We start from the raw sequence: 57671 nt of genomic DNA on the forward strand, positions 1-57671 counted from the left end.
CGTGCCACTAAGTCGCCTTTCAATACGCCGCCTTCCACGCTGCCTTTGGTCTCGAGCGTGGTGGTAAAACGAAAGTCAGGCCCGAGCTGAATCAATGCCGCCAGCGCGGTGATTACTTTCTGGGTACTGGCGGGCAGCGCCATCTGCTGGCTATGAAAATCAATAGCGGGTGCAGGTGCGCCAACCTTCTGTACCATAAGGGCGAGGTTGGCCCCGGCAGGGAGCTGATTGATATACTCGTCGACGTTCGCAGCCTGAACGCTGAACGCTATACTGGCAGTCAATCCGATGGTAAATCTGGAAAATCGCATAATCTCGCGCTAACAACCTGGAAACAGGCCGTCATACTACGGCGCAACGCCCCAAAAAGTAAACGATGACCCATAAGGAACTCCAGGGTAAAATGATCATCAAATAGAGAATTGTAGCTGACCTGGGACCTTGAGCCCCGGGTCGGTATTTTTTTGCTTCTGACTCTGGCATGACACACGCCAGGGTGGGCTTAGCAGCCGGGGTGAGAGCAACTACCCCCTACAGGAATGTTCAAGAGGTATAACAAATGCAAGCTATCCCGATGACCTTACGTGGTGCTGAAAAACTGCGCGAAGAGCTGGATTTTCTGAAATCTGTGCGCCGTCCTGAAATTATTGCCGCTATCGCTGAAGCGCGTGAGCACGGTGACCTGAAAGAGAACGCGGAGTATCACGCGGCGCGCGAACAGCAGGGTTTCTGCGAAGGACGCATTAAAGATATCGAAGCTAAACTGTCCAACGCGCAGGTAATCGACGTTACTAAAATGCCGAACAATGGCCGCGTTGTTTTCGGTGCGACGGTTACCGTTCTGAATCTCGATAACGATGAAGAGCAGACATGGCGTATTGTCGGCGATGATGAAGCCGATTTTAAACAGAACCTGATTTCAGTGAACTCGCCTATCGCTCGTGGCCTGATCGGTAAAGAGCAGGATGACGTCGTAGTTATCAAAACGCCGGGCGGCGAAGTGGAATATGAAGTGACGAAGGTAGAATACCTGTAATTCGCATCTTGGTTAAGATGTTGATACATTGTAAAGAAAGGAAAAAGGCCGCATAGCGGCCTTTTATCAACGAAGAGAGCGTGGCATTTTGCTCTCCTGCTAGCGGAAAACCCCGCGTTTTACACAAACTTCGTGTGCAACTTTGGGATATTCTTAGCGTGGCAGCGAGATTTTACGTTCTTTAGTCGGGCGATACAGTACCAGCGTTTTGCCGATGACCTGTACATTGCAGGCGCCGGTTTCGCGTACGATAGCTTCCACGATCAAGGTTTTAGTATCGCGATCTTCCGAGGCGATTTTCACCTTGATAAGTTCATGGTGCTCTAACGCTTGTTCAATCTCGGCCAGTACCCCTTCGGTCAAACCATTATTGCCAAGCATAACTACAGGCTTGAGCGGATGTGCCAGACCTTTCAGGTGCTGTTTTTGTTTAGTACTCAGATTCATCGTATATTTTTGCTTACGTTGGGATTGAAAACGGGTCATTCTACCGCCATCTCCCATATATCACCAAATAGCTGTGTAGAAATTTACACCATTGGTTACGATGAACTGCCCTTTGGGAATGTGAAATGACAGGTAAAAAGCGTTCTGCCAGCTCGAGTCGCTGGCTTCAGGAACACTTTAGCGATAAATATGTTCAACAGGCGCAGAAAAAGGGGTTACGTTCCCGTGCCTGGTTTAAACTTGATGAAATACAGCAAAGTGACAAAATTTTTAAACCGGGGATGACGATAGTTGATCTCGGTGCTGCACCCGGTGGCTGGTCGCAATATGCAGTTACGCAGATCGGCAACACCGGCCGCATTATCGCTTGCGATCTTTTACCTATGGATCCAATCGTTGGTGTGGACTTCCTTCAGGGCGACTTTCGTGATGAATTAGTCCTGAAAGCGTTACTTGAACGCGTAGGTGACAGTAAAGTACAAGTTGTCATGTCTGATATGGCGCCAAATATGTGTGGAACACCGGCGGTGGATATTCCCCGGGCCATGTATCTGGTAGAGCTGGCGCTTGGAATGGCTCGTGATGTATTAGCGCCAGGTGGTAGTTTTGTAGTGAAGGTGTTCCAGGGCGAAGGCTTCGATGAGTATCTAAGAGAGATTCGCTCCCTGTTTACGAAGGTCAAAGTTCGTAAGCCGGACTCTTCTCGCGCCCGTTCGCGTGAAGTGTATATTGTAGCGACCGGGCGTAAACCATAACCGGCAGATTTCAAACGAAAGTTTGAAAGAAACTGGATATAGAGTATCCTGACGCTGTTTTTAACACAGTTGTAATATGAGGTTAATCCCTTGAGTGACATGGCGAAAAACCTAATTCTCTGGCTGGTCATTGCCGTTGTGCTGATGTCAGTATTCCAGAGCTTTGGGCCCAGCGAGTCTAATGGCCGTAAGGTTGATTACTCTACCTTCCTGCAAGAGGTCAATCAGGACCAGGTTCGTGAAGCGAAGATCAACGGACGTGAGATTAACGTTACCAAGAAAGATAGTAACCGTTACACGACCTACATCCCGGTTAACGATCCGAAGCTGCTTGATAACCTGCTGACCAAAAACGTCAAGGTTGTTGGCGAACCACCTGAAGAGCCGAGCCTGCTGGCTTCTATCTTCATTTCCTGGTTCCCAATGCTGCTGCTGATTGGTGTCTGGATCTTCTTCATGCGTCAGATGCAGGGCGGTGGTGGCAAAGGTGCCATGTCGTTCGGCAAGAGCAAAGCGCGCATGCTGACGGAAGATCAGATCAAAACGACTTTTGCTGACGTTGCGGGTTGTGACGAAGCAAAAGAAGAAGTCGCTGAGCTGGTTGAGTATCTGCGCGAACCGAGCCGTTTCCAGAAACTGGGCGGTAAAATCCCGAAAGGCGTCCTGATGGTTGGTCCTCCGGGTACGGGTAAAACCCTGCTGGCGAAAGCTATCGCAGGTGAAGCGAAGGTTCCATTCTTCACAATTTCCGGTTCTGATTTCGTGGAAATGTTCGTGGGTGTCGGTGCATCTCGTGTGCGTGACATGTTCGAACAAGCCAAGAAAGCGGCACCGTGCATCATCTTCATCGATGAAATCGACGCCGTAGGTCGCCAGCGTGGCGCAGGTCTGGGCGGTGGTCACGATGAACGTGAACAGACGCTGAACCAGATGCTGGTTGAGATGGACGGCTTCGAAGGTAACGAAGGTATTATCGTTATCGCAGCAACTAACCGTCCGGACGTTCTTGACCCTGCGCTGCTGCGTCCAGGCCGTTTCGACCGTCAGGTTGTGGTTGGTCTGCCAGACGTTCGCGGTCGTGAACAGATCCTGAAAGTGCATATGCGTCGCGTACCGCTGTCTCCGGATATCGATGCGGCAATCATTGCACGTGGCACGCCTGGCTTCTCCGGTGCGGACCTCGCGAACCTGGTGAACGAAGCGGCGCTGTTTGCTGCTCGTGGCAACAAGCGCGTAGTGTCGATGGTTGAGTTCGAAAAAGCGAAAGACAAAATCATGATGGGTGCGGAACGTCGCTCCATGGTGATGACGGAAGCGCAGAAAGAATCTACCGCGTATCACGAAGCTGGCCACGCGATTATCGGTCGCCTGGTACCGGAACACGATCCGGTGCACAAAGTAACGATTATCCCGCGCGGTCGTGCGCTGGGTGTGACCTTCTTCCTGCCTGAAGGCGACGCAATCAGCGCCAGCCGTCAGAAACTGGAAAGTCAGATCTCCACACTGTACGGTGGCCGTCTGGCGGAAGAGATCATCTACGGTGCTGAACATGTTTCTACCGGTGCGTCGAACGACATTAAAGTCGCGACTAACCTGGCGCGTAACATGGTTACTCAGTGGGGCTTCTCCGATAAACTCGGTCCGTTGCTGTACGCTGAAGAAGAAGGCGAAGTGTTCCTGGGACGTTCTGTGGCGAAAGCGAAACACATGTCCGATGAAACCGCTCGCATTATCGATCAGGAAGTTAAGCTGCTGATTGAGCGTAACTATGACCGTGCACGTCGTTTGCTGAACGAAAACATGGACATTCTGCACTCGATGAAAGATGCACTCATGAAATATGAGACCATCGATGCGCCGCAGATTGACGATCTGATGGCTCGCCGCGACGTGCGTCCGCCAGCGGGTTGGGAAGAACCGGGTTCTTCTAACAACAACTCTGGCAGCACCGGCAAGCCGAGTGCACCGCGTCCGGTTGATGAACCGCGTGCGCCGGACTCTGGCACTATGTCAGAGCAACTGGGCGACAAATAAGTTATCGTTGATGATGACCGTGTTTTAATTGAAAACCCTGGGGCTTGCTCCGGGGTTTTTCTTATCTGCATATTCAAGATTTTACCAGGGATAAAACTATGAAACTCTTTGCTCAGGGTTCTTCACTGGATCTCAGCCATCCGCACGTCATGGGGATTTTGAACGTCACGCCAGACTCATTTTCCGATGGTGGAGCGCACAACTCTCTGGTTGAGGCGGTAAAACACGCAAACCTGATGATTAACGCCGGGGCGACTATCATTGATGTGGGCGGTGAGTCCACGCGTCCGGGCGCGGCTGATGTGAGTGTGGATGAAGAGTTGCAGCGAGTGATCCCAGTGGTCGAGGCGATTGCTCAGCGTTTTGAAGTGTGGATTTCGGTCGATACCTCAAAACCCGAAGTGATTCGCGAATGCGCCAGAGTTGGCGCGCATATCATCAATGATATTCGCTCACTCTCGGAGCCTGGAGCGCTGGAAGCCGCAGCAGAGACCGGATTACCGGTTTGCCTGATGCATATGCAGGGGCAGCCGAAAACCATGCAGGAAGCACCAAAGTATGAGGATGTTTTTGCTGAGGTAAACCGTTACTTTGTTGAGCAAATAGCACGTTGCGAGCGGGCTGGAATCACAAAAGATAAATTGTTGCTCGACCCCGGATTCGGATTCGGTAAAAATCTCACTCACAACTACACATTACTGGCACGTTTGTCTGAGTTTCATCATTTTAATCTGCCATTGCTGGTTGGGATGTCACGAAAATCAATGGTTGGCCAGTTACTGAATGTGGGGCCATCTGAACGCCTGAGCGGTAGCCTTGCGTGCGCGGTGATTGCCGCAATGCAGGGGGCGCAGATCGTTCGTGTCCATGACGTCAAAGAAACCGTAGAAGCGATGCGTGTGGTGGAAGCCACATTGTCTGCAAAGGAAAAAAAACGCTATGAGTAATCGTAAATATTTTGGCACTGATGGGATCCGCGGTCGCGTAGGCGATGCCCCAATTACTCCTGACTTTGTGCTCAAGCTGGGCTGGGCTGCAGGGAAAGTGCTTGCTCGTCATGGTTCACGTAAAATTATTATCGGTAAAGATACGCGTATTTCCGGCTATATGCTGGAGTCTGCGCTGGAAGCGGGCCTGGCTGCCGCCGGACTCTCAGCCTCATTCACAGGGCCAATGCCAACACCCGCCGTTGCGTATCTGACGCGCGCCTTCCGTGCTGAGGCCGGGATTGTTATCTCCGCTTCTCACAACCCGTACTATGACAACGGGATTAAATTCTTCTCTACCGACGGGACTAAACTGCCGGATGCAGTGGAAGAAGCCATTGAAGCCGAGATGGAAAAAGCGATCACCTGCGTGGATTCCGCTGAACTGGGTAAAGCCACGCGTATCGTTGATGCTGCCGGTCGCTATATCGAGTTTTGCAAAGGCACCTTCCCGAACGAACTGAGTCTGAATGAGCTTAAAATTGTGGTGGATTGCGCTAACGGTGCGACGTACCACATTGCGCCAAATGTACTGCGTGAACTGGGTGCAAACGTGATTGCCATTGGCTGTGAGCCAAACGGTGTGAATATCAATGAAGAAGTCGGCGCCACCGACGTCCGTGCCCTGCAGGCGCGCGTGATTGCGGAAAAAGCCGATCTGGGTATTGCGCTGGATGGCGATGGCGACCGCGTCATTATGGTTGATCACGAAGGTAATAAGGTCGATGGCGATCAGATCATGTACATCATCGCCCGTGAAGCCCTGCGTCAGGGTCAGCTGCGCGGTGGCGCGGTAGGTACGCTGATGAGCAACATGGGCCTCGAGCTGGCGCTAAAACAGCTGGGTATTCCGTTTGCCCGTGCAAAAGTTGGCGACCGTTATGTGCTGGAAAAAATGCAGGAAAAAGGCTGGCGTATCGGTGCCGAAAACTCTGGTCATGTGATCCTGCTGGACAAAACCACTACTGGTGACGGTATCGTGGCGGGTCTGCAGGTGCTGGCGGCGATGGTACGCAACCATATGAGCCTGCACGACCTGTGCAGCGGCATGAAAATGTTCCCACAGCTGCTGGTTAACGTACGATACACAGCAGGTAGCGGCGATCCACTGGAACATGAAAACGTGAAAGCGGTGATGGCGGAAGTGGAAGCGGCGCTGGGTAACCGTGGACGCGTCCTGCTGCGTAAGTCTGGTACCGAACCGTTAATTCGTGTGATGGTTGAAGGTGAAGACGAAGCGCAGGTGACTGAATTCGCCCACCGTATTGCCGATGCTGTGAAAGCGGCGTAATTCCGAAGAAAGTGAAAGCCGGAGTCTGAGACTCCGGCTTTTTTTTACTGTACGGCAAGCTGCTGTTTACGTCGGCGCTGCCAGAAGTAACCACCGACCATCAGTAGCACAAGGACTGCCAGCCACGGCAGAACCGCCAGCAGATGTCCAGACCGGGCAAAGGTTAGCGCAATCATCAGTAGCCAACCGCCCAGCATCGGAATCGCGGTACGCTTAACAATATCCACAGGCGAGACGCCTGCAATTCCCGCGATAGCAATGATGACGCCAGCAATAGGCGATAACGTACGACCAATACCCGCCGAGATCTGGATAGGCAACATCATGACAGCGATATCGCTACCGATATGACGGCTGATGTCCGGCACCATGGGTGCGAAGGAGAAAAATGCCGCATTCCCGGAGCCCATCAGCGCTGAAATTGCGAAGGTGATCAGGGTCATCAGCAGGATAATAGAGGCGGCGCTGAGGCCAAATTCACCGGAAAGTGACAACAGTGCGTCAACGGCACCAATGGCTTTCAGTCCGGCGGAAAAGACTTCACCGGCGATAATCAGCGTCACGACGGTGGCAAAAACGCTGCCCATGCTGTCAAAAACCTTTTGTACGCCAGCCATCACCTCACGCGCCTTGCGATGACGGCAGTACTCACAAACCAGCGTAATAGCGAGGCTTATCAGTACAGCGGTATCCAGCGTGATCTTGAGAGAGCTGAATACTAAATCGCTGCACACCAGCATCAATACCAGCGGCAGCATTGGCAGAAACAGCCAGGCGATAGGTGCGTCGGCTTCATCAGTCGCCGTTAATGTCTGCATTTGCTGAGCTGCATTGTCGCCACTTTCCCGACGGTCAAAAAAGCGTTGCACAACAATATGCAGTAGGGCGATGAAAAGAATGACGGGCACAACGATCGGCAACTGATCCTGCACGAAATAGTTCACGACCTCGATGCCTGCAGTTTTGGCGGCGAGAACAGAGTTGCCGGAACCGGGGCCAAACTCAACCGCACAGGTACTGGCGATAACGGCGGCAACCGCGGCGCGGCTACAGCCAAGACGGGTAAGCAGCGGGTAAAGCGTCGCCATCAACAGCAGACCCAATCCGGTGGCGCTGCTGATAAACAGCGACAGGAATTGACCCAATAGCAGTGCCAGCCCCAGCAGCAGATAAGGCGAGTTCAGCCGTTGCAAAGGACGAGACGTCACCCGAACCAGTACCTGGCTTGCGCCAATGGCTGACATGTAGGTGGCAAAACCACCAATCAGCATAATTTGCAGTCCGAGGCCGCCGAGACGCACGCTCAGGGTATCGCGAATAAACTCAAAGGCGTCAAAGGGGCCAAATCCAGTGCTCTTTTTCACCAGGCCACTGAGTGAGGTCATTCCGCTAAAATGCGCGATAAGCAACAGCACAATCCCGGTCAATAACAGTACCGACTGGGGGTGATATTTTTTGAGGATCAGACGTCCGGCAAAAATGATGGCGATTAGCGCCAGTAGCAATGACATTCTTGCCCCCTTACTCGAAGTTGCCGGTAACCAGGCACTCGCCATCCCGCAGCAACGGTTTACCCGCGGCAAACAGATGGGCCAGCGAGAGGTCATTATTGAGTACACAGATATCAGCACGTTCTCCGGCGCAGAGCACGCCCCCGGAAATACCCAGCGAGCGCGCAACGTTTGCCGTCAGCATCGCGATGGCCTGTGACACCGGAATCCCGACATCAATCAGGCGAGGAAGCAGGTTAAGATTGCCTGCGACCGGTGCCGCGCTTAAACCTTCAACGATACCCTGAGCGTTAAAGCGCGGAACGCTGCCATTGCCGTCAGAACTGATCGTGATGCGATCCGCCGGAACCTGCGCTTCCAGGGCGTGGAGGATCGCCTGTTCCTGAGGTGTAAAGCGGCTGCCGCCAGACGTAACGTCGATATGGCCGCCGCGATGGGCGAAAGCAATCGCCTGTTCGAACAAGGGTTCAGTTCTCGCAACATGCGTCGGTGAAATATGGTGAATCGGAATACCCGCATCACACAGCTCAATAAGTTGCGACATCCCTTCCGGCAGATTCCCCAGGTGCACATGCAGCAAGCCCTTTTTCCCAGCCAGCAGGGAAGCGACGCGAATATCGCTCACTATCCTCAGCAACTCCTGGGAAGAGGGGTAAGAACCGCGGTGATCGGCGAGGGCGATTTTTACACCAAGAATTGCCGGAATGAAGGCCATATCATCGCGGATGGATCGCGTAATAGTTGGGCTGGGAACGGCGTAGGCTCCCGTGTGCATAAACGCGCGTAATCCCTCAAGGTTGAGAGACTGCATTTTAGCGTAGAGATCTTTGGGCGAACGGGAAATGGCATCGGTGCCTAACACGCCAACCACCGTGGTAATACCCGCCTGAATCAGATCGCGCAGCTTGACGGCGGGCGTCCGACTGGCAAATCCGGCTTCACCACCGCCACCGGTAAGATGAACATGCTGATCGATGATACCAGGGATAACCCATTTACCCCGACAATCGATGACCTCGTTGATGCCATCAAACAATGAAATATCTTTTTCTACCGCCACAATTCGGTCGGCATGAATGAGCAGGGAGCAGAGGCCTAAATCCTCAGGAGAAAAAACACGGGCATTGGTCAATAAAGTAAACATAGCGGTCCTGTCAAACGTCGAGGGTGAGAGTCGGCAGGTGAAACGAAATATTGTTGTTATGATGCCCACCATAAAGCCATTACTATAACTATGACTATTACCGATTTGTTATTGGAGGATGCGGTTATGGCATGGCGGAGAGCACAACGTGGATTGTAAGTGGCTGGAAGATTTTCTGGCCTTGAGCCAGCATGGAAACTACTCTCAGACCGCGGCGCAGCGGCATATTACTCAACCTGCGTTGAGTCGGCGTATAAAGGCGCTGGAAGAGGTGCTGGGCGTGCCTTTGTTTGACCGGACAACGACCCCTGTCACGCTGACGCGCTATGGTGAACGCTTTGAACCTTATGCCCGGCACGTTCTCAGCACGTTAAGAGAGGCAAGCCATGAGCTGTCGGCGATGACGCCAGCAACGGATAACACGCTGGTGATGGTTAGCCTGCATACGCTGTCGGTGAATATCCTGCCGGATATGATCAACTACCTGCGACAGAGTGAGCCGCAGTTAAACTTTACGGTAAACGCCAGTATCCAGGGGATAGACAACCACTTCAATGCCCTGATGAACCGGCAAATTGATTTACTGGTAACCTACGATTTACCGTCTGCCCAGCCGGGGCTGGAGATCGCCGGAGGGTTAAAACGTTCCCTATGGCGGTATGAGCGATTTATACCGGTTATTTCAGCCCAGTTGGCTGATGCGCTTAATGATCCGCATGCTCCGATTCCGTGGCTATGCTACAGCGACTACACCTTTGTCAGACGTATTATTGAGTCGGCAGAACAACGCGTCCGCCCACGGCTAAAAAAAGTATTTGAGAGTGGTTTAAGCGAAACGATACGAGAAATGGTACTGCGCCATATGGGAATGGCCTGGTTACCTGAATCGATGGTGGCGGAAGAGTTGGTGAATCAGCAAATTATTCACTGCTGGCCAGAAAATACAGACCTGATTTGTGAAATCCCCGTTGTGGTATGGGCGAATCTTGAAGATCAACGTGCCGTTATGCAGAGATGCTGGGAGAAGTTGCTGCGTTTTTGATTGATATGGCGATTTTTTCCGCAGTTGATACAATGCTAACAAATTGCCCTTGCGAAGGTTATTCGCTTTGGTTAGTATTCACACCCGCTTCAGTGGGAAACAGTAAATATTCCCGCTTTAATGGTCGAAGCATTGTACGCGGCAACTCCGCAAGGAACAGGTTGATTATGCACGAAGCTCTTTTAGTAGTTTTCCTTATTGTGGCAATTGGCCTGGTAGGCTTGATCATGCTGCAGCAAGGCAAAGGCGCTGATATGGGAGCCTCTTTTGGCGCAGGCGCTTCTGGTACTCTGTTTGGTTCAAGTGGTTCTGGTAACTTCATGACCCGTATGACAGCTGTATTGGGAACCTTGTTCTTCATCATCAGTCTGGTGCTGGGTAACATGAACAGCAATAAGACCAATAAAGGAAGTGAGTGGGAAAATCTGAGCGCACCGGCGAAAACCGAGCAAACTCAGCCAGCTGCTCCGGCTCAGCCGACCAGCGATATCCCACGCTAAGTATTCTGTACCGAGGTGGTGGAATTGGTAGACACGCTACCTTGAGGTGGTAGTGCCCTAACGGGCTTGTGGGTTCGAGTCCCATCCTCGGTACCAAATTCCAAAAAAAAGACGCTGCAAAGCGTCTTTTTTTTCGTCTGTTATTTGTGGCTATCCTGTAGGTCGGATAAGGCGTTAACGCCGCCATCCGACATTATTACAACGCCTGATGGCGCTACGCTTATCAGGCCTACAGACATCCTATATTCCGCGCATAAAAAAGGCCGCTTTCGCGGCCTTAAGATAGTGAATCTTTACTTCGCCTTATTTTCCAGATTCTCAACCTGCGGCAGGCCGGTTGCGGAAGAGGCGGTCAGCAGGCCAGACTGCGCATAGCCGAACAGCTTCTCGCGGGTATCGGTGATATCCAGATTACGCATGGTCAACTGACCGATACGGTCGTCCGGAGAGAATACGGAGTCGCCTTTTTCCATCGTCAGACGTTCTGGTTTGTACGTCAGATTGTCAGACACGGTGTTGAGGATTGAGTAGTCATTACCGCGACGCAGTTCCAGCGTCACTTCACCGGTAATCTGGCTGGCAACCCAACGCTGCAGACCGTCACGCAGCATCAGCGCCTGAGAGTCGAACCAGCGGCCCTGATACAGCAGACGACCCAGTTGGCGACCGTGCGCGTGATACTGCTCGATGGTATCCTCGTTGTGAATACCGGTCAGCAGACGCTCGTAGGCGATATGCAGCAATGCCATCCCCGGGGCTTCGTAGATGCCGCGGCTCTTCGCTTCAATGATACGGTTTTCAATCTGATCGCTCATACCCAGACCGTGACGGCCGCCGATACGGTTGGCTTCCAGCATCATCTCAACGTCGTCGCTGAAGGTTTTACCGTTCAGAGCAACCGGATGACCCTGTTCAAAACGCACGGTCACTTCTTCTGCCGGGATCTTCACGCTCTCATCCCAGAACTTCACGCCCATAATCGGGTTAACGATTTTGACGCTGGAGTTCAGGAATTCCAGATCTTTTGCTTCGTGAGTCGCGCCGAGCATATTGGAGTCTGTTGAGTACGCTTTCTCAACGGACATCTTGTAGTCGAAACCACAGGCAATCATAAATTCGGACATCTCATGGCGACCGCCGAGTTCATCGATAAAATCGGTATCCAGCCATGGTTTGTAAATCTGCAGTTCGGCGTTGGTCAGCAGACCGTAACGATAGAAACGTTCAATATCGTTACCTTTATAGGTGCTACCGTCACCCCAGATATTTACGCCATCTTCTTTCATGGCGGCAACCAGCATGGTGCCGGTCACGGCACGGCCCAGCGGGGTGGTATTGAAATAGGTCAGTCCGCCGGTGGTGTTGTGGAATGCACCGCACTGAATGGCAGCGATCCCTTCGGCAACCAGCTGCTTACGGCAATCTACCAGGCGAGCATTCTCAGCACCATATTCCATTGCACGGCGAGGAATGGCGTCATAGTCATCCTCATCCGGCTGGCCCAAATTCGCAGTATATGCATATGGGACAGCCCCTTTTTGTCGCATCCACAGCAGTGCTGCGCTGGTGTCCAGGCCGCCGGAAAAAGCGATACCAATACGTTGACCTACCGGGAGATGCTTGAGAATCGTCGTCATAAAATAAAACCCTGCTTGATAGACTGGTGAAGAGGTCGGCTTATTATACTAATTGCATTTTTATGCAAAATAAATGAGTTTTCATTTAATCATCTTTTCTGGATGACAGGAAGAGTTTAGTGATAATTTCGTTAAATAACGGCGCGGGCGGCATATTTATCTTGCTGGGCTAGCGCTGGGCAGCATTCATTGATTTGCATAGTCGTAACAAGGTTGACATAACGCATAGTGAATCAATATACTGTGCGCAGATTTTACGTCCCGTCTCGGTACCAAATCCCAGCAGTATTTGCATTTTTTACCCAAAACGAGTAAAATTTGCCACGTTTCAGGCGCGGGGTGGAGCAGCCTGGTAGCTCGTCGGGCTCATAACCCGAAGGTCGTCGGTTCAAATCCGGCCCCCGCAACCACTTTCCCTTAGAGTTCTTTTTCAAATATACTGTGAAGACTTAGGCCTTCGTAGCTGGATTTGAAAAAAATTCTTTCGGAAGGTTCTCCGAACCGCAGGTGCGGTTATAGGGTTCAGTTATCTAAAGCCCCGATTTATCGGGGTTTTTTGTTATCTGACTACAGAATAACTGGGCTTTAGGCCCTTTTTTTATGTCTTGGGGGTGGGCTTGTCCACATTAGAGCAAAAATTAACAGAGATGATTACAGCGCCAGTTGAAGCCCTGGGCTACGAACTGGTCGGCATCGAATTTATTCGTGGTCGCACATCCACACTGCGCATCTATATTGATAGTGAAGATGGCATCAATGTTGATGATTGTGCTGATGTGAGCCATCAGGTAAGCGCCGTGATGGATGTCGAAGACCCAATCACCGTTGCCTATAACCTGGAAGTCTCCTCTCCGGGTCTCGACCGTCCTCTGTTCACAGCTGAACACTACGTGCGTTTCCTGGGTGAAGAAGTCACGCTGGTTCTTCGTATGGCGGTACAAAACCGTCGTAAATGGCAGGGCGTTATCAAAGCGGTGGACGGTGAGATGATCACGGTCACAGTCGAAGGCAAAGATGAAGTGTTCGCGCTGAGTAATATCCAGAAGGCGAACCTGGTTCCCCACTTTTAACAGTCTGGATTGAGGTGAAAAGCCCGCGATGAACAAAGAAATTTTGGCTGTTGTTGAAGCCGTATCCAACGAAAAAGCGCTGCCACGCGAGAAAATCTTTGAAGCGCTGGAAAGTGCGCTGGCTACAGCAACAAAGAAAAAATATGAGCAAGAGATCGACGTTCGCGTAGAAATCGATCGTAAAAGCGGTGATTTCGATACCTTCCGTCGTTGGGTAATCGTAGAAGAAGTTACTCAGCCGACCAAAGAAATTACGCTGGAAGCGGCACGCTTCGAAGACGAAAGTCTGAACGTGGGCGAATATGTTGAAGATCAGATTGAATCTGTCACCTTTGACCGTATCACTACCCAGACCGCGAAGCAGGTTATCGTACAGAAAGTACGTGAAGCTGAACGCGCAATGGTTGTTGATCAGTTCCGCGAACACGAAGGCGAAATCGTCACCGGTGTGGTGAAGAAAGTAAACCGCGACAACATTTCTCTGGATCTGGGCAGCAATGCTGAAGCTGTGATCCTGCGTGAAGACATGCTGCCGCGTGAAAACTTCCGCCCTGGTGACCGTATTCGTGGTGTTCTGTACTCAGTTCGCCCGGAAGCGCGCGGTGCACAGCTGTTCGTAACCCGTTCCAAGCCGGAAATGCTGATTGAGCTGTTCCGCATTGAAGTGCCGGAAATCGGCGAAGAAGTTATCGAAATTAAAGCGGCTGCTCGCGATCCGGGATCGCGTGCGAAAATCGCCGTTAAGACCAACGACAAGCGTATTGATCCGGTCGGCGCCTGTGTTGGTATGCGCGGTGCGCGCGTTCAGGCGGTTTCTACCGAACTGGGCGGCGAGCGTATCGATATCGTCCTGTGGGATGATAACCCGGCGCAGTTCGTGATTAACGCAATGGCGCCAGCAGACGTCGCTTCTATCGTGGTGGATGAAGACAAACACACCATGGATATCGCGGTTGAAGCCGGTAACCTGGCTCAGGCGATTGGACGTAATGGTCAGAACGTCCGCCTGGCTTCACAACTGAGCGGTTGGGAACTCAACGTGATGACCGTTGATGACCTGCAAGCGAAGCATCAGGCTGAAGCACATGCAGCCATCGATACCTTCACCAAATATCTCGATATCGATGAAGATTTCGCGACCGTTCTGGTGGAAGAAGGTTTTGCGACGCTGGAAGAACTGGCCTACGTGCCAATGAAAGAACTGCTGGAAATTGACGGCCTGGATGAACAGACCGTTGAAGCGCTGCGCGAGCGTGCTAAAAACGCACTGACCACTCTGGCACTGGCCCAGGAAGAAAGCCTCGGTGATAACAAACCGGCTGACGATCTGCTGAATCTGGAAGGATTGGATCGTGAGATGGCCTTCAAACTGGCGGCCCGTGGTGTTTGTACGCTGGAAGATCTCGCTGAACAGGGCATTGATGATCTGGCTGATATCGAAGGGTTGACCGACGAAAAAGCCGGTGAGCTGATTATGGCTGCCCGTAATATTTGCTGGTTCGGCGACGAAGCGTAATAAACTGTAGCAGGAAGGAACAGTATGACAGATGTAACCGTAAAAACGCTGGCTGCAGAGATACAGACTTCCGTAGATCGCCTGGTACAGCAATTTGCTGATGCCGGTATCCCGAAGTCTGCTGACGACTCTGTGTCCGCACAAGAGAAACAAACCTTACTGGCGCATTTGAACCGTGAAAACGGCTCAGCGCCGGATAAGTTGACATTGCAGCGTAAAACGCGCAGTACTCTCAATATTCCAGGTACCGGTGGAAAAAGCAAATCGGTACAAATCGAAGTCCGCAAGACACGCACCTTTGTGAAACGCGATCCGCAAGAGGCTGAACGCCTTGCCGCGGAAGAGCAGGCGCAGCGTGAAGCGGAAGAGCAAGCCCGTCGTGAGGCAGAAGAAGCTGCCAAACGCGAGGCGCAACAAAAAGCCGAACGTGAGGCCGCAGAACAAGCTAAGCGTGAAGCCGCTGATAAAGCGAAACGTGAAGCTGCGGAAAAAGACAAAGTGAGCAATCAACAGACCGACGATATGACTAAAACCGCCCAGGCCGAAAAAGCCCGCCGTGAAAATGAAGCCGCAGAACTGAAGCGTAAAGCGGAAGAAGAAGCACGTCGCAAGCTTGAAGAAGAAGCGCGCCGCGTAGCGGAAGAAGCTCGCCGTATGGCGGAAGAAAACGAGAAAAATGGTGTGAATAACGCTGAACCTGTCGAAGACACCAGTGATTATCACGTCACCACCTCTCAGCATGCTCGCCAGGCTGAAGACGAGAACGATCGTGAAGTTGAAGGCGGTCGTGGTCGTACTCGCAGCACTAAAGCTGCGCGTCCGGCGAAGAAAGGTAACAAACACGCTGAATCTAAAGCTGACCGTGAAGAAGCACGTGCAGCGGTTCGCGGCGGTAAAGGCGGTAAGCAGCGTAAAGGTTCCGCTCTGCAGCAGGGCTTCCAGAAGCCAGCTCAGGCCGTTAACCGTGACGTTGTGATCGGCGAAACCATCACCGTTGGCGATCTGGCGAACAAGATGGCGGTCAAAGGCTCTCAGGTCATCAAAGCAATGATGAAACTGGGCGCAATGGCGACCATCAACCAGGTCATCGACCAGGAAACCGCACAGCTGGTTGCCGAAGAGATGGGCCACAAAGTTATCCTGCGTCGTGAAAACGAGCTGGAAGAAGCAGTAATGAGCGACCGTGACACCGGCGCTGCGGCTGAACCGCGCGCACCGGTAGTGACCATCATGGGTCACGTTGACCACGGTAAAACGTCTCTGCTGGACTACATTCGTTCAACGAAAGTGGCCTCTGGCGAAGCGGGCGGCATTACTCAGCACATCGGTGCGTACCACGTTGAAACTGACAACGGTATGATCACCTTCCTGGACACCCCGGGTCACGCCGCGTTTACCTCCATGCGTGCTCGTGGTGCTCAGGCAACGGATATCGTTGTTCTGGTTGTTGCAGCAGACGACGGCGTGATGCCGCAGACTATCGAAGCTATCCAGCACGCGAAAGCGGCAGGTGTGCCGGTAGTTGTTGCAGTCAACAAAATCGATAAACCGGAAGCGGATCCAGATCGCGTTAAAAACGAACTGTCCCAGTACGGCATCATGCCGGAAGAGTGGGGCGGCGAGAGCCAGTTCGTTCACGTTTCTGCGAAAGCGGGTACCGGTATCGACGAACTGCTGGATGCTATCCTGCTGCAAGCCGAAGTACTGGAACTGAAAGCTGTGCGTAAAGGTATGGCGAGCGGTGCGGTTATCGAATCCTTCCTGGATAAAGGTCGTGGCCCGGTTGCTACCGTCTTGGTTCGCGAAGGTACCCTGAACAAGGGCGATATCGTTCTGTGTGGTTTCGAATACGGCCGCGTTCGTGCGATGCGTAACGAACTGGGTCAGGAAGTACTGGAAGCGGGTCCGTCCATTCCGGTGGAAATCCTCGGTCTGTCCGGTGTTCCGGCTGCGGGTGATGAAGTTACTGTTGTTCGTGACGAGAAGAAAGCGCGTGAAGTTGCACTGTACCGTCAGGGCAAATTCCGTGAAGTTAAACTGGCTCGTCAGCAGAAATCTAAACTTGAGAACATGTTCGCCAACATGACCGAAGGCGAAGTTCACGAAGTGAACATCGTGCTGAAGGCTGACGTACAGGGTTCTGTAGAAGCGATTTCCGACTCTTTACTGAAACTGTCTACCGACGAAGTAAAAGTGAAGATCATCGGTTCTGGCGTAGGTGGTATCACCGAAACCGACGCGACCCTGGCTGCGGCATCCAACGCGATTCTGGTTGGCTTCAACGTACGTGCTGATGCCTCTGCACGTAAAGTTATCGAATCAGAAAGTCTGGATCTGCGTTACTACTCCGTCATCTATCATCTGATCGACGAAGTGAAAGCAGCGATGAGCGGCATGCTGTCTCCGGAACTGAAACAGCAGATCATTGGTCTGGCTGAGGTTCGTGATGTGTTCAAATCACCGAAATTCGGCGCTATCGCAGGCTGTATGGTTACCGAAGGCACGATTAAACGTCACAACCCAATCCGCGTACTGCGCGACAACGTGGTTATCTATGAAGGCGAGCTGGAATCCCTGCGCCGCTTCAAAGATGACGTTAACGAAGTCCGTAACGGTATGGAATGTGGTATCGGCGTTAAGAACTACAACGACGTTCGCGTTGGCGATATGATCGAAGTGTTCGAGATCATCGAGATCAAACGTACAATTGCTTAAGGTTGTTCGGGTGTAGGCCGGATAAAGCGTTTACGCCGACATCCGGCAATGTAATGCCTGATGGCGCTACGCTTATCAGGCCTACAGCCTAATCACCGAATTATTTTCAAAAGGGGCTGAATGCCCCTTTTTTGTCTGGAGAATTTATTATGGCGAAAGAATTTGGTCGCCCGCAGCGTGTCGCGCAGGAGATGCAGAAAGAAATCGCACTCATCCTGCAACGCGAAATCAAAGACCCGCGTGTTGGTATGATGACCACCGTATCGGGTGTTGAGATGTCCCGTGATCTGGCATATGCCAAAGTATTCGTGACTTTCCTCAACGATCAGGACGAAGCTGCCGTGAAAAACGGCATTAAGGCACTGCAGGAAGCCTCTGGTTTTATCCGCTCTCTGCTGGGTAAAGCAATGCGTCTGCGTATCGTGCCTGAGCTGACCTTCTTCTACGACAACTCGTTGGTTGAAGGGATGCGCATGTCCAACCTGGTGACCAGCGTGGTGAAACATGACGATGAGCGTCGTGTGAACCCAGCGGACGACAGCAAGGAGGACTGATGAGTCGTCCTCGTCGTCGTGGTCGCGATATTCACGGTGTCCTGCTGCTGGATAAGCCGCAGGGCATGTCCAGCAATGACGTGCTGCAAAAAGTAAAGCGCATCTACAATGCCAACCGCGCGGGACATACCGGCGCGTTGGATCCGCTGGCGACAGGTATGCTGCCTATCTGCCTTGGTGAAGCGACAAAGTTTTCACAGTATTTGCTGGATTCTGACAAACGCTATCGCGTGGTTGCCCGTCTGGGCCAGCGTACTGACACTTCCGATGCCGATGGGCAGATCGTGCAGGAGCGTCCGGTAACCTTCACCGCAGAACAACTGGAGAGCGCGCTGGAGACTTTCCGCGGCGATATCGAGCAGATTCCATCGATGTATTCGGCGCTGAAGTATCAGGGTAAGAAGCTGTACGAATATGCGCGTCAGGGCATTGAAGTGCCGCGTGAAGCGCGCCCGATTACCGTCTATGAGCTGCTGTTTATCCGTCACGAGGGTAACGAACTGGAGCTGGAAGTTCACTGCTCCAAAGGCACCTATATTCGTACCATCGTTGACGATCTCGGTGAGAAGCTGGGCTGCGGCGCGCACGTAACGTATCTGCGTCGTTTGACGGTCAGCAAGTATCCGGTGGATCGTATGGTCACGCTGGAACACCTGCGTGAGCTGGTCGAACAGGCAGAACAGCAGAACATTCCGGCGGCTCAACTGCTTGATCCTTTGCTGATGCCAATGGACAGTCCGGCATCGGACTATCCTGTTGTTAATTTGCCTTTAACATCGTCGGTTTACTTTAAAAATGGTAATCCGGTACGGACGACAGGCGCCCCGCTGGAAGGGCTGGTACGCGTGACGGAAGGCGATGACGACAAGTTTATTGGCATGGGGGAGATGGACGATGAAGGTCGTGTCGCCCCCCGCCGCCTGGTGGTTGAGTATCCTGCATAGTGCTCTCTGTCTTGCGATAAAAGGGCGCTGCGAGTAGAATACTGCCGCTTAACGTCGCGTAAATTGTTTAACAATCTGCGTGGCGTACACTGGGATAGCTGAATTAGAGATCGGCATCCTTTCATTCTTATCACTTTGGAGTTTTAAAATGTCTCTAAGTACTGAAGCTACCGCTAAAATCGTTTCTGAGTTTGGTCGTGATGCAAACGACACCGGTTCTACCGATGTTCAGGTTGCTCTGTTGACTGCACAGATTAACCACCTGCAGGGCCACTTTGCAGAGCACAAAAAAGATCACCACAGCCGTCGTGGTCTGCTGCGCATGGTTTCTCAGCGTCGTAAACTGCTCGACTACCTGAAACGTAAAGATGTTGCACGTTACACCGCGCTGATCGAGCGTCTGGGCCTGCGTCGCTAATTCTTTCGAGTTTCAGAAAGAGGGGGCCTTCATGGCCCCTTTTTTCCAGCAGATGGCAGCAATTCGCTGGAAACTAATGTATTGTTGCTATGAATGATCTTCCGTTGCAGAGGTTCGCGCGGCTAATGAGAGGCTTTACTCATGCTTATGGGTTAGGGTTGTCATTAGTCGCGAGGATGCGCAGAAGATCGGGTATTAACGATGGCGCAAAAATGTGCCGTCAAAAAATAGAGAAAGGATATTATTTTGCTTAATCCGATCGTTCGTAAATTCCAGTACGGTCAGCATACCGTTACGCTGGAAACCGGCATGATGGCGCGTCAGGCGACTGCCGCTGTTATGGTTAGCATGGATGACACCGCGGTATTCGTTACCGTTGTTGGCCAGAAAAAAGCGAAACCAGGCCAGGACTTTTTCCCGCTGACCGTTAACTATCAGGAGCGTACCTACGCTGCTGGCCGTATCCCGGGTAGCTTCTTCCGTCGTGAAGGCCGTCCGAGCGAAGGCGAAACCTTGATCGCGCGTCTGATTGACCGCCCGGTTCGCCCGCTGTTCCCGGAAGGCTTCGTTAACGAAGTTCAGGTTATCGCGACCGTTGTTTCCGTTAACCCGCAGGTTAACCCGGACATCGTGGCAATGATTGGTGCATCTGCTGCGCTGACTCTGTCTGGTATCCCATTCAACGGCCCGATCGGTGCTGCACGTGTTGGTTACATCAATGACCAGTACGTACTGAACCCGACTCAGGACGAACTGAAAGAAAGCAAGCTGGACCTGGTTGTTGCAGGTACTGAAGCAGCCGTACTGATGGTTGAATCCGAAGCTGAACTGCTGAGCGAAGACCAGATGCTGGGCGCTGTTGTGTTCGGTCACGAACAGCAGCAGGTTGTGATTCAGGCTATCAACGAGCTGGCGAAAGAAGCTGGCAAACCGCGTTGGGACTGGCAGCCAGAAGCCGTCAACGAAGCGCTGAACGCACGCGTTGCCGCACTGGCAGAAGCTCGCCTGAGCGATGCTTACCGTATCACTGACAAACAAGAGCGTTATGCTCAGGTTGACGTGATCAAATCTGAAACCATTGCGACTCTGGTGGCTGAAGACGAAACCCTGGACGCTAACGAACTGGGTGAAATCCTGCACGCTATCGAGAAAAACGTTGTTCGTAGCCGCGTACTGGCAGGCGAGCCGCGTATCGATGGCCGTGAAAAAGACATGATCCGTGGCCTGGACGTGCGTACTGGCGTTCTGCCGCGTACCCACGGTTCCGCACTGTTCACCCGTGGCGAAACTCAGGCGCTGGTTACTGCGACCCTGGGCACCACTCGTGATGCGCAGAACCTCGACGAACTGATGGGCGAGCGTACTGACAACTTCCTGTTCCACTACAACTTCCCTCCGTACTGCGTAGGTGAAACCGGTATGGTCGGTTCTCCGAAGCGTCGTGAGATTGGTCACGGCCGTCTGGCGAAGCGTGGCGTACTGGCAGTAATGCCGGAACTGGATAAATTCCCGTACACCGTACGTGTGGTTTCTGAAATCACCGAATCTAACGGTTCTTCTTCCATGGCTTCCGTATGTGGCGCTTCCCTGGCGCTGATGGACGCAGGCGTGCCGATCAAAGCAGCCGTTGCGGGTATCGCGATGGGTCTGGTGAAAGAAGGTGACAACTTTGTTGTTCTGTCTGACATCCTGGGCGACGAAGACCACCTGGGCGATATGGACTTCAAAGTGGCGGGTTCCCGCGACGGTATCTCTGCACTGCAGATGGATATCAAAATTGAAGGTATCACCAAAGAAATCATGCAGGTTGCTCTGAACCAGGCTAAAGGTGCGCGTCTGCACATCCTGGGTGTGATGGAACAAGCGATCAACGCTCCGCGTGGCGATATTTCTCAGTTCGCTCCGCGTATCCACACTATCAAGATCAGCCCGGACAAGATCAAAGACGTTATCGGTAAAGGCGGTTCTGTTATCCGTGCTCTGACCGAAGAAACCGGCACCACCATTGAAATCGAAGATGATGGTACCGTGAAGATTGCTGCGACCGACGGTGAGAAAGCGAAATATGCTATCCGTCGTATCGAAGAGATCACCGCAGAGATCGAAGTAGGCCGTATCTACAATGGTAAAGTGACCCGTATCGTTGATTTTGGCGCATTCGTTGCCATCGGTGGCGGTAAAGAAGGTCTGGTACACATCTCTCAGATCGCTGATAAGCGCGTTGAGAAAGTGACCGACTACCTGCAGATGGGCCAGGAAGTACCGGTCAAAGTTCTGGAAGTTGATCGCCAGGGCCGTGTACGTCTGAGCATTAAAGAAGCAACTGAGCAGTCTCAGCCTGCAGGCGAACCGGAAGCTCCGGCAAGCCAGGGCGAGTAAGGTTGCCATTGCCCTCCGTGAAAGCGGAGGGCCTTTAACCCGGCAGGATGCCTTGTTAGCAACCGGGGAACCTGGACGTTCATTCAATCGTTGTCTTCGGGAGTGGGAAATGAAGCCTTTTTTGCGCTGGTGTTTCGTTGCGACAGCACTCACGCTGGCTGGATGCAGTAATTCCGCCTGGCGAAAGAGTGAAGTCCTCGCAGTACCATTGCAACCGACTTTGCAGCAGGAAGTGATTCTGGCACGTATGGAACAAATTCTTGCCAGTCGGGCTTTAACCGATGACGAACGCGCACAGCTTTTATATGAGCGCGGAGTGTTGTATGATAGTCTCGGTCTGAGGGCACTGGCGCGAAATGATTTTTCACAAGCGCTGGCAATCCGACCAGATATGCCTGAAGTATTCAATTACTTAGGTATATATTTAACGCAGGCAGGCAATTTTGATGCTGCCTATGAAGCGTTTGATTCTGTACTTGAGCTTGATCCAACTTACAACTACGCGCACTTAAATCGCGGTATCGCATTGTATTACGGCGGTCGCGACAAGTTAGCGCAAGATGATCTGCTAGCGTTTTATCAAGACGATCCCAATGATCCTTTCCGTAGTCTGTGGCTTTATCTTGCCGAGCAGAAGCTCGATGAGAAGCAGGCTAAAGAAGCGTTGAAGCAACGCTTTGAGAAATCGGATAAAGAGCAATGGGGATGGAACATTGTCGAGTTCTACCTGGGCAACATTAGCGAAGCAACGCTGATGGAACGCCTGAAGGCGGACGCAACGGATAACACCTCGCTCGCTGAGCATCTCAGTGAAACCAACTTCTATTTAGGTAAGTACTACCTAAGTCTGGGGGATTTGGACAACGCTACGGCATTGTTCAAACTGGCGGTGGCTAACAACGTTCATAACTTTGTTGAGCACCGATACGCATTGTTGGAATTATCGCTCCTGGGCCAGGACCAAGATGACCTGGCAGAATCGGACCAGCAATAGCTGACGTACACATCAGCCCGTAATCTTTTTTGATTGCCATCACCTTCACGGGTGAGGGCGTTGTTGTTCGTTAATACACCTACTTTGAGCCGGTTCACACTTTTCAATGAAAATTGCAGATCAATTTCATGATGAGTTATGTAGACTGGCCGCCATTAATTTTGAGGCACACGTACTACATGGCTGAATTCGAAACCACTTTTGCAGATCTGGGCCTGAAGGCTCCTATCCTTGAAGCCCTTAACGATCTGGGTTACGAAAAACCATCTCCAATCCAGGCAGAGTGCATTCCGCATCTGCTGGGCGGCCGCGATGTTCTGGGTATGGCCCAGACAGGTAGCGGCAAAACTGCAGCGTTCTCTTTACCGCTGCTCAACAATCTTGATCCTGAGCTGAAGGCACCTCAGATTCTGGTGCTGGCACCGACCCGCGAACTGGCGGTTCAGGTAGCAGAAGCCATGACGGATTTCTCTAAACACATGCGCGGCGTGAACGTGGTTGCCCTGTACGGCGGTCAGCGTTATGACGTGCAATTACGTGCCCTGCGTCAGGGGCCACAGATCGTCGTCGGTACGCCGGGTCGTCTGCTGGATCACCTGAAGCGCGGTACTCTGGACCTCTCCAAACTGAGCGGTCTGGTACTGGACGAAGCTGACGAAATGCTGCGTATGGGCTTCATCGAAGACGTTGAAACCATCATGGCGCAGATCCCGGAAGGTCATCAGACCGCTCTGTTCTCTGCAACCATGCCGGAAGCGATTCGTCGTATTACCCGCCGCTTTATGAAAGAGCCGCAGGAAGTACGTATTCAGTCCAGCGTTACTACCCGTCCTGACATCAGCCAGAGCTACTGGACTGTGTGGGGCATGCGTAAAAATGAAGCGCTGGTGCGTTTCCTGGAAGCAGAAGACTTTGATGCGGCGATTATTTTCGTACGTACCAAAAATGCGACCTTGGAAGTAGCAGAAGCGCTGGAGCGTAGCGGTTATAGCAGCGCTGCACTGAACGGCGACATGAACCAGTCCCTGCGTGAGCAGACTCTGGAGCGTCTGAAAGATGGCCGTCTGGATATTCTGATTGCTACCGACGTTGCGGCCCGCGGCCTGGACGTTGAGCGTATCAGCCTGGTTGTTAACTACGACATCCCGATGGATTCCGAGTCTTACGTTCACCGTATCGGCCGTACCGGTCGTGCGGGTCGTGCGGGTCGTGCGCTGCTGTTCGTTGAGAACCGCGAGCGTCGTCTGCTGCGTAACATCGAACGCACCATGAAGCTGACTATTCCGGAAGTAGAACTGCCGAACGCAGACCTGCTGGGCAAACGCCGTCTGGAAAAATTCGCCGCTAAAGTACAGCAGCAGCTGGAAAGCAGCGATCTGGATCAGTACCGTGCTCTGCTGGCGAAAATGCAGCCGGAAGAAGAACTGGATATCGAAACGCTGGCAGCTGCACTGCTGAAAATGGCTCAGGGCGAACGTCCTCTGATCCTGCCGCCAGATGCGCCGATGCGTCCGAAACGCGAATTCCGCGACCGTGATGACCGTGGTCCGCGTGACCGTAACGATCGTGGCCCTCGTGACCGTAATGACCGTGGTGGTGAAGACCGTCCGCGTCGTGAACGTCGTGACGTTGGTGACATGCAGCTGTACCGCATTGAAGTGGGCCGTGATGACGGTGTTGAAGTTCGTCATATCGTTGGTGCGATTGCTAACGAAGGTGATATCAGCAGCCGTTACATCGGTAACATCAAGCTGTTTGCTTCCCACTCCACCATCGAACTGCCGAAAGGTATGCCGGGCGACGTACTGCAGCACTTTACCCGTACTCGCATCCTGAACAAGCCGATGAACATGCAGCTGGTTGGCGATGCAGTTCCGCACACCGGTGGTGAGCGTCGTGGCGGTGGCCGTTTCAGCGGTGAGCGTCGTGAAGGCGGTCGCGGTGAAGGTCGTAACTTTAGCGGCGAACGTCGTGAAGGCGGTCGTGGCGATGGTCGTCGTTTCAGCGGCGAACGTCGTGAAGGCAACCGTGGTCCGCGTCGTGACGATTCTTCTGCTCCGCGTCGTGATGACTCTGCTGGTCGTCGTCGTTTCGGCGGTGATGCATAAGCCTTTTAGCTTTATAGCTGTAAAGTAAAATATACGGCCCCGATCTCAACAATCGGGGCTTTTTTTATTTCAATTGTACTCGTGTACTGGTACAGTGCAGCACATTGAGATGTAGTCACAATATAAATGACTGGAGAGATGGCTAAATGGCAACACTAACCACCACCCAAACGTCACCTTCGCTGCTCGGCGGCGTGGTGATCATCGGCGGCACCATTATTGGCGCGGGGATGTTTTCTCTGCCAGTGGTCATGTCCGGGGCGTGGTTCTTCTGGTCAATGGCGGCGCTGATCTTTACCTGGTTCTGTATGCTGCACTCCGGGCTGATGATCCTTGAAGCTAACCTCAATTACCGCATTGGCTCCAGCTTCGACACCATTACCAAAGATCTGCTGGGCAAAGGCTGGAACGTGGTGAACGGCATCTCGATTGCTTTTGTTCTCTATATTCTGACCTACGCGTATATCTCGGCGAGCGGGTCGATCCTGCATCACACCTTCTCCGAGATGTCGTTGAACGTTCCGGCGCGTGCGGCAGGTCTTGGCTTTGCGTTACTGGTGGCGTTTGTGGTGTGGTTAAGTACCAAAGCGGTGAGCCGCATGACGGCAATTGTGCTGGGCGCGAAGGTGATTACCTTTTTCCTGACCTTCGGCAGCTTATTGGGACACGTTCAGCCCACAACGTTGTTTAACGTGGCGGAAAGCAATGCTTCGTATACGCCGTACCTGCTGATGACGCTGCCGTTCTGTTTGGCCTCATTCGGCTATCACGGCAACGTCCCGAGCCTGATGAAGTACTACGGTAAAGATCCGAAGACCATCGTTAAGTGTCTGGTGTACGGCACGCTGCTGGCGCTGGTGCTGTATACCGTATGGTTGCTGGGGACGATGGGTAATATTCCGCGTCCGGAGTTTATCGGTATTGCGCAGCAGGGTGGTAACATTGATGTGCTGGTACAGGCGCTGAGCGGTGTACTAAACAGCCGCTGTCTGGATCTGCTGCTGGTGGTGTTCTCCAACTTTGCGGTGGCGAGTTCATTCCTCGGCGTTACGCTCGGTCTGTTTGACTATCTGGCGGATCTGTTTGGCTTTGATGACTCGGCAATGGGACGTTTCAAAACGGCATTGCTGACGTTTGTCCCACCAATTATCGGTGGCTTGCTGTGGCCGAACGGTTTCCTGTACGCCATTGGCTATGCAGGACTCGCGGCAACCATCTGGGCCGCCATTGTTCCGGCGCTGCTGGCACGTAAATCCCGCGAGCGTTTCGGTAGCCCGAAATTCCGTGTCTGGGGCGGCAAGCCGATGATTGCGCTGATCCTGGTATTCGGTATCGGCAACGCGGTTATCCATATTCTGTCGAGCGTGAATCTGTTGCCTGTATACCAGTAGAACAATTGCCCGGTGGCGCTACGCTTACCGGGCCCACAGAGATTGAGTAGGCCGGATAAGGCGCAGCCGCCATCCGGCACAAATAGTACTACCCCAATAATTCCTGCTTCACATCCATCGCCAAATCAAACGAATGTAGGCGTGCCTGATGATCAAAAATCTGGCCGTTAACCATAATCTCATCAGCCTGGGTTTCACGCAAAATGGCGTCGAGACCATGCCGCACTTTTGCCTTATCACCGACCAGCGACATGCTCAGCGCCTGTTGTACGCCGTACTGCTCAGAAGCGGACCACAGCTGCTGCATATTCTCTACCGGCGGCGGTAGCTGGCCGGTTTCGCCACGACGCAGCTTCACAAATGCCTGCTGCATGGAGGTGAAAAGAAACTCGGCGTCGCGATTGCTGTCGGCGGCAATAATGTTGATGCACACCATCGCATACGGTTTTACCAGCCGCGCTGAGGGTTTGAATTGGGTGCGATACAGATGCAGCGCCTGATGCAGCATATCCGGGGCAAAGTGCGAGGCGAAGGCAAACGGCAGACCAAGCTGGGCCGCCAGTTGTGCGCTGTACAGGCTGGAGCCTAATAACCAGACCGGGATCTGCTCGCCGTAGCCGGGAACCGGGCGTACATGGGGATTAGGATCGCGGGCGTCGAACCAGTCCACCAGTTCAGCGACGTCGCGTGGGAAGTTATCGATATCACCGCTCATATGGCGGCGCAGTGCGCGCATGGTTGGTTGATCGCTGCCCGGTGCGCGACCAAGCCCGAGATCGATTCGTCCCGGATATAGCGTGTTCAGGGTACCGAACTGCTCGGCGATCACCAGCGGCGAATGGTTAGGCAGCATCACGCCGCCAGACCCGAGATGCAGCGTAGTGGTATTGGCAGCCAGAAAACCAATCAGCACTGAGGTTGCTGCGCTGGCGATGCCGGTCATGTTGTGATGTTCCGCCAGCCAATAGCGGTGGTAGCCGCGCTTTTCAGCCAGTTGAGCGAGATCAAGCGAGTGTGTGAAGGCCTCTTTTGCCGAGGATCCTTCAGGGATCGGCGCCAGATCCAGCACCGAGAACGGAATAGTTTTGTCAGTCATAACGGCTCACTTTGTTACCGGTTAATCTTTTAATACTGCATTAAAGATTAGCGAATGTTGTTAACAAAGTGAGCTTTATACGGCGGGCACCGAATATAACATGCCCGATGGCGCTGCGCTCATCGGGCCTACGGGATCGCTATTTGTAGGCCCGATAAGGCATTTATGCCGCATCCGGCTAGGCCTGCAGCTCCAGTCCAGCCAGTCGCTTCCAGTAGCCGTTACAGTCACTGTGGGCGGCAAGCGGTAATGGGGCACTGCCATTTTCATTGGCGCGGAAGGCGTCGAGCATGGCGAATGTTTCAGTGCCTGAAGGGGACAGACGCACAATATCAACCAGCCCCTGCATCGATGTCAGTTCGTTGCCGAGGTTGTAAACATAGCCGCTCATGGTCTGGATCCCGTTAAGGACAAAGACCTGCTGATTCTCCTGCGACAGCACATCGCGCCCATTCGGGTATTTTATGCAGCAGGTTTCACACTCGTCTTTTGGACGGTCTTCAGAGCGTGCGGTAAAGCAGCGGGCAGAGTACGCCAGCGGCAGATGCCCGTAGCTCAGCACTTCTACTTCAAACTGATTGCGAATACCCAGCTCATCACACTGGTTGAGCAGGTTTGCCAGCCAGTCGCGGGAAAGCTCTACCGGCATACACCAGCGCACCATGCCTTGTTTGAGCAGAATACGCAGGGTAACCGCGTTGTAGCAGTTGAGCGCATGCCCGGCGACAAACGGCAGCTTACGCTCGGCGCACATGTTTACTACGCCGAGATCGCTGGCTTCCAGCAGGAAGTCACCGTTTTCGACATAGCGCTTCAGCTCTCCCAGTTCAGAAGAGGCCTGCACCAGCGCCAGTGTTGACAGCACAACCTGTTTACCGCTGCCAGCGAGCGATTTCGCCATATCGAGCCAGTCGCCCACTTTGGTGGCGCGGCGTTTACTGCATACCGCTTCGCCAAGATAGATAACGTCGGCCTGGCTTACGGCAGCCTGCTGATAAAAATCTTCCAGCGTTTCTTTCGGCCAGTACCACAGCACCGGCCCTAAGGAATATTTCATTGCTTCTCTCACTGCCATTTACGGTGATACGCGCCAAGCGTGGTCTGCGTGCCTTCGGACATAGAACCGAGCGTTTCCATCCACGCGGCCTGCGGGACGTAGTTTTGCGGGTCGGCCATACAGCGGTCGATCGCCTGACGCCACACTTTCGCCACCTGGCTGACATAGGCCGGACTACGCTGACGACCTTCGATTTTCACCGAGGCAATATTGGCTGCCAGCAGTTCCGGCAGCAGCTCCAGCGTGTTCAGGCTGGTGGGTTCTTCCAGCGCATGATAACGCTCGCCGTCAACCAGATAGCGGCCTTTGCATAGCGTCGGATAACCGGCGTTTTCCCCGTCCTGATAGCGGTCGATCAGCACTTCATTAAGACGGGATTCCAGCCCCTGTTGGGTCTGTTGCCAGCGGACAAAACGGGCAGGTGAGCAGGCACCAACCGTGTTTGGCGATTCACCCGTCAGATAGGACGAAAGATAGCAACGGCCTTCCGCCATAATGCACAGGCTACCGAAGGCGAACACTTCCAGGGGAACAGGTGTGACGCGAGCAAGCTGTTTCACCTGATGAATAGACAGCACGCGCGGCAGCACCACGCGGGCGACGTCAAAGTTGCGATGATAGAAATTAATTGCCTCTTCATTGGTTGCAGATGCCTGAACAGAGACATGGCGCTCAATATGCGGGTAGCGCTCTGCGGCATACTCAAGCATGGCGAGGTCGGCAAGGATCAGCGCGTCTGCACCCAGTTGCGCTGCCATATCAACGGCACGTTGCCAGCGCGCGTAACCATCCGGGTGCGCAAAGGTGTTAATCGCAATGTGCAGCTTACGGCGGTGCTGATGGACAAAACTCACCGCTTCCTGCAATTTTTTCTCGGTAAAATTAAGGCCGGCGAAATGACGGGCGTTGGTATCATCTTTCAGCCCGATGTAGACAGCATCAGCGCCGTTCTCGATGGCCGCCTTAAGCGCCGGTAGGTTTCCGGCAGGGCAGAGCAGCTCCATAATTTATCCTGAACGTTGCGCCGTGATGGGCGCAGAAATGTTAACGAATGGGGATTTTAGTTAACCTTGCTGAGACAATTTTTGATTTGAGGCAGTTAAAGTCGTATTGGTGACACCAATAAAGAGGTAACAATTTCGCATCGAATTGTTGATTTATGCCGCTATGTCGTTTATTTGATATGGCAAAATAGCAGGACTATTGAAACAGGGAGTAAAGCTCGTGTTGGATAAACTGCGTTCACGCTTAGTACAATTTGGTCCTTCTCTGATGAGTGTACCAGTTAAACTGACGCCCTTTGCGCTGAAGCGCCAGGTTCTGGAGCAGGTCCTGAGCTGGCAGTTTAGTCAGGCGCTGGCCGATGGGGAGCTGGAGTTTCTCGAAGGTCGCTGGCTGAGCATTCATGTGCGTGACATTGACCTCAAATGGTATACCTCTGTTGAGAACGATAAACTTATCGTCAGCCAGAATGCAGATGCGGATGTGAGTTTTAGCGCCGATGCCAGCGATCTGCTGATGATCGTGGCCCGCAAGCAGGATCCGGATACGCTTTTCTTCCAGCGTCGTCTGGTGATTGAAGGTGATACAGAATTAGGGCTATACGTAAAAAATCTGATGGATGCCATCGAACTGGAGCAGATGCCTAAAGCGTTGCGCGTCATGCTGATGCAGTTGGCGGATTTTGTTGAGGCGGGGATGAAAACGTCGCCAGAAACCAAACAGACCTCGGTAGGTGAGCCATGCTGATTCGAGTTGAAATTCCCATTGATGCCCCTGGTATTGATGCGCTGCTGCGCCGTTCATTTGAGAGCGATGCGGAAGCGAAATTAGTGCACGACCTGCGTGAAGATGGTTTCTTAACGCTGGGTCTGGTTGCTACCGATGACGAAGGTCAGGTAGTGGGTTACGTCGCGTTCAGCCCAGTCGATGTTCAGGGTGAAGATCTGCAATGGGTCGGCATGGCGCCGCTCGCGGTGGATGAAAACTACCGGGGGCAGGGCCTGGCGCGTCAGCTGGTCTATGAAGGACTCGATTCACTGAACGAGTTTGGCTACGCCGCGGTGGTTACGCTGGGGGATCCGGCCCTGTACAGCCGCTTTGGCTTTGAGCTGGCAGCCCATCATGACCTGCGTTGCCGCTGGCCGGGCACCGAAAGCGCGTTCCAGGTTCATCGCCTGGCGGACGATGCGCTGGATGGCGTGACGGGTCTTGTGGAATACCACGACCACTTCAATCGCTTTTAAGCTTCCGGGGTTTGCAGGCTGCTTAATAGCGCCTCAAACCCTTCGCCTTCGACAAGGCGCTCTTTCTGCCGCTTGGTGAGCTGTTTAACGCGATACTCTATGCGCAGGGCCAGCGAACGGTCGCCGACCTGCGCCGCAAATGCCAACGTGAGTTCCCCCTTTCCGCGTAGCGCCTTCGCGCCATTCCCACTTTGATGCTGCTTATAGCGGCGCTGCACATCGGTGGTTATTCCGGTGTATAAGGCGTTGTCAGCGGTACGGATCAGGTACAGATACCAGGGTGTCATTGTTACCATCGACGTGATAATTTTCAGGCCTACAGTATAAAAGAGAACAGAAATGGAAACACTGACTGCGGTGTCTCGCTGGCTGGCAAAACAGCACGTCGTGACCTGGTGCGTACACCATGAAGGTGAATTATGGTGCGCCAATGCGTTTTACCTGTTTGATGCGCAGAAGATGTTGTTCTATGTGCTGACCGAAGAGAAAACGCGGCATGCGCAGATGTCCGGACCACGCGCGCCGATTGCCGGTACAGTAAACGGTCAGCCTAAAACCGTCGCTCTGATTCGTGGCGTACAGTTCAAAGGGGAAATCCGGCGTCTTGAGGGGCAGGAGAGCGAAGACGCGCGTAAAGCCTACAACCGTCGTTTCCCCGTTGCCAGAATGCTGCCAGCGCCCGTATGGGAGATTCGACTGGATGAAGTCAAATTCACGGACAACACGCTGGGCTTTGGTAAAAAGATGCATTGGTTACGTGATCTATAGTTAGAACAGTGATTGAAGACCTGGGGAAGATAAGCGATGAGTCAGGTGTTAATAACGGGAGCCACGGGGCTGGTGGGCGGACATTTGCTGCGTATGCTGCTCAATGAACCCCGGGTCAATGCCATCACGGCACCAACGCGTCGACCGCTGGCAGATACGGTTGGTATCTATAACCCCCATGATCCGCAGCTAACCGATGCTTTGGCACAGGTCACCGATCCGGTCGATATTGTCTTTTGTTGTTTGGGGACTACCCGGCGTGAAGCGGGCAGCAAAGAGGCGTTTATCCATGCGGACTACACGCTGGTGGTAGATACGGCCCTGACGGGACGTAGGTTAGGCGCCCAGCATATGCTGGTGGTGAGTTCGATGGGCGCCAATGCGAATTCACCGTTTTTTTATAATCGGGTGAAAGGTGAAATGGAGCAGGCGCTGATCGCGCAGAATTGGCCACGGCTGACGATTGTCCGGCCTTCAATGCTACTGGGTGATAGGGACAAACAGCGGACGAATGAGATGTTTTTAGCGCCGTTGTTCAGGTTGCTGCCGGGTAACTGGAAGTCGATTGAAGCGCGCGATGTTGCGCGGGCAATGCTGGCAGAAGCGCTGGCGCCTGGGCATGAAGGGGTTTCGATCCTGACCTCTTCCGAGCTACGCGAAAGGGCTAAATAAAAAAATGCCGGATGGCGCTGACGCTTATCCGGCCTACAAACGATTACGTTCTGTAGGCCGGATAAGATGCCACCATCTACAGGCGTGTTACTTAATAAACGTAAAGGCTGTCGTGACGCGTTTCACGCCGCTTACCCGGCTGGCGATATCCGCCGCCGCCTTCGCTTCACGCTCGGTCACCAGACCTAACAGGAACACTTCTCCGTTCTCAGTCGTTACTTTCACGTTAGAGGATTTCACCTGATCGCTGGTCAGTAACTGGGAACGTACTTTGGTGGTTATCCAGGTATCGTTGGACGCATCGCCCAGACCGATTGGCTGGCCCTGACGGATCTCATTAAAGACCTCAGTCGTACCTTCTACGCCCATCGCAATCTGTTTTGCTCGCGCAGACAGTTCGCTATTCGGCGACTGGCCGACCAGCAGCACTTTACCCTGATATGCGCTCACGTTGATTCGCGCTTCTTTCTTGATCTGGGCATCTTTCGACAATGCCGTATTGACGCGTAATTCCAGGGTACTGTCATCAACCTGGGTGCCGACACTACGAGGATCCGTCGCGGCTTTAGTCCCGACAGCTGCAGTTCCAACAACGGCGGCAGCGACACAGCCTTGCAGCAGCAGTGCAGCGATAATCACAGCAAGCGGCGAAAATGCCTTCATGTGTACTCCTTAATCATCCTGGTGAGGGAAAAGCGTGTTATCGATAAGATCGCAAAGGCAGTTGACCGTCAGCATGTGCATTTCCTGAACGCGGGCGCTGTGGTGTGAGGGAATACGGATTTCAACATCCTGTGGCCCCAGTAATCCGGCCAGTTCCCCTCCGTCATACCCGGTCAGCGCGACGATTGTCATGTCGCGTGTCACGGCGGCTTCAACGGCTTTTACGATATCGCGGCTATTACCACGCGTAGAGATTGCCAGCAGAACATCACCTGCATGTCCCAGCGCACGGACTTGTTTTGCATAAACTTCGTCGTGCAGGCGATCGTTGGCAATCGCAGTTAAGACCACATTATCAGTGTTTAGTGCAATCGCAGGTAAACTTGGGCGTTCTGTTTCAAAACGATTGATCATGCTGGCAGCAAAATGCTGTGCGTTGGCAGCGGACGTCCCATTACCACAACAGAGAATTTTGTTGCCATTGAGCAGGGACTGAACCAGCGTCATGGCGGCACGGGAGATTGCATCCGGAAGTGCTTCAGCCGCAGCTATCTGAGTTTGAATGCTTTCTGTAAAGCAGACTTTAATTCTATCTAACACGCTAATCCTTAAGAACCAGGCTCTGAATCTTCAACTATGAGCGGTCGTTGAACGCGTCCTTAAACCACTCAACATCATTTCCGGTGAAGGCTAACACATCGAACCGGCAATCCACAGTATCAAAACTCCCATTGTGGCGCGCAAGCCACAAGCGGGCGGTCTGTAATAATTTGTGTTGTTTGCTCCGGGTCACACTCGCCGCCGCACCGCCGAACTGTGCTGAGCGTCGGTAGCGAACCTCAACAAATACGGTGGTGTTGCCTTCACGCATTATCAGGTCGATTTCGCCACCACGTTCACGCACGTTGGCGGCGATAAAATGCAGTCCCTTGCTCAGCAGCCAGTCACGCGCGGTGGATTCCCACGCGTCACCGGTCTGTTTACTCGTTAACTGGCGGGGACGACTTGTCCTTGCTGGTATTTGAGCCATGATAACTTCCTGTTAATCACACAATCCTGCGTTGCGGTTAAGGCCCCGGTATTACCGTTAATTTCGAAACCCTGCACCTGACGCATTTGCGAGAAGTGGTTGGCAAGCGACCAGGCATCGACACCCATGGCATACATACGCGCCAGCGAGTAGTCGTTACGAACCGCGTCAAGCGCCTGCTGCATAAGAGGTGCGTTAGCGCCTGCCAGCATCGGAATTTCGCTGTACTGCAAGCCTTCCATCTCCAGACGGAAATCCGGGCCGGCAGTGCCCTGCGCACTACGAGAGCTGGCGTACAGCGTTGCTCCGCTCTGGCTGCCGTTGCGCATGGCGATCATCGGCTTAATAAATGCAATTTCTTCCGGCGTCGCCAGAATATACACGGCATCAACACGACCGCTGCCGCCGGTGATTTGTGCATCGGTAGGTGCTGCCGGGATGGTCAGACCGCCAATCGTTACGCCGGGTTGGGCTGGCACAGAGGAGGCCACAGGGCTGCCTGTCAGGGAAATCCCTGAGCCGCCGTTGACGCCCATTTTAAGTTCAGCGGTGGAGCCGAACTTCTGCTGCAATACCACGCCGCCACTCAGTTTTTGCCATTCCTGTGCAAAGGCGTTGGCAACGCGATCGCCTAATGAACTCCGTGGAATCAACAACAGCGGCGTCTGTTTTCCTTGATCGCGGATGTGGCGCGCGGCGTCGCGCGCTTCATCTTCTGGCGACAGGGCGAAGTAGCAGACATTCGGCAGATTTTTCACCGACTCCGGCTGGTTAAGCGCCAGGACGTTCAATGGCGTGTTGCTTTTCATCAGCTCTTCAACATTGTTCTTCAACAGTGGGCCAACCACGATGCTGGCGCCATCCTGCTGAACCTGAGTCAGGATCTGGTTCAGCGGCTGTGATGAAGTGTCGTAGATTTTCAGCTCAGCGGATGGATTCGCCGGTGCACTGGCGGTTGTTGGCTGAGCGGGTGCTGCGGGCTGCACAGCAGGTGTTTCTGGCTGAGCCGGCGTCTCGTTGGTCAGATCGCTTACTGACGCCTGAGACGGGCTGGCAACGCCGTCAGTCGTTTGCGGCTGTTCTGTGGTGGTCGCGGCAGCTGGAACTGCGGCAGGTGCGACAGCAACAGGGGCTGCGACAGGTTGAGTGCCCATGTTTTTCGCAGCTTCAAAGCCTTGCTGAATAGTCCGGCCAAATACAGCGGCCTGACCGTTCAGTGGTAACAGCAGGGCGATTTTGCTGGTGGAGGCGGGCTTAAAGCTCTGCACGTTAACCAACTGTGTTGGTAACAGTTTTGCCCCTGGGTTTTGCGGATAACGTTTCTGCCAGTCCGCAATACCGGCTTTCATCATGTCCGGATCGTTACGGTTATCGAACCAGACGCGCTGGAGATCCAGCCAGCCTTGCAGCACGTTTTCATCAGCATTGATGACCAGCGCTTGCGCTTGCTCCTGGGTCATGGACGACAGCGCCTGCCAGGTGGCGTCCATATTTTTCTGCTTAGCATTCGCGGCCAGCAGCGGTTCCTGGGCGATCAGGGCGCGCAGCAGCGTCAGAGACGGGCGACCCTGGTTGACGTCGATTTGCGCCTGCCAGTAGCGTGCCTGTTGGTTTTGATCGAAATCGGCGGGAGTTAACTTATCCAGCAGGGCCTGTGCGCCAGCGACATCTTTCTGCGCGAGCTTAATCTCGACGGCCAGCAGTGACTGCTCACGACGCTGGGCATCGCTTAGCTTCTGCGGTAGCTGGTTAAACAGTTCGATAGCCTGCTGGCTCTTGCCTTCTTTCAGCAGTGCACGAATGGCGAGTAATTGCCAGTTGGTCTTGCTATCATCAGAGCTTTGCTGCATTTGTTGCAGATAAAAGCCGGAATCAGCCTGCGCAGTGCCCTGCATATGGGCTGCACTCTGGTCTGGCGCCTGGGTGCCACAGCCTGCGAAAATCAGTGCTGCCAGAATGACTGGTAGCGCGCGTGCGGCTTTCAAACGAGAAAATGTTGAGGGTACCATACTGTATCCAGTGATATTTTTTTACTCAATGCTCAATATTAAATCGGCAATACGGACGACACAATGAAACAACACGAATCGGCGGATAATTCTCAAGGCCAACTCTTTATTGTACCTACTCCTATAGGAAATTTGGCTGATATTACCCAACGAGCGCTCGAAGTTTTACAAGCCGTTGATTTGATTGCCGCTGAAGACACTCGTCATACAGGATTATTGTTACAACACTTCGCGATTAACGCGCGTCTGTTCGCGCTACATGACCACAACGAGCAGCAAAAGGCCGAAACGCTGGTCGCGAAGCTCAGAGAAGGACAAAACATTGCGCTGGTTTCCGATGCCGGAACGCCGCTGATTAACGATCCTGGCTACCATCTGGTGCGTACCTGTCGCGAAGCGGGGATCCGCGTTGTTCCTCTGCCTGGTCCTTGTGCGGCGATTGCTGCCCTGAGCGCTGCAGGTCTGCCTTCAGACCGTTTTTGCTATGAAGGATTTCTGCCTGCGAAATCAAAAGGCCGCCGCGATGCGATGAAAGCCATTGAAGCAGAACCGCGTACGCTTATTTTTTATGAATCTACCCACCGCTTGCTGGATAGCCTGGAAGACATGGTTGCCGTCTGGGGCGAATCCCGTTACGTGGTACTGGCGCGCGAGCTGACCAAAACCTGGGAAACTATTCACGGCGCACCAGTTGGCGAACTGCTGGCGTGGGTCAAGGAAGATGAAAACCGTCGTAAGGGCGAAATGGTGCTGATTGTCGAAGGGCATAAAGCGCAAGAAGATGACCTCCCGGCTGATGCGCTGCGTACGCTGGCCTTATTGCAGGCAGAACTGCCGCTGAAAAAGGCCGCCGCGCTGGCTGCTGAAATCCATGGCGTGAAAAAGAATGCGTTGTATAAGCACGCGCTGGAACAGCAGGGAGAGTAAGCCCGATTGCTGATGGCCAAACCGACAAGGGTATGGCCATTAGCTAACACAGTGCTTAAGACTGAGCGGCAGTTTCACTGATTAATAAGCGGTTTGCTGACCCGCATACAGTGATTTTGCTACGCACCACTTCTTTCATCGCATCCATACCGACCCGCATGTAATAGCGAGGATCGTTGCCCTGCGGATTCTCCGCAAACCACGCTTTGACCGCATCGGCAAAAGCGATTTTCAGTTCGGTCGCGACGTTAACTTTGCAAACGCCAAGCTCGATCGTGCGGCGGACGTATTCGTCAGGGACATCGCTTGCGCCATGCAGCACCAGCGGAACGTCGACTACCTCACGAATTTCACCCAGCCGCTGGAAATCGATTTTGGGTGTTTTGGTGTACAAACCGTGTGCTGTGCCGATGGCAACAGCAAGGCTATCTACGCCAGTACGCTCAACAAACCGTTTAGCTTCTTGTGGATCGGTGAGGAAGGCGCTTTCTGCATCCACACTCATATCATCTTCTACGCCACCGAGGCGACCCAGCTCAGCTTCCACGCTGCAATCTTTGGCATGGCAAAAATCCACAACGGATTTCACCAGCTTCACGTTTTCTTCAAACGGAAAGTGGCTGCCGTCAATCATTGCGCTGCGCACTCCTGCATTCACTTTACGACGAATGTCGTCCAGCGACTCATGGTGATCGAGGTGCAGCGCCAGCGGTATACCGTAGCTGGTGGAATAAGCGCTGCACAGCGCGTAGATCTCTTCCAGCGCGATATGCTTAAAGGTACCCGGCGTTCCTGCCAGGATCACCGGCGATTGCATTTCATTGCACACTTCAAGGATCGCCTGGATCGTTTCGGCGTTATGAATGTTAAAGGCGGGTACGGCATAGCCCTTTTTTTGGGCATCCAGCAGGAGGTATTTCGTGGAAATAATGCTCATAAAACGATCCTTTTAGGCGTTCCAGGGATGAATAACAACGCCCTGTACAACGCGGTTCACAGTGCCGCTGGCAGAAGGCGTATCCGGTGTATTGCCGATATTGATGGATTGCGTCAAAGCAAAAACCTGGGCGTAGATCAGGAAGCAGAACGCCAATTCCATATCGATGAAAGAGCGTGCTGGCGGCAGCAGAATATGTGGGCCTGCTTCAATCACCTCATGGGTTTGTGCGGCAATCGCGACAACCCGCAATGCCTGCCGATCGCGGCGTAACTCTGCCAGCAGATCGAGATCGTATTGACGTGTATACGGATGGCTGGAAACAAAGACCACTACCAGCGTTTCGTTATCAACCAGTGACTTTGGACCGTGACGAAAGCCTGTCGGGGAGTCATAGAATGCGGCCAGTTTGCCTGCAGTCAGCTCCAGGACTTTCAGTGCCGATTCCCGCGCTGCTCCCTGTAATCCACCGCTACCGAGGTAAACGATCCGTTTCCAGGGTTCATTGCCAAATACACCGTCGCTGAAATCGCCCAGCGAAGTCAGAATCGCCTGGCACCGATCGGCCACGTCACGGAAGGTCTGGCTGTTGATTTTCTCTGGGGCAAATACTGCCAGGCAGCTGGCCATCATGGTGGTAATGCTGCTGGTCATCGCGAAGCCACGATCATGTGTCTCTGCGGGCATTAACAGAGCAAAGGCATTGTCGCTTGCAACTGCGTTTTGATAGAGGCTACCTGCTTCGTTGCAGGTGATCGGCAGGTGATAACACTCAGGCACAAACTGATTAGCCAGTTCCACTGCTGCAACGCTTTCAGGGCTGTTACCTGAGCGAGCGAAAGAAATGAGCAGCAGCGGATGTGCGGGATTCAGGTAATCCATCGGATTGGTGACCAGATCGGTGGTCGGCACAGCGCTGATGTTTTTACCGGTATAGCTTGCCAGCCAGGGGGCGATGATGTCGCCAATGAATGCTGATGTTCCAGCCCCGGTCAGTATGATCCGCAGATCGTTTTTGCGCAGTAATGGCGCGAGAAAGCTGTCAATGGCAGATCGAATGTTGTCGATATTCGTAAGGGAACGGATCCAACTGGCAGGTTGTTGACGGATCTCTTCTTCGGTCCAGGTGCCCGTTACCGCGGTAACAGGGGTATAGGTTTCTGGCATAACTTAAGTCCTTAGTCTTGTAAATTCCACATAAGACGCTGGCGAGAATGTCGCTATCTTTCGTTTCGTTTCACTTGTTCATCTCGTCGATTGATTAAAATCTATAGGAAAGAAATCGAAAGAGCAATAATTCAAAATGAAATAAAACGAAATTTGTGATCGTGAGAACGAAAGGTGTAGTTATCTTATTGATCTATAAGAAGTAGGTTTGTTGTAGGATGGTTAGATATTTACTCAAGCGAAAGGAAAAGAAAGGCCTTGCGATCGAAGACCGCAGGCCAACACGAGACAAAATGAAAGGTCAAAGGGGGAGAGCCTGACCCTGAATCCAGATCTGTTGTAAATGTAGCCCGCTATTGAGCGCGATCGCGTCTGCACGTTTTCCCACTGCTAACGATCCCAGTTGGCGATCGATACCCAACAGACGTGCGGGGTGGAGAGAGGCCATATGAATTGCCTCTTCTGCCGTTATCCCGGTGAGCTCAACCATATTACGTACGGCTGCGTCAACCGAGAGCGTGCTACCAGCAAGGCCACCGGAAGCGGTACGCACAATACCACTGTGCATTTCCACCTCCTCACCGCAGAGCGTATAGCGTCCGTCTGGCATTCCTGCAGCCTGCATGGCATCAGTGATCAGCACCAGTCTGTCTTTGGCGCAACAGCAGCAGAGCTTCATGGCCGCCGGGTGGACATGGTGTCCGTCAGCGATAAGTTCCAGCCAGGCGCGAGGGTCGGTTAACCCTGCGCCAACCATTCCTGGCTCCCGATGATGTAAACCGGTCATACCGTTATAGCAGTGAACCAGTCCGTCAGCGCCGGCGTCAAAGGCTGCGCGGGTTTGTTCCAAGGTAGCTGCGCTGTGTCCCAGCATCACCCGTACGTTGCGCTGCTTCAGATGTTCGATGGCCTGCAATGCACCGGGTTTTTCTGGTGCCAGCGCAACGACGCGCAATGTTTGCTGGGAAATCGCAATCAGTTCATCCAGCTCCCTGAGCTCCAGTTCCCTGAAGAGCTCAGGCGGATGCGCCCCTTTGTTCTGCGGCGTAAAGTACGGACCTTCAAGATAACTACCCAGTACCTGCGCGCCGGGCCCGCCGGAATGGTAGCGATGGGCAATACGTTTCAACGCCCGGTGAATATCTGGTAATGGGGCGGTGACGGTGGTGGGTAGCCAACTGGCTACCCCTTCACGTGCTTTGTGCATCGCCAGTTTGTCGAGCGTATCCGGTGCTTCATCCATCACATCGGCACCCGCGCCCCCGTGTACGTGGGTATCAATGTATGCCGGACAGAGCAGTTCAGCATCGCGGACCATAACGCCGGAAGGAATTGGCTCTATTGCCGCAATGATACCGTCTTCAATATGCAATTGATGATCGTCCAGCCAGCCCTGTTCGGTCAGTAGACGTCTGGCGCGCAGTAGCAGTGTCATATCCCTTCCTCAACGGGCTTTTCCTCACGGCAGCGTCCCAGCTCGTCCACCAGGCTGGTTAAACCCCGGTGCCCGCATTCCAGCGCCTGCAAACGAAACGCTTCGCTGCTCAGGCCGTCGCGCTCCAGCACCATCTCCAGTAGCAGTTGTAGATTGGTACCGGTGATCACTTCAGTACCTTGCCTTTGCATGGCTAGCGTGGAAGCGACGCGAAATGGCGTCCCGCCCAACAGGTCGGTCAGAAACACGATGTCTTGCTGCGCATCCAGTTCACCCACCGCCTGCTCAAGTTGTGAGGTGAGCAAGGCAGTGGTTGAGGTTTCCGGAAAGTCGATGGCAATGAACTGAGTCTGCTCACCCAGAATCTGTTTCATCGCTTTTTCCATTCCGCTGGCAAACCCGCCATGACCCGTCAAAATAATACCTAACATCTACAACCCCTTATATTTACAGGAAATGACAGAACTTACCTACGACGCCGAGCACCACGGTAATGGCGATAAGGCGCAGAGGACTCCAGCCACGGCGGACCAGCCAGAACATGGTTAATGTGTAGACCAGCGGTAAAAAAGCAGGCATCAGCTTGTCTATCACGTCTGTTTGCAGTTTCACTACCGCATCGCCAGCAGTGATTTCCAGCGTAGTGCTCAGGCGAACATAGGTCGCTACCAGCGCACCGATCACCGTCATCCCTACGATGGATGCCGCATGTCCAACCTTTTTGGTGTTAGCTTTAATCAGCGGAATGGCAGCAACGCCCATTCGATAAGCATAGTGTGCCAGCCCAAAGCGCAGACCAAGATGAACCACGTTGAACATAACAATAAAGACAACTGCACCAAGAATAGAGCCTTGCAGCGCCAGGCTGGCCCCGATACCGCCGCAAATAGGCAGTAACGTTAACCAGAACATGGCATCGCCGATGCCGCCAAGCGGCGCACCCACGGCAATCTTGGTGCTTTGAATACTGTTCACATCCTGCTTGGAGCGTTCCATCGCCAGGATAATCCCGATAACAAACGTGACCAGGAACGGGTGCGTGTTGAAGAAGCCCATATGGCCTTTCATCGAACGCGCCAGATCGCGCTTATTGGTATGGATCTTTTTCAGAGCAGGTAACAGGCCGTACAGCCATCCTGATGCCTGCATACGTTCGTAGTTAAAAGAGGCCTGCAACAGCATTGAACGCCAGGCAACACGGTTGATATCTTTTTTCGTCAGCTCGGCACCGATATTCTGGTCTTCGTAGACGTTTTCATTGGTGCCGGACAGCAGCGTTTCTTCGGTTTCGGAAACGTTCGGCAGAGCAGTTTGATTAGATGCCATCTTCGAATTCCTCTTTTTGTGCTGCGGGAGCTGTAGGTTCAGGTGATTTACGCAGAAAATCGATCAGCGCCATTGCCAGTGCTGCGGCGGCGATCGCCAGCACAGGGAGTTTGAGCCAGGCTGCGGCTACAAAACCCAGGATGAAGTAGGGGATATAGACGTTTTTCATCATGATTTTCAGCAGTACGGCGAAGCCGATAGCTGGCATGATGCCGCCTGCCACACCCAGGCCGTCAATCAGACGCGTTGGCAGAACATCTATCGCGGTTTTGGCATGTTCCGCACCAAAGTAAATCGGCAGGAACGCGCATAAAAAGTAGAAGGTCCCCAACGCGAGCAACGCCAGATAGTTGACCCGCTCAATCCCGGCGGTATCGGCATTCGCTGCCATGCGATCGCAGCGAGCCATCACCCCGGACATCACAGAGAACAGGAAGGTAATCCCCATCTGTACTGCTACGGCGAACGGTACCGCCACACCTACGGCAACTTCAGGTTTCACTCCGGTCGTTATGGCAAACGTGGTTCCCACGATAGTGCCGATAATAACGTTTGGCGGTTGAGCTCCCGCTAGTGGGGCAAGACCCATCCACACCAGTTCCAGCGTGCCACCTGTTAAAATACCGGTATGCAGATCGCCCAGAATCAGGCCGACCAGCGGCCCGAGAACAACCGGGCGGTGCATGTGCGTTAACCCGTTGAACATATCCAGGCCTGCAATAAAGGCGAGAATACCCAACGCAAAAGCCTGCAACAGACTGATTTCCATTGTGAATCCCTCAGAGAAGTTTATAGAGGTCCTGGGCGGGTTCTGTTGGAACGCCCTGAACGAAGCATTCCACTCCAGCGGCTTTGAGCCCGTTGAACGCCGTAATATCGGCAGCGTCTACAGAAACCGTTTTGGCGATTTGTTGCTTGCCGTTGGCGTAGTGCATATTGCCAACGTTGATACGGTTAACAGGAACACCGCCTTCGACCAGACGGAAGAAATCCGCAGGCGATTTGCAGACCAGCAGAATTTTCTGGCGATCGGCGGCACGGTGAATATTGTCGATCACTTTTTGTAGTGACCAGAAGCGTACGGCGATCCCTTCTGCCAGTACCATTTCCATCAGGTTTTGCTGCACTGGATCTTCAGCCACCTCATCATTAGCGACCAGCACCAGGTTTGCCCCCGCAAACCCGACCCATTGCACACCAACCTGACCGTGAATCAGACGTTCATCAATGCGACTTAATACAATGTTTGGCATGGTATTTTTCTCTTTTTTGTTATGCGTTACGATCTGGAGCACCCAGGCAGGCGCAGTGATATTGCTGCAGTATGTCCTGAATATGGTTAATGATGAGTTCTCGCGGCGTGGCGCTGAGATCTCCCTCGCGCACTTTTACGTACTGCAAGGGTAAATACTGGCTAATCAGCGGTAGTGGAATGGGGTCGTCCGCCAGGTTACGTACCAGACGTTCAAATGCTTCATCAATCTGGCTGTCCGGCCAGTAGTAACGAACCCGATCAGAGTAGCTGTATCCACGGGCCAGACGGCGTGCGTTGCCATCACCGTGATAATGGCTCTGCCAGTACTCTGGTCTATCAAGCATTACGCTTTCCAGCACATGTCGCAGGCCCGAGCTGGCTTTTGCAGGCAGCAATTCTTCTTCAATGGCAGCTAACGAAAACAGCGCTTCGCGCAGGGCGAAGGTAAGCGCGGGTCCCACTTTCAGAATAGCGAAGTGGTCTATCACCAGTTGGCGCAAGGACTGTGGCGTTTGGTAATCGGTAGAATGCGCTTCAAAAACCAGCGTGTCGTAGTCTTCCACCATTTTGCTGAGTGCCACGGCTTTCTGCGGTTGATAATCAATGATGTGCGTGTGGTCGAATTCAACGCCAGGTTGCACGACCAGGGCGATAATACGTGCCCATATACCTTCCAGCCCGCGCTTTTCAAAGGCGTGATAGTGGGCCTGCAGCGTTGCACGTGCGGCATCTGGTGTTGTTACCGCCAGTTCGGTTAACGCTTCGTGTGCGCCACCAGGAACCGGAACTTCTGTGCCAATCACATAGACCAGGTCAGACTCGCCAAAATGTGCCATACAGGTTTCTTCGGCGACTTTGGCCAGGCGTGCGGCGCGCTCAGCGACGATTTCATCCGTCAGTGGAACCGGGTCGTTGGCACAAGACATGCTGCAATCGAGGTGGATTTTTTTAAAGCCTGCGGCGACATAGCTCTTGATCAGATCGTCAGCATTGGCCATTGCCTGTTCCGCAGGCAGATTTTGCCAACGGTTTGGCCCGAGATGGTCTCCGCCGAGAATCAGCATATCCTGAGAAAAATCAAGCGAGTCGGCTAATCGGCAGACAAAACTGCGAAAATCGGCTGGCGTCATACCTGTATAGCCGCCAAACTGGTCAACCTGATTAGAGGTTGCTTCGATCAACAGCGGTGTATGATTGGCATGGGCGTAGCGTATTGCGGCTTCCAGTACGATTGGATGCGCGGAACAAACGGCATAAATCCCGTTTGCCTTCCCCCGTTTATGCTGCTCGACCATTTTAGTTAGATGTTTCACTTTCCTCTCCAGGTCAGATTACTGCGACATCAATCTTTCGTTTTGTTTCATTTAATACTGCATCATGGTGTTATAAAAATAAAACGAAAGATAATAGTTTTCCGATCTGTTTCACAAAAGAAACACAATGAAAGGTTTCAGCGTAAGTTCGTCCGGCTCTTCCCTGCTTGCGGGGCTTGCATTCGCGTAAAAGAAAGGCGTTAATAGATAAAACGAAATAAAACGAAAGGTTCAACTAAAGGATTTCTTATGAGTAACACCGAGTCCTCTGCAGATAAGCGCGTTATTGGCACCAGCGAAAGACGTGAGCAGATCATCCAGCGGTTACGGCAGCAGGGAAGCGTTCAGGTTAACGATCTCTCCTTATTTTTTGGCGTCTCCACGGTCACTATTCGCAACGACCTCGCTTTTCTGGAAAAGCAGGGGATTGCGGTACGTGCCTATGGCGGAGCGCTGATTTGCGAAAGCAATGCGCCTGTTGTGGAGCCTTCTGTTGAAGATAAGAGTTCACTTAATACGGCAGTAAAACGCAGTATTGCCAGAGCCGCCGCAGAGTTGATTCAACCGGGACACCGCGTGATCCTTGACTCCGGTACCACGACCTATGAAATTGCCCGCCTGATGCGCCAGCATACTAATGTCATTGCTATGACCAACGGTATGAATGTCGCCAATGCGCTACTGGAAGCCGAAGGGGTTGAGCTGCTGATGACCGGCGGTCATTTGCGTCGTCAGTCACAATCGTTTTATGGCGATCAGGCTGAGCAGTCGCTACAAAATTATCACTTCGACATGCTGTTTCTTGGCGTTGATGCTATTGATTTAGAGCGTGGTGTTAGCACGCACAACGAAGATGAAGCGCGTCTCAACCGTCGGATGTGTGAAGTGGCTGAACGTATTATTGTTGTTACCGACTCGACGAAGTTTAACCGCTCCAGCCTGCATAAGATCATTGATACCCAGAGGATCCATACCATCATTGTTGATGAAGGTATCCCAGAGGAGAGTTTGCAGGAACTACGCCGCAGCGGTGTTGAAGTGATCATTGTTGAGTAGTCCCGCTCTAAAATTCAAAAATGTGATCCCATTCAATTAAACAAAAACAAACCATAAGCGAGCTTTTTTAGTAGCTCGCTTTCGTTTTTTTCATGCTTACCGTCCCTTTCTCGCATCTTACCCGTTTTGAGTCTTTTCATTTTTTCGGTTTTCTTCGTTTCGGTTTGCTAAAACGAAAGAAAATAGTCAGTTTTGGTTAAATTAAACGCTGAGTCTGTGCGCACAAATTCACCTTATTGCTTCTGATGTAATATATTCAAAAGAAAACGAAAGTGCTAAAGCGCTAAAACAAAACAACATGAATATTTGATGGAGCAATAGAAATGCTGGATAACTTAAGACGTCGCGAGCAAATAATTGATCTGCTGTGCGATCAGGGTAGCGTTCGTGTCGAGCCACTGAGCGTCCATTTTGGTGTGTCATCGGTCACGATCCGCAACGACTTACGTTATCTGGAGCAGAAAGGATGCGTCATGCGCTCCTACGGCGGGGCGGTTCTCAATCAGCACTTTGCCCTTGACCGGCCTTTGCAGGATAAGGACCGGCTGAATCGCGATGTGAAAACGCGTATTGCCGAAAAAGCAGCCAGCTTTGTGAAAGATGGTGACACGTTAATCCTCGATTCCGGTTCGACCACCACGCTCATTCCTCCAATGCTAAAGAATCGCCGCGATCTGGTGGTGATGACCAATGCGCTCAACATTGCGTGGGAGCTGGCGAATTTTGAGCGCGTAGACGTCATGATCCTGGGAGGGAACGTCAGGCAAAGCGTCTATTCATTGTATGGCCCTTCAGCAGAACACCAGCTCAGACAATACCGGTTTGATAAGCTTTTTTTGGGCGTTGATGGATTCTGCCTGGAAGCAGGGATAACCACGCCACATCCGGGAGAAGCGCATCTGAATCAGGTAATGTGTGAGGTTGCACAGGAGGTCACGGTAGTCGCTGACTCCAGCAAGTTTGGCCGCAAAAGTTTCTGTATGATTAGCGAAATCAGCGGGATTGACCGGGTGATTACCGACAGCGGTATCCCTGAAAATTATCACCGGACGTTAATCCAGCTTGGGGTGGATGTGGTGATTGCGGATGAATAACTGAAATTGCTGGCGAGATTTTCTCGCCAGCAGTGTTTTAGTGGGTCAGCGTACCCTGTTCAACCAGCAGCAATGCGGCACCGCGAACCCCGCTGGATGCACCATGGATGGCCGGGAATACGCGGGCAGGCTCTAATCCCGGGAACAAGTAACGTGACATGGACTGCGGCAGTAACGTATAAATTTCCTCGATGTTGGAAACTCCACCGCCGAGAACAAAAGCATCGACATCCAGAATCAACTGCAATTGCGCCAGCGTACAACCCAACATATCAATCCATGCTTCTATGGTAGTAACGGCGCTGGCATTGCCATGACGATAATGCTCCAGCAGGGTCTCCATTTTGAGTTGTTCTCCACTGAAGTGTTTGTGGAGCCACAGTAAACCAGGACCGGATTGATAGCGTTCCAGACACCCTTGTAAGCCACAGCCGCACTTCAACTCCGGCAAGTGATAACGACGCATAAACGTTGCCGGAAGCGGTAAATGGCCGAACTCACTGGCCATTCGGTTGCGACCCCGATACAACTGACCGTCAATGACTAACCCTCCACCCATGCCGGTGCCAATAATGGCACCAAAAATTCGGGAGAACTGGCGAGCCTGCTGGGTATGGGCTTCCGAGAGTGCAAAACAGCAGCAGTCATTGTCCAGTTCAACCGAACGATTGAGGCGGTGGGCCAGATCGTTCATCACCTGGCGTCCTGTGAGGCAAGGCACGTTAGATGACAGTAATTTTCCGGTATGTCTGTCCATAAGACCGGGCATGCCGATGCCAATTTTTCCTTGCGTTCCAGTCGCCCAGTCGGCGGTATCAATAAGTGAAGTAAAGGTCGAAAGAAAGAGTTCATAATCCTGCACTGGCGTGGCGACGCGCTTACGCCAGCAAACTTGCATTTCCTTATCAAAAGCGACAATTTCAGTTTTGGTTCCACCAATATCAACACCGTAAAACATGCCTCATCTCCTCCGGCTTCACAGCGTAACCAGACAGTTTTCCTTGCGAGCGCGCTCTGCGGCAAAGACCATTAAGTGACTTTCCAGTGATTCATCTGGGCCAGAAAGAATCATATTTTGATCGTTGGCCATCACTGCGTGGATAAAGCGATCCATCAGATAGTAATCGCCACCACCATGCCCCCCCATCTGGGTTTGTGTGCCAGCGGCGATCTCCTCGATCTGATGCACTGTTTCTTTGTCTGTCAGGAAATCAAACACCCGGATTTGCTCGCCATCACCTTCCAGATAACCTCTGGTGCCAAACAGGCGCGTTTTTCGATCTTCCATTTTGGTAAACGCGGTCATGGTAAAGGTCACTGTCTGTTGGTGGGCAAAACGTAAGTTAACAACCTGATGATCCACCACATCATTATCACAACGATAAACGCAACGACCATAAGGCCCATCGCGCAGCGCCTGGCGAACATTCTCTTCGCTAGGATCTGCAGTCAGCACCCGACGGAAGTGTGGAGTGCATTTGTGGTTTTCACCCAGATAAATTTTGCAGGCAGACCAGGGACAGGTTGCTTCAACCTGACAATCAAGGCAGCGGTCGGCGGCACCAGCAGGCTGATTCTCTTTCACAAAGTGACTCAGGCTACCAAATGATCCTACGTCCTGGCAGTTGTCGCTCATGATGTAGCGGATCCAGTCCAAATCATGACAGGATTTCTGTAACAACATAAATGACGATTCTGCTTCATTGCGCCAGTTACCACGTACAAACGAGTGCGCCTGATGCCAGTAACCTACGGGTTCGAGATGCTGCATGCTGACAATATCGCCAATTACGCCATCATCAAGCAGTGATTTCAGCTTTTGCGTATAGCGGGTGTAACGCAGGACGTGCGCGACGGCCAGTAATACGTTGTTGCGTTTGACCGCATCAATAATGATCCGGCAATCTTCTGGCGTAGGGGCGAGCGGTTTTTCCAGTAGAATGTGATAGCCGAGATTAGCAAACGCCACGGCAGGGTCTTTGTGCATATTATCCTGCGTGCAAATAAGTACCACATCGGCCATTTTGGGTTGGGCCGCAGCTTCTTGCCAGTCGCAAAACACGTTATTTGGGTCAATCTTATGCTGTGCGACAAACTGCTGGCGGTATGCCTCTCTGGGCTCGGCAACGCCTACCACCTGCATTCTGTCTGGATGTTCAAGCGCATAGCGAGAATATATTTCTCCGCGCGCACCAGCCCCTACCACTAATACGGTCACTTTATTCGCACACATATAAACCTCTCATTTTTCACTTAGCCTGAATAACGGTCAGACCAAATTTTCTTCATGTTTTTTATCAAACAAAAAGGCGGCTTCCAGATTAAATTTCACTTTGATAGATTCACCGGGAAGTGGGGTCCAGTCGGGTGAGGAGTTAATACGTAAGATCATATGTTGCTCACCAATATCAAAATGCAGAAGGTCTTCGTTGCCCATCCTTTCTACGTTGGTAATGTGCGCATCGAACGCCGAGGCATCATGCTGCGAGGCTAACTGAATGGCCTCTGAGCGGATGCCAAACCAGACGCTGGAGTGCGGATATTGCTCCAGTAGGTTACTCAAGCGCGTATTTAGTGGCAGGATTAAATTATCAGCCAGGCGCAGGCCACGAGTGCTGGGGTCAATATCAAGCAGCATAATATTCATTGCCGGATTACCAATAAAACCAGCAACAAATTTATTCCTGGGGTGATGGTAAATATTCCCTGGGGTATCCACCTGCATAATACGACCGCCATTTAGAACGCAAATTCTGTCTCCCATCGTCATCGCTTCAATCTGATCGTGCGTGACGTACACCATGGTTGCGCTCACGCCTTCGTGACGCAGTTGTCGATGCAGTTCTGTCAGCCGCACGCGCATTGAAACACGCAGTTTTGCATCCAGGTTGGACAGCGGCTCATCAAACAAAAAAACGTCTGGCTTACGCACGATGGCCCTGCCAACGGCTACGCGCTGGCATTGACCGCCCGAAAGCTGACCGGGCTTTTTGTCGAGCAATGTTTCGATTTCCAGCTTGTGTGCAGCTTCCCGGACGCGGATATCAATCTCTTCTTTGCTCATTTTCCCTAACAGACTGAATGCCATATTTTTATAAATCGTCATGTGGGGATAGAGGGCATAATTCTGGAAGACCATGGCAACGCCTCGCTCCTTTGGTAGCAGGTCGTTGACGCACTTCTCTCCGATTGCGATATGGCCATGAGTGATATCTTCCAGACCTGCAATCATGCGTAGCAGCGTTGATTTGGCGCAGCCAGATGGCCCGACAAACACCATGAATTCGCCGTCGTGGATTTCAAGATCAACGCCATGGATCGCCTGAAAGCCATTGGGATAGACTTTGCTTACTGCCTGTAATTGAATACCTGACATAACACTGCCCCTTATCCTTTAATTCCGGCACCAGCGATGCCGCGAATAAAATAGCGCTGGAAGAAGATATAAAGTAACAACATCGGGATAATCGCCAGCAATGCGCCCGCCATTAACATCGGATATTCCACGCCTGAGCGGCCAGAAAGTGAGGCTAATCCTACTGGTAATGTCATTTTATCCATGGAGGTGTTGACGATCAGCGGCCACATTAAATTATTCCAGCTCCACAGTCCGTTAATAATGACGCAGGCAATCAGTCCCGGTTTAATTAATGGCAGCATAATTTTGAAGAAAATAGTCAGATGGTTATACCCATCCATAATGGCTGCCTCTTTCAGTTCTTTAGGTACTGACAGAAAAAACTGACGTAATAAAAAGGCGCTATATATGCTGAATAAGCCCGGTAGCACCAGTCCAGGAATTGAGTTCAGCAAACCGATTTTTTCAACGGTTAAAAACTGTGGGATTAAAAAGATCTGACCGGGCAGCATCAGAATTGAAATACACAGCATAAACAGGACATCTCGTCCTTTGAAACGCAGTCGGGAGAAACCGTACGCTGCCATTGCCGCAATCAGCGTCTGCAAAATGACGATGACCAGCGTGGAGACGATCGAGTTAAAGTAAAAGCTGCCAAAAGGCATTTCATGCAAGATTTTACCGTAAGCCTGAAACCCTGGGTTGGCGGGTAGCAGGATCGGCGGAAAGGCGATGCTTTCTGCCTGGGTTTTAAAAGAGGTGATGATCATCCAGATAAACGGAACCACCGTTACCAGCGTCGCGAGGATCATCAGGCCGTAAATTAGCCATTTTTCACGTTTTGTCATGAACATCGTGGTGCCTCACTGTGCTTTAAGTCGTTTACCAATCCATATTTGCAGCAGCGTCAGGACCATCGTGATAACGAAAATCACCACGGCGATTGCTGAGGCATACCCTTTTTCATGGTAGATAAAGGCGTATTTATAGAAGAGATAGGCGATGGTCATCGTCTGATCGTCCACCATGGATGAACTGCCAAACAGCAGATAAACCACATCGAAAATTTGCAGCGTTTCGATAAAAGAGATCACCAGTACGAAAAACAGCGTTGGGATCATTAGCGGTAAGGTAATAGACCAGAATCCACGCAATTTGCTGATGCCATCCAGCGACATCGCTTCATAAATTTGTTTGGGGATCCCCTGCAATCCAGCGAGCAGAATGATCATCTTCAGCGCAATAGCCGACCAGATGATAACCAACGAGGCGCTCAGACGGACGACATCGGGATCGGATAACCAACCGATGGCCGGAAGATCGAAAAAAGCCAGGATCTGATTAATTAAGCCGAAGTTTCGGTTCATCAACCACTGCCAGACCATAGCAATGGCCGCAGGCATAGTGACAGCGGGTAGAAATAACAGTGTGCGAAACAACCACTGACCGCGAATCGCCTGATTCAGGCCAATTGCGAGCAGTAATGACAAAATGGTGATTATCGGTACGCAAATAAAAACATAGGCCAGGGTGTTATATATTGCTGAACGAAACTCATCATCGCTGAATAAATTAATATAGTTATCTAAGCTGATCGTCGTCCAGATCTGAAACTCGCCCAGGTCGGTGAAACTATAAAAAACGTTCTGGAAGAATGGAGTAAAGTAAAAAACAATTAACCCCGCCAGTAACGGCATAATCATTATCCATCCCCAGAAGCGTTCTTCTTTTTCCAGCTTGGTCAGGGATTTTTTATGCACTTCCCTGGCTGGTAATTGTGGGGATGCAGCTTCATCTGAATAGCTCATACAGACTCCGGGATGCTCACTGTGCAACCAAAATATATTGCGTGGGCGAAAGCGAGAGGGAGCATGGCTCCCTCAGGATTATTTCTGCATTTCTCGTTCAACGCGTTTTGCAACACCAGGCATGACTTTTTCTGGGTCAGTACCCGTCCAGACTTTTTTCAAGCCATCATTCAGGATGCTATTCCACTTGGCGGTATTGGAGCCTGCGGTTGGATATTTATGTGAGAAAGCCAATGAATCTATATAGGCTGAAACATCAATACCCTTAAAGCCTTCAGCCCACTCTTTGGCTACTTTTTGGTTCGCGGGGATCACGACTTTTCCCGTAGCCAGTGTCTGCTGCGCATGCTCAGAACTCATGAACTCAATGAACTTCCACGCCGCATCTTTATGCTGGCTTTTTGCTGACATGGCAAATGCCAGGCTATGGGATACACCTGCCTGCTCTGCCATTTTAGGCATTGGTACCACGCCGATGTGATCCTTAATCAGCTCATTTTGAGAGAAGGGTAATGCCCACCATGAGCCTGCGTAGACCATGGCCACTCGGTTGGACTGGAAGACATCCGAGGCTTCCATCTCGCCTGGCGGTTGGATTAGTCCCGCGTTCAGCATGCCTTGAACATCGCGATAGACGGCGATGGCTTTGTCATTGGCAACATCCGTTTTGCCCTCAGGCAGGACAATCTTATCGCCAGCCTGTAATAGCAGGTTAAAATAACTGTCCTGTCCGCTGCTGAATTCCATTGCCAGTGGATAAGACTGTTTATCCAGCCCTTTACGCAACTGCACTGATTTTTGTTTTAAATCGTCCCATGTCCAGTTTTTATCGGGATAGCTCACGCCAGCCTGATCGAACATTTTTTTGTTGTACCAGACGGCAATTGCATCAATATCCCTTGGGATGGCATATTGCTGCGACTGGTATTGATAGGCATCGACTGAACTTTTAACAAAATCATCCAGTTTCGGCGCTGATTTCTCTTTCAGATAATTGCTCAGTGGTTCCAGCATGCCATTTTTAACATATTGCTGGAAATTAGGCATATTCATCCAGAATACATCCGGTGCTACATTTCCGCCGACTGCTGAACTTAGCTTGATAAAATATTGGTCATAAGGTGTTAATTCAATTTCGACTTTGATGCCAGGGTTGTTTTTTTCGAATTCATTAACGAGCTGTTGTTCGCCAGGGAGTTGATTACGGTCCCATAACGTGTAGCGTAATTTAACAGGCTTTGCGTCCGATTGGCCTTCAGCACTCGCGACGACAGGAGTTGCCAGTAAACAGGAAATAAGACAGGCCAAAGCGACATTATTTTTATTCAGGGTATACATAACTTCCCTCTTTATTCAGGTCAGAATGCTTATGAGGTAAATTACAGGAGCCTATGAATAATCTGTTTTACATCGGAGAAAGTCAAAGCGGTAAAAAATAGGGGATTATCGCATTAAAACAAGGTCGTCTTTCGGTAGGTTTCTCTTTTATCAAAACGAAAATATAACATAAAACAATGGTGATATTATTTCGTTTAATTTCATGTTGTTAGGTTTATTTTGTGGGTTTGAATCGAAAAAAACAGATGTTTAAAAAAACCTCTTAAAATGCGAACGTTATCACTTTATTTGTTGTTACATAGACATAAAAAACGGGGATAAATCCCCGTTTTTTCGTTGGCTTTCGTTTCGATAATCAGGTCACTGGCGCCGGGTTAAACACCGCCAGCTGGTTATGCAGTCCCCACTGGTCCGAGAAGGTTTTCTTACGCCCGCTGGCGACGTCGAGAATAAATTCGAACAGTTTCAGACCCACATCTTCAATGGTTTCTTCTCCGGTGGCGATGGTGCCCGCGTTAATGTCCATCAGGTCAAACCAACGGTTGGCCAGCTCGGTGCGTGTCGCCATTTTAATCACCGGCACGGCCATCAGACCATACGGCGTACCGCGACCGGTGGTGAACACCTGCACGGTGATCCCGGAAGCGACCTGCTGTGTACCGCAAACAAAATCACTGGCGGGGGTTGCAGCGTAAATCAGGCCACGTTTGGTTGGACGCTGACCCGGCGACAATACTTCGACAATCGCGCTCTTGCCAGACTTGGCAATCGAACCCAGCGCCTTTTCCACCACGTTTGCCAGACCGCCTTTCTTGTTGCCCGGAGAAGGGTTGGCACTGCGATCCGTTTTGCCCATATCAAGGTAGTTATCGTACCAGGCCATCTCTTCGAGCAGGCGTTTACCTACTTCTTCGTTAATCGCACGTGGGGTCAGAAGGTGGATGGCATCGCGCACTTCGGTTACTTCAGAGAACATTACGGTCGCGCCGCAGCGTACTAACAGGTCGGAGGCATAACCCACCGCCGGGTTGGCCGTCACGCCGGAAAACGCATCGCTACCGCCGCACTGCATGCCGACCACCAGTTCTGAAGCCGGGCAAGTTTCACGCTGGCGCTGATTGAGCTTTGCCAGATGATGTTCGGCCACCTGCAGAATATCGGTGACCATCGATTGAAAACCGACGTGCTTTTCATCCTGCAGGCTGACGATACTGGCGCTGTCGACCGGAATACTTTTCACATCGTGCGTGCCTTCCAGCAGCCGCTCAGGCTGCAGTTTTTCGCAACCGAGGCCGATGACCATCACTTCACCGCCAAAATTCGGGTTAAGCGCAATATTGTGAATGGTACGAATCGGCACGATGGCGGCTGGAGCATTGATCGCCACGCCGCAGCCGTACAGATGATTGAGCCCCACCACACCGTCAACGTTCGGGTATTTAGGCAGCAGATCGCGCTCAATGATTTTCACCACATAATCCACCACGCCCGCTACGCAGTGCACGCTGGTGGAGATACCGAGTAGATTTTTGGTACCTACGCTACCGTCAGCATTGCGGTAACCTTCGAAGGTATAGCCCTCTAGCGGTGGCAGCGGCTCTGGCACTTTAGTTGCCAGCGGCAGCGTCTCCAGCGGCGGGGCTTTGGGCAGCTCAACCATTGATTCATCAATCCAGCTGCCGCGTGGGATATCGCGAACGGCATAGCCTATCACTTCGCCATAACGCACGATTTCGCCATGAACAGGAATATCCAATAGCGCCACTTTATGACCCTGGGGAATATGTTCAATGAGTTCCAGTCCGTCCGGAAAACGCGTTCCGGCTTTCAGACCATTGTCATTGACAATTATCGCCACATTATCTGTTTCGTGAACTTTAATATAAAACGCCGTTGGCGATTCTTGTCTGATTTCGATGTCGGCCATTGTCCAGTATTCTCCAACAAGGTGGTGATAATAGTGTGGATATTTATATTTTGAATCTAATTTTAAGTAATAAAGATTCGGTATCGTGAAATAAGAATGTCAGGAGTTTAACGTGAAGAATGTGACGATGATCACTTAAACTCAGCAAGGCCGGGTCACCAGTGGTAGCAATACGTAAATGTGTGCATTAGCGCCCATGCTTGTGTGCATATGCCCAAAACATTAATTTAATAACGTGTATTTAATGAGCACTTGCACAATGATTAACGTTGTGCTGATGATTATACTAAATCACGGTTTCATAACGTCTGATAAATTATTATCTATTTTTATTATCGGTAATTTATCACGAGAAATACCCACAAAATAATAATAAAAACCTTTTATGTGCCCGAGGTAAATAGAATGATATTGGATACAGTTGTCGAGAAAAAGAAAGGTACGCACACCCGTTATTTAATATTGCTGATAATATTTATTGTTACAGCCGTTAACTATGCGGACCGTGCGACGCTGTCTATTGCCGGAACTGAAGTGGCGAAAGAGTTACATCTCAGCGCCATCTCAATGGGTTACATTTTCTCCGCCTTCGGCTGGGCTTACCTGTTGATGCAAATCCCCGGCGGCTGGCTGCTGGATAAATTCGGCTCGAAGAAAGTCTACACCTACAGTTTGTTCTTCTGGTCACTGTTTACCTTCCTGCAGGGCTTTGTGGACATGTTCCCGCTGGCCTGGGCGGGTATTTCAATGTTCATCATGCGCTTTATGCTGGGCTTCTCGGAAGCGCCATCCTTCCCGGCTAATGCCCGTATCGTGGCGGCCTGGTTCCCAACGAAAGAGCGCGGCACGGCATCTGCGATTTTTAACTCCGCACAGTATTTCTCCCTGGCGCTGTTTTCCCCGCTGCTCGGCTGGCTGACCTTCGCCTGGGGCTGGGAGCACGTCTTTACCGTGATGGGCGTGATTGGTTTTGTGCTTACCGGACTGTGGGTAAAGTTTATTCATAACCCAACCGATCACCCGCGCATGTCGCAAGAAGAGTTGAAGTTTATCTCTGAAAACGGCGCGGTCGTGGATATGGACCATAAAAAACCGGGCGATGTGAAGTCAGGTGGTCCTAAACTGCATTATATCAAGCAGTTGCTGACAAATCGTATGATGCTTGGTGTGTTCTTTGGCCAGTATTTTATCAACACAATTACCTGGTTTTTTCTCACCTGGTTCCCGATTTACCTGGTTCAGGAAAAAGGTATGTCGATTCTGAAAGTGGGCCTGGTGGCTTCGATTCCGGCACTGTGCGGGTTTTTCGGTGGCGTGCTCGGCGGCGTGTTCTCTGATTATCTGATTAAACGTGGTTTCAGCATTACCCTGGCGCGTAAGCTGCCGATAGTGCTCGGCATGTTGCTCGCATCGACCATTATTCTGTGTAACTACACCGATAATACCGCTCTTGTGGTGGCGCTGATGGCGCTGGCGTTCTTCGGTAAAGGTTTCGGCGCGCTGGGTTGGCCGGTGATTTCCGATACCGCGCCGAAAGAGATTGTCGGTCTGTGCGGTGGGGTATTTAACGTATTTGGCAACGTGGCTTCCATCGTCACCCCGCTGGTGATTGGGTATCTGGTGAGCGAGCTGCACTCATTTAATGCTGCGCTGATGTTTGTAGGGTGCTCGGCGCTGATGGCAATGGTTTGCTACCTGTTTATTGTCGGTGACATTAAACGTATGGAATTGCAGAAATAAACAAAGGTATAGGCGATGAATAACACGATTTTCCCGAATAAGTTTAAAGCGGCCCTCGCGGCGCAACAAATTCAGATTGGCTGCTGGTCTGCATTGGCCAGCCCAATCAGTACCGAAGTTTTAGGTCTGGCAGGGTTTGACTGGCTGGTACTGGATGGCGAACATGCGCCGAATGATATCTCGACGTTTATTCCGCAATTGATGGCGCTGAAAGGCAGCGACAGCGCGGCGGTAGTGCGTGTACCAACCAACGAACCGGTGATTATCAAGCGCCTGCTGGATATCGGGTTTTACAACTTCCTGATCCCGTTCGTTGAGACGGAAGAAGAAGCGGTTAACGCTGTGGCGTCGACCCGTTATCCGCCGGAAGGTATTCGCGGCGTGTCCGTATCCCATCGCGCCAATATGTTTGGCACCGTACCGGACTACTTTGCGCAGTCGAATAAGAACATCACCATCATCGTGCAGATCGAAAGTCAGCAGGGCGTTGATAACGTTGACGCAATCGCGGCGACAGAAGGCGTTGACGGTGTCTTCGTCGGACCAAGCGATCTGGCTGCGGCGCTAGGTCACCTCGGCAATGCGTCACATCCTGATGTGCAGAAAGCTATCCAGCACATTTTTGCCCGCGCGAAAGCACACGGCAAACCAAGCGGCATTCTGGCCCCGGTAGAGGCGGATGCGCGTCGTTATCTGGAGTGGGGCGCGACGTTTGTTGCCGTTGGCAGCGACCTTGGCGTGTTCCGTTCAGCCACGCAGAAACTGGCTGATTCTTTTAAGAAATAACCACCATCGACAGTAGAGAGAGATAAAGACATGACAATGAAAGTTGGTTTTATTGGCCTCGGTATTATGGGTAAACCAATGAGTAAAAACCTCCTCAAGGCAGGTTACTCGCTGGTGGTTGCTGACCGTAACCCGGAATCCATTGCGGAAGTAATTGCCGCAGGTGCTGAAACTGCCGCCACGGCGAAAGA

The 57671-nt window shown here is 52.1% G+C and carries 56 protein-coding genes and 2 tRNA genes (2 of these 58 running past the window's edge); 30 read left to right on the plus strand and 28 right to left on the minus strand.

Annotation, left to right across the window (positions count from 1 at the left end):
- Window positions 1-311: the start of a serine-type D-Ala-D-Ala carboxypeptidase gene (gene dacB / locus SK35_RS02760; protein ID WP_032945109.1), read on the minus strand. The gene continues 1123 nt to the left of window position 1, outside the view; the window shows 311 of its 1434 coding nt (coding positions 1-311); its start codon is at window positions 309-311; the stop codon falls past the left edge of the window.
- 248 nt (window positions 312-559) lie between these two features.
- Here dacB and greA point away from each other — a divergent pair, with 248 nt between their 5' ends.
- The gene (gene greA, locus SK35_RS02765; RefSeq protein WP_003025019.1) at window positions 560-1036 is read left to right on the plus strand and encodes a transcription elongation factor GreA; all 477 of its coding nucleotides are present in this window, start codon (window positions 560-562) and stop codon (window positions 1034-1036) included.
- A 153-nt stretch (window positions 1037-1189) separates the two neighbouring features.
- On the opposite strand, the gene yhbY is transcribed toward greA, so the two are convergent.
- Window positions 1190-1483 (minus strand): ribosome assembly RNA-binding protein YhbY, encoded by a 294-nt coding sequence (gene yhbY / locus SK35_RS02770; protein WP_003025016.1) that lies wholly within the window; start codon window positions 1481-1483, stop codon window positions 1190-1192.
- A gap of 125 nt (window positions 1484-1608) precedes the next feature.
- On the opposite strand from yhbY, the gene rlmE reads away from it, so the two are divergent.
- The 4 genes from rlmE to glmM all read left to right on the plus strand — a co-directional run bounded on the left by rlmE (window position 1609) and on the right by glmM (window position 6549).
- Entirely contained in the window at window positions 1609-2238 is a 630-nt protein-coding gene (gene rlmE, locus SK35_RS02775) for a 23S rRNA (uridine(2552)-2'-O)-methyltransferase RlmE (protein ID WP_003025015.1), read from the plus strand.
- A 99-nt stretch (window positions 2239-2337) separates the two neighbouring features.
- A complete protein-coding gene (gene ftsH, locus SK35_RS02780; protein WP_003025013.1) occupies window positions 2338-4272 on the plus strand; it encodes an ATP-dependent zinc metalloprotease FtsH in 1935 nt (644 codons plus the stop codon).
- Between the two features lie 98 nt (window positions 4273-4370).
- A complete protein-coding gene (gene folP / locus SK35_RS02785) occupies window positions 4371-5219 on the plus strand; it encodes a dihydropteroate synthase (protein ID WP_048215462.1) in 849 nt (282 codons plus the stop codon).
- On the plus strand, window positions 5212-6549 hold the full coding sequence (gene glmM, locus SK35_RS02790) for a phosphoglucosamine mutase (protein ID WP_008785919.1): 1338 nt from the start codon (window positions 5212-5214) through the stop codon (window positions 6547-6549). Before folP ends, glmM begins: the two co-directional genes overlap by 8 nt.
- 44 nt (window positions 6550-6593) lie before the next feature.
- Here glmM and dcuC read toward each other — a convergent pair whose 3' ends face one another.
- Window positions 6594-8060, minus strand: a complete 1467-nt coding sequence (dcuC, locus tag SK35_RS02795; protein WP_048215463.1) for a C4-dicarboxylate transporter DcuC — start codon at window positions 8058-8060, stop codon at window positions 6594-6596.
- 10 nt (window positions 8061-8070) lie between these two features.
- On the minus strand, window positions 8071-9204 hold the full coding sequence (gene iadA, locus SK35_RS02800; protein ID WP_048215464.1) for a beta-aspartyl-peptidase: 1134 nt from the start codon (window positions 9202-9204) through the stop codon (window positions 8071-8073).
- Between the two features lie 148 nt (window positions 9205-9352).
- Between iadA and SK35_RS02805 the strand changes: the two genes are divergently transcribed.
- The 3 genes from SK35_RS02805 to SK35_RS02815 all read left to right on the plus strand — a co-directional run bounded on the left by SK35_RS02805 (window position 9353) and on the right by SK35_RS02815 (window position 10842).
- Entirely contained in the window at window positions 9353-10246 is an 894-nt protein-coding gene (locus SK35_RS02805; RefSeq protein WP_048215465.1) for a LysR family transcriptional regulator, read from the plus strand.
- A gap of 167 nt (window positions 10247-10413) precedes the next feature.
- A complete protein-coding gene (gene secG / locus SK35_RS02810; RefSeq protein ID WP_003025000.1) occupies window positions 10414-10746 on the plus strand; it encodes a preprotein translocase subunit SecG in 333 nt (110 codons plus the stop codon).
- A 9-nt stretch (window positions 10747-10755) separates the two neighbouring features.
- Window positions 10756-10842: transfer RNA gene (locus SK35_RS02815), tRNA-Leu, on the plus strand.
- A 197-nt stretch (window positions 10843-11039) separates the two neighbouring features.
- On the opposite strand, the gene argG is transcribed toward SK35_RS02815, so the two are convergent.
- A complete protein-coding gene (gene argG, locus SK35_RS02820) occupies window positions 11040-12383 on the minus strand; it encodes an argininosuccinate synthase (RefSeq protein ID WP_005131837.1) in 1344 nt (447 codons plus the stop codon).
- 333 nt (window positions 12384-12716) lie between these two features.
- Between argG and SK35_RS02825 the strand changes: the two genes are divergently transcribed.
- The 12 genes from SK35_RS02825 (at window position 12717) to mtr (ending at window position 26472) form a co-directional block, all read left to right on the plus strand.
- Window positions 12717-12793, plus strand: a tRNA-Met gene (locus tag SK35_RS02825).
- 207 nt (window positions 12794-13000) lie between these two features.
- A complete protein-coding gene (gene rimP / locus SK35_RS02830) occupies window positions 13001-13453 on the plus strand; it encodes a ribosome maturation factor RimP (protein WP_003024996.1) in 453 nt (150 codons plus the stop codon).
- Window positions 13454-13481: 28 nt separating this feature from the next.
- Window positions 13482-14969, plus strand: a complete 1488-nt coding sequence (gene nusA, locus SK35_RS02835; protein ID WP_003024992.1) for a transcription termination factor NusA — start codon at window positions 13482-13484, stop codon at window positions 14967-14969.
- A 24-nt stretch (window positions 14970-14993) separates the two neighbouring features.
- A complete protein-coding gene (infB, locus tag SK35_RS02840; protein ID WP_003828710.1) occupies window positions 14994-17684 on the plus strand; it encodes a translation initiation factor IF-2 in 2691 nt (896 codons plus the stop codon).
- A gap of 149 nt (window positions 17685-17833) precedes the next feature.
- On the plus strand, window positions 17834-18238 hold the full coding sequence (gene rbfA, locus SK35_RS02845) for a 30S ribosome-binding factor RbfA (protein WP_003024988.1): 405 nt from the start codon (window positions 17834-17836) through the stop codon (window positions 18236-18238).
- Window positions 18238-19182 (plus strand): tRNA pseudouridine(55) synthase TruB, encoded by a 945-nt coding sequence (gene truB / locus SK35_RS02850; RefSeq protein WP_048215466.1) that lies wholly within the window; start codon window positions 18238-18240, stop codon window positions 19180-19182. The genes rbfA and truB overlap by 1 nt, the downstream gene beginning before the upstream one ends.
- A gap of 148 nt (window positions 19183-19330) precedes the next feature.
- Window positions 19331-19600, plus strand: a complete 270-nt coding sequence (rpsO, locus tag SK35_RS02855; protein ID WP_000059465.1) for a 30S ribosomal protein S15 — start codon at window positions 19331-19333, stop codon at window positions 19598-19600.
- Between the two features lie 246 nt (window positions 19601-19846).
- Window positions 19847-21979, plus strand: coding sequence for a polyribonucleotide nucleotidyltransferase (pnp, locus tag SK35_RS02860; RefSeq protein WP_008785911.1), 2133 nt, complete (start codon window positions 19847-19849; stop codon window positions 21977-21979).
- Window positions 21980-22088: 109 nt separating this feature from the next.
- Window positions 22089-22973 (plus strand): lipoprotein NlpI, encoded by an 885-nt coding sequence (nlpI, locus tag SK35_RS02865; protein ID WP_003024982.1) that lies wholly within the window; start codon window positions 22089-22091, stop codon window positions 22971-22973.
- Between the two features lie 106 nt (window positions 22974-23079).
- Window positions 23080-23160 carry a protein YrbN gene (yrbN, locus tag SK35_RS02870; RefSeq protein ID WP_010723222.1) on the plus strand — a complete coding sequence of 27 codons (81 nt, stop codon included), beginning with the start codon at window positions 23080-23082 and terminating at the stop codon, window positions 23158-23160.
- Window positions 23153-25081, plus strand: a complete 1929-nt coding sequence (locus SK35_RS02875; protein ID WP_003828643.1) for a DEAD/DEAH family ATP-dependent RNA helicase — start codon at window positions 23153-23155, stop codon at window positions 25079-25081. The genes yrbN and SK35_RS02875 overlap by 8 nt, the downstream gene beginning before the upstream one ends.
- 146 nt (window positions 25082-25227) lie before the next feature.
- Complete coding sequence (mtr, locus tag SK35_RS02880) at window positions 25228-26472, plus strand: tryptophan permease (protein ID WP_048215467.1); 1245 nt, start codon at window positions 25228-25230, stop codon at window positions 26470-26472.
- Window positions 26473-26560: 88 nt separating this feature from the next.
- Here mtr and SK35_RS02885 read toward each other — a convergent pair whose 3' ends face one another.
- From SK35_RS02885 to ubiU, 3 genes are all read right to left on the minus strand, one after another.
- Window positions 26561-27568 carry a luciferase-like monooxygenase gene (locus SK35_RS02885; protein WP_048215468.1) on the minus strand — a complete coding sequence of 336 codons (1008 nt, stop codon included), beginning with the start codon at window positions 27566-27568 and terminating at the stop codon, window positions 26561-26563.
- A 178-nt stretch (window positions 27569-27746) separates the two neighbouring features.
- Window positions 27747-28625, minus strand: a complete 879-nt coding sequence (locus SK35_RS02890) for a U32 family peptidase (RefSeq protein ID WP_020996351.1) — start codon at window positions 28623-28625, stop codon at window positions 27747-27749.
- 8 nt (window positions 28626-28633) lie between these two features.
- The gene (gene ubiU, locus SK35_RS02895; RefSeq protein ID WP_003024971.1) at window positions 28634-29629 is read right to left on the minus strand and encodes a ubiquinone anaerobic biosynthesis protein UbiU; all 996 of its coding nucleotides are present in this window, start codon (window positions 29627-29629) and stop codon (window positions 28634-28636) included.
- 220 nt (window positions 29630-29849) lie between these two features.
- Between ubiU and ubiT the strand changes: the two genes are divergently transcribed.
- Both ubiT and SK35_RS02905 read left to right on the plus strand, forming a co-directional pair.
- Window positions 29850-30374 (plus strand): ubiquinone anaerobic biosynthesis accessory factor UbiT, encoded by a 525-nt coding sequence (gene ubiT / locus SK35_RS02900; protein WP_003828637.1) that lies wholly within the window; start codon window positions 29850-29852, stop codon window positions 30372-30374.
- Window positions 30368-30871, plus strand: coding sequence for a GNAT family N-acetyltransferase (locus SK35_RS02905; protein ID WP_008785907.1), 504 nt, complete (start codon window positions 30368-30370; stop codon window positions 30869-30871). Before ubiT ends, SK35_RS02905 begins: the two co-directional genes overlap by 7 nt.
- Here SK35_RS02905 and SK35_RS02910 read toward each other — a convergent pair.
- On the minus strand, window positions 30868-31158 hold the full coding sequence (locus tag SK35_RS02910) for a GIY-YIG nuclease family protein (protein ID WP_048215469.1): 291 nt from the start codon (window positions 31156-31158) through the stop codon (window positions 30868-30870). The genes SK35_RS02905 and SK35_RS02910 overlap by 4 nt on opposite strands.
- A gap of 52 nt (window positions 31159-31210) precedes the next feature.
- Between SK35_RS02910 and SK35_RS02915 the strand changes: the two genes are divergently transcribed.
- Both SK35_RS02915 and SK35_RS02920 read left to right on the plus strand, forming a co-directional pair.
- Window positions 31211-31639: a YhbP family protein gene (locus SK35_RS02915; RefSeq protein ID WP_048215470.1), complete on the plus strand. Its 429-nt coding sequence runs from the start codon at window positions 31211-31213 to the stop codon at window positions 31637-31639.
- Between the two features lie 36 nt (window positions 31640-31675).
- Window positions 31676-32311 (plus strand): NAD(P)H-binding protein, encoded by a 636-nt coding sequence (locus SK35_RS02920; protein WP_003828632.1) that lies wholly within the window; start codon window positions 31676-31678, stop codon window positions 32309-32311.
- Between the two features lie 87 nt (window positions 32312-32398).
- On the opposite strand, the gene dolP is transcribed toward SK35_RS02920, so the two are convergent.
- Genes dolP through SK35_RS02940 form a run of 4 tightly spaced genes read right to left on the minus strand, consistent with a single transcriptional unit; the run spans window position 32399 to window position 36013 of the window.
- The gene (dolP, locus tag SK35_RS02925; protein ID WP_008785904.1) at window positions 32399-32974 is read right to left on the minus strand and encodes a division/outer membrane stress-associated lipid-binding lipoprotein; all 576 of its coding nucleotides are present in this window, start codon (window positions 32972-32974) and stop codon (window positions 32399-32401) included.
- A gap of 9 nt (window positions 32975-32983) precedes the next feature.
- Window positions 32984-33574 carry a DnaA initiator-associating protein DiaA gene (gene diaA, locus SK35_RS02930; RefSeq protein WP_003024948.1) on the minus strand — a complete coding sequence of 197 codons (591 nt, stop codon included), beginning with the start codon at window positions 33572-33574 and terminating at the stop codon, window positions 32984-32986.
- A gap of 34 nt (window positions 33575-33608) precedes the next feature.
- Window positions 33609-34004 (minus strand): YraN family protein, encoded by a 396-nt coding sequence (locus SK35_RS02935; RefSeq protein WP_003828625.1) that lies wholly within the window; start codon window positions 34002-34004, stop codon window positions 33609-33611.
- Window positions 33962-36013 carry a penicillin-binding protein activator gene (locus tag SK35_RS02940; RefSeq protein WP_048215471.1) on the minus strand — a complete coding sequence of 684 codons (2052 nt, stop codon included), beginning with the start codon at window positions 36011-36013 and terminating at the stop codon, window positions 33962-33964. Before SK35_RS02940 ends, SK35_RS02935 begins: the two co-directional genes overlap by 43 nt.
- A gap of 63 nt (window positions 36014-36076) precedes the next feature.
- Between SK35_RS02940 and rsmI the strand changes: the two genes are divergently transcribed.
- Window positions 36077-36940 (plus strand): 16S rRNA (cytidine(1402)-2'-O)-methyltransferase, encoded by an 864-nt coding sequence (gene rsmI, locus SK35_RS02945; protein ID WP_048215472.1) that lies wholly within the window; start codon window positions 36077-36079, stop codon window positions 36938-36940.
- A 55-nt stretch (window positions 36941-36995) separates the two neighbouring features.
- Here the strand turns inward: rsmI and kbaY are convergent, their stop codons facing one another.
- The 8 genes from kbaY to kbaZ form a co-directional block, all read right to left on the minus strand.
- Window positions 36996-37877: a tagatose-bisphosphate aldolase subunit KbaY gene (gene kbaY / locus SK35_RS02950; RefSeq protein WP_048215473.1), complete on the minus strand. Its 882-nt coding sequence runs from the start codon at window positions 37875-37877 to the stop codon at window positions 36996-36998.
- 12 nt (window positions 37878-37889) lie between these two features.
- Window positions 37890-39044, minus strand: coding sequence for an AgaS family sugar isomerase (locus SK35_RS02955; protein WP_048215474.1), 1155 nt, complete (start codon window positions 39042-39044; stop codon window positions 37890-37892).
- A gap of 301 nt (window positions 39045-39345) precedes the next feature.
- Entirely contained in the window at window positions 39346-40479 is a 1134-nt protein-coding gene (gene nagA, locus SK35_RS02960) for an N-acetylglucosamine-6-phosphate deacetylase (protein ID WP_048215475.1), read from the minus strand.
- Window positions 40476-40910, minus strand: coding sequence for a PTS galactosamine/N-acetylgalactosamine transporter subunit IIA (gene agaF, locus SK35_RS02965; RefSeq protein WP_048215476.1), 435 nt, complete (start codon window positions 40908-40910; stop codon window positions 40476-40478). Before agaF ends, nagA begins: the two co-directional genes overlap by 4 nt.
- Window positions 40911-40926: 16 nt before the next feature.
- The gene (gene agaE, locus SK35_RS02970) at window positions 40927-41805 is read right to left on the minus strand and encodes a PTS N-acetylgalactosamine transporter subunit IID (protein WP_003024929.1); all 879 of its coding nucleotides are present in this window, start codon (window positions 41803-41805) and stop codon (window positions 40927-40929) included.
- Window positions 41795-42574, minus strand: a complete 780-nt coding sequence (gene agaW, locus SK35_RS02975; protein WP_003839998.1) for a PTS N-acetylgalactosamine transporter subunit IIC — start codon at window positions 42572-42574, stop codon at window positions 41795-41797. Before agaW ends, agaE begins: the two co-directional genes overlap by 11 nt.
- Before the next feature lie 10 nt (window positions 42575-42584).
- Complete coding sequence (gene agaV / locus SK35_RS02980; protein WP_003024925.1) at window positions 42585-43058, minus strand: PTS N-acetylgalactosamine transporter subunit IIB; 474 nt, start codon at window positions 43056-43058, stop codon at window positions 42585-42587.
- A gap of 19 nt (window positions 43059-43077) precedes the next feature.
- The gene (gene kbaZ / locus SK35_RS02985; RefSeq protein ID WP_008785897.1) at window positions 43078-44355 is read right to left on the minus strand and encodes a tagatose-bisphosphate aldolase subunit KbaZ; all 1278 of its coding nucleotides are present in this window, start codon (window positions 44353-44355) and stop codon (window positions 43078-43080) included.
- A 267-nt stretch (window positions 44356-44622) separates the two neighbouring features.
- Here kbaZ and SK35_RS02990 point away from each other — a divergent pair, with 267 nt between their 5' ends.
- Both SK35_RS02990 and agaR read left to right on the plus strand, forming a co-directional pair.
- The gene (locus tag SK35_RS02990; RefSeq protein ID WP_003024922.1) at window positions 44623-45429 is read left to right on the plus strand and encodes a DeoR family transcriptional regulator; all 807 of its coding nucleotides are present in this window, start codon (window positions 44623-44625) and stop codon (window positions 45427-45429) included.
- 323 nt (window positions 45430-45752) lie between these two features.
- A complete protein-coding gene (gene agaR, locus SK35_RS02995) occupies window positions 45753-46523 on the plus strand; it encodes a transcriptional repressor AgaR (RefSeq protein ID WP_003024920.1) in 771 nt (256 codons plus the stop codon).
- 37 nt (window positions 46524-46560) lie between these two features.
- Here the strand turns inward: agaR and SK35_RS03000 are convergent, their stop codons facing one another.
- From SK35_RS03000 to garD, 7 genes are all read right to left on the minus strand, one after another.
- The gene (locus SK35_RS03000) at window positions 46561-47481 is read right to left on the minus strand and encodes an ROK family protein (protein WP_048215477.1); all 921 of its coding nucleotides are present in this window, start codon (window positions 47479-47481) and stop codon (window positions 46561-46563) included.
- An 18-nt stretch (window positions 47482-47499) separates the two neighbouring features.
- The gene (locus SK35_RS03005) at window positions 47500-48756 is read right to left on the minus strand and encodes a Gfo/Idh/MocA family protein (RefSeq protein WP_042311212.1); all 1257 of its coding nucleotides are present in this window, start codon (window positions 48754-48756) and stop codon (window positions 47500-47502) included.
- Window positions 48757-48792: 36 nt separating this feature from the next.
- Window positions 48793-49899, minus strand: coding sequence for an ABC transporter ATP-binding protein (locus tag SK35_RS03010; RefSeq protein ID WP_042311210.1), 1107 nt, complete (start codon window positions 49897-49899; stop codon window positions 48793-48795).
- An 11-nt stretch (window positions 49900-49910) separates the two neighbouring features.
- On the minus strand, window positions 49911-50735 hold the full coding sequence (locus SK35_RS03015) for a carbohydrate ABC transporter permease (RefSeq protein ID WP_082193803.1): 825 nt from the start codon (window positions 50733-50735) through the stop codon (window positions 49911-49913).
- A 9-nt stretch (window positions 50736-50744) separates the two neighbouring features.
- A complete protein-coding gene (locus tag SK35_RS03020; protein ID WP_048215478.1) occupies window positions 50745-51689 on the minus strand; it encodes a carbohydrate ABC transporter permease in 945 nt (314 codons plus the stop codon).
- 78 nt (window positions 51690-51767) lie between these two features.
- The gene (locus SK35_RS03025; RefSeq protein ID WP_042311206.1) at window positions 51768-53027 is read right to left on the minus strand and encodes an ABC transporter substrate-binding protein; all 1260 of its coding nucleotides are present in this window, start codon (window positions 53025-53027) and stop codon (window positions 51768-51770) included.
- A gap of 355 nt (window positions 53028-53382) precedes the next feature.
- The gene (gene garD, locus SK35_RS03030) at window positions 53383-54954 is read right to left on the minus strand and encodes a galactarate dehydratase (protein WP_048215479.1); all 1572 of its coding nucleotides are present in this window, start codon (window positions 54952-54954) and stop codon (window positions 53383-53385) included.
- A 405-nt stretch (window positions 54955-55359) separates the two neighbouring features.
- Here garD and garP point away from each other — a divergent pair, with 405 nt between their 5' ends.
- The 3 genes in view from garP to garR are tightly spaced (at most 30 nt apart) and all read left to right on the plus strand, a layout consistent with a single transcriptional unit that may run on beyond the window.
- Window positions 55360-56694: a galactarate/glucarate/glycerate transporter GarP gene (garP, locus tag SK35_RS03035; RefSeq protein WP_008785890.1), complete on the plus strand. Its 1335-nt coding sequence runs from the start codon at window positions 55360-55362 to the stop codon at window positions 56692-56694.
- A gap of 15 nt (window positions 56695-56709) precedes the next feature.
- Window positions 56710-57480: a 2-dehydro-3-deoxyglucarate aldolase gene (gene garL / locus SK35_RS03040; RefSeq protein WP_008785889.1), complete on the plus strand. Its 771-nt coding sequence runs from the start codon at window positions 56710-56712 to the stop codon at window positions 57478-57480.
- A gap of 30 nt (window positions 57481-57510) precedes the next feature.
- A protein-coding gene (gene garR, locus SK35_RS03045; RefSeq protein WP_048215480.1) for a 2-hydroxy-3-oxopropionate reductase crosses the window boundary here: on the plus strand, window positions 57511-57671 show its start. 730 nt of this gene lie beyond the right edge of the window; 161 of the gene's 891 nt are visible here — the first part of the coding sequence; it begins with the start codon at window positions 57511-57513; the stop codon falls past the right edge of the window.

Origin of the sequence: Citrobacter sp. MGH105 (assembly GCF_001037485.2) — a bacterium.
GTDB lineage: Bacteria > Pseudomonadota > Gammaproteobacteria > Enterobacterales > Enterobacteriaceae > Citrobacter > Citrobacter portucalensis.

Coding starts and splice junctions, on each gene's coding strand:
- greA (WP_003025019.1), top strand. CDS start 560: ATGCAAGCTATCCCGATGACCTTACGTGGTGCTGAAAAACTGCGCGAA.
- yhbY (WP_003025016.1), bottom strand. CDS start 1,483: ATGAATCTGAGTACTAAACAAAAACAGCACCTGAAAGGTCTGGCACAT.
- rlmE (WP_003025015.1), top strand. CDS start 1,609: ATGACAGGTAAAAAGCGTTCTGCCAGCTCGAGTCGCTGGCTTCAGGAA.
- ftsH (WP_003025013.1), top strand. CDS start 2,338: ATGGCGAAAAACCTAATTCTCTGGCTGGTCATTGCCGTTGTGCTGATG.
- folP (WP_048215462.1), top strand. CDS start 4,371: ATGAAACTCTTTGCTCAGGGTTCTTCACTGGATCTCAGCCATCCGCAC.
- glmM (WP_008785919.1), top strand. CDS start 5,212: ATGAGTAATCGTAAATATTTTGGCACTGATGGGATCCGCGGTCGCGTA.
- dcuC (WP_048215463.1), bottom strand. CDS start 8,060: ATGTCATTGCTACTGGCGCTAATCGCCATCATTTTTGCCGGACGTCTG.
- iadA (WP_048215464.1), bottom strand. CDS start 9,204: ATGTTTACTTTATTGACCAATGCCCGTGTTTTTTCTCCTGAGGATTTA.
- secG (WP_003025000.1), top strand. CDS start 10,414: ATGCACGAAGCTCTTTTAGTAGTTTTCCTTATTGTGGCAATTGGCCTG.
- argG (WP_005131837.1), bottom strand. CDS start 12,383: ATGACGACGATTCTCAAGCATCTCCCGGTAGGTCAACGTATTGGTATC.
- nusA (WP_003024992.1), top strand. CDS start 13,482: ATGAACAAAGAAATTTTGGCTGTTGTTGAAGCCGTATCCAACGAAAAA.
- infB (WP_003828710.1), top strand. CDS start 14,994: ATGACAGATGTAACCGTAAAAACGCTGGCTGCAGAGATACAGACTTCC.
- rbfA (WP_003024988.1), top strand. CDS start 17,834: ATGGCGAAAGAATTTGGTCGCCCGCAGCGTGTCGCGCAGGAGATGCAG.
- truB (WP_048215466.1), top strand. CDS start 18,238: ATGAGTCGTCCTCGTCGTCGTGGTCGCGATATTCACGGTGTCCTGCTG.
- rpsO (WP_000059465.1), top strand. CDS start 19,331: ATGTCTCTAAGTACTGAAGCTACCGCTAAAATCGTTTCTGAGTTTGGT.
- nlpI (WP_003024982.1), top strand. CDS start 22,089: ATGAAGCCTTTTTTGCGCTGGTGTTTCGTTGCGACAGCACTCACGCTG.
- yrbN (WP_010723222.1), top strand. CDS start 23,080: ATGAAAATTGCAGATCAATTTCATGATGAGTTATGTAGACTGGCCGCC.
- SK35_RS02875 (WP_003828643.1), top strand. CDS start 23,153: ATGGCTGAATTCGAAACCACTTTTGCAGATCTGGGCCTGAAGGCTCCT.
- mtr (WP_048215467.1), top strand. CDS start 25,228: ATGGCAACACTAACCACCACCCAAACGTCACCTTCGCTGCTCGGCGGC.
- SK35_RS02885 (WP_048215468.1), bottom strand. CDS start 27,568: ATGACTGACAAAACTATTCCGTTCTCGGTGCTGGATCTGGCGCCGATC.
- SK35_RS02890 (WP_020996351.1), bottom strand. CDS start 28,625: ATGAAATATTCCTTAGGGCCGGTGCTGTGGTACTGGCCGAAAGAAACG.
- ubiU (WP_003024971.1), bottom strand. CDS start 29,629: ATGGAGCTGCTCTGCCCTGCCGGAAACCTACCGGCGCTTAAGGCGGCC.
- SK35_RS02905 (WP_008785907.1), top strand. CDS start 30,368: ATGCTGATTCGAGTTGAAATTCCCATTGATGCCCCTGGTATTGATGCG.
- SK35_RS02910 (WP_048215469.1), bottom strand. CDS start 31,158: ATGACACCCTGGTATCTGTACCTGATCCGTACCGCTGACAACGCCTTA.
- SK35_RS02915 (WP_048215470.1), top strand. CDS start 31,211: ATGGAAACACTGACTGCGGTGTCTCGCTGGCTGGCAAAACAGCACGTC.
- SK35_RS02920 (WP_003828632.1), top strand. CDS start 31,676: ATGAGTCAGGTGTTAATAACGGGAGCCACGGGGCTGGTGGGCGGACAT.
- dolP (WP_008785904.1), bottom strand. CDS start 32,974: ATGAAGGCATTTTCGCCGCTTGCTGTGATTATCGCTGCACTGCTGCTG.
- SK35_RS02935 (WP_003828625.1), bottom strand. CDS start 34,004: ATGGCTCAAATACCAGCAAGGACAAGTCGTCCCCGCCAGTTAACGAGT.
- SK35_RS02940 (WP_048215471.1), bottom strand. CDS start 36,013: ATGGTACCCTCAACATTTTCTCGTTTGAAAGCCGCACGCGCGCTACCA.
- rsmI (WP_048215472.1), top strand. CDS start 36,077: ATGAAACAACACGAATCGGCGGATAATTCTCAAGGCCAACTCTTTATT.
- kbaY (WP_048215473.1), bottom strand. CDS start 37,877: ATGAGCATTATTTCCACGAAATACCTCCTGCTGGATGCCCAAAAAAAG.
- SK35_RS02955 (WP_048215474.1), bottom strand. CDS start 39,044: ATGCCAGAAACCTATACCCCTGTTACCGCGGTAACGGGCACCTGGACC.
- nagA (WP_048215475.1), bottom strand. CDS start 40,479: ATGACACTGCTACTGCGCGCCAGACGTCTACTGACCGAACAGGGCTGG.
- agaF (WP_048215476.1), bottom strand. CDS start 40,910: ATGTTAGGTATTATTTTGACGGGTCATGGCGGGTTTGCCAGCGGAATG.
- agaE (WP_003024929.1), bottom strand. CDS start 41,805: ATGGCATCTAATCAAACTGCTCTGCCGAACGTTTCCGAAACCGAAGAA.
- agaW (WP_003839998.1), bottom strand. CDS start 42,574: ATGGAAATCAGTCTGTTGCAGGCTTTTGCGTTGGGTATTCTCGCCTTT.
- agaV (WP_003024925.1), bottom strand. CDS start 43,058: ATGCCAAACATTGTATTAAGTCGCATTGATGAACGTCTGATTCACGGT.
- kbaZ (WP_008785897.1), bottom strand. CDS start 44,355: ATGGTCGAGCAGCATAAACGGGGGAAGGCAAACGGGATTTATGCCGTT.
- SK35_RS02990 (WP_003024922.1), top strand. CDS start 44,623: ATGAGTAACACCGAGTCCTCTGCAGATAAGCGCGTTATTGGCACCAGC.
- agaR (WP_003024920.1), top strand. CDS start 45,753: ATGCTGGATAACTTAAGACGTCGCGAGCAAATAATTGATCTGCTGTGC.
- SK35_RS03000 (WP_048215477.1), bottom strand. CDS start 47,481: ATGTTTTACGGTGTTGATATTGGTGGAACCAAAACTGAAATTGTCGCT.
- SK35_RS03005 (WP_042311212.1), bottom strand. CDS start 48,756: ATGTGTGCGAATAAAGTGACCGTATTAGTGGTAGGGGCTGGTGCGCGC.
- SK35_RS03010 (WP_042311210.1), bottom strand. CDS start 49,899: ATGTCAGGTATTCAATTACAGGCAGTAAGCAAAGTCTATCCCAATGGC.
- SK35_RS03015 (WP_082193803.1), bottom strand. CDS start 50,735: ATGTTCATGACAAAACGTGAAAAATGGCTAATTTACGGCCTGATGATC.
- SK35_RS03020 (WP_048215478.1), bottom strand. CDS start 51,689: ATGAGCTATTCAGATGAAGCTGCATCCCCACAATTACCAGCCAGGGAA.
- SK35_RS03025 (WP_042311206.1), bottom strand. CDS start 53,027: ATGTATACCCTGAATAAAAATAATGTCGCTTTGGCCTGTCTTATTTCC.
- garD (WP_048215479.1), bottom strand. CDS start 54,954: ATGGCCGACATCGAAATCAGACAAGAATCGCCAACGGCGTTTTATATT.
- garP (WP_008785890.1), top strand. CDS start 55,360: ATGATATTGGATACAGTTGTCGAGAAAAAGAAAGGTACGCACACCCGT.
- garL (WP_008785889.1), top strand. CDS start 56,710: ATGAATAACACGATTTTCCCGAATAAGTTTAAAGCGGCCCTCGCGGCG.